The organism is Kaistella chaponensis (assembly GCF_900156725.1).
Lineage (GTDB): Bacteria > Bacteroidota > Bacteroidia > Flavobacteriales > Weeksellaceae > Kaistella > Kaistella chaponensis.
In genome coordinates, this window is sequence record NZ_FTOI01000013.1 from 1 (window position 1) to 57,671 (window position 57,671).

Consider the following 57,671-nt stretch of genomic DNA (forward strand, 5'->3'; position numbering starts at 1 on the left):
CACTTAGCAAAGCAAAATTTCAGTTTGCTTTTTTCATCTTTTGAATAACTTAAAAAAGACAAAAACTTTTGTATCTTTTGTGGTTAAATGTTTTTTTTAACGCAAAGACGCAAAACTTTTGGACAAAAACATCCTTTAAAAATTACGTACGCAAAGGCGTTTCACTTAGCAAAGCAAAATTTCAGTTTGCTTTTTTCGTCTTTTGAATAACTTAAAAAAGACAAAAACTTTTGTACCTTTTGTGGTTAAATGTTTTTTTAACGCAAAGACGCAAAGCTTTTGGACAAAAACATTCTTTAAAAAATTACGGTCGCAAAGGCGTTTCACTTAGCAAAGCAAAATTTCAGTTTGCTTTTTTCATCTTTTGAATAACTTAAAAAAGACAAAAACTGTTGTGCCTTTTGTGGTTAAATGTTTTTTTTTAAACGCAAAGACGCAAAGCTTTTGGACAAAAACATCCTTTAAAAAATTACGGTCGCAAAGGCGTTCTATTTAGCAAGGGGAAATTTCAGTGTGCTTTTTTTGATTTTTGATTAACTTAAAAAAATAAAACTTTCGTGACTTTTTTAGTTGAAAATGTTCTGGAATTTCAACCATTAAAATATGATTAGAATTTAGAGTATGTTTAAATTTGATAAAAGAAATATAAACACATAAGTCACATTAGAGAATTATATTTTTAGCGTAGAAAGAACACATTAGTTTCAAAAATCAAATGCTTTTATCTGGTGTGTTCTATAGTTCACCTGAGTCTTCTGAAATCTTATGTGACTTATGTGTTTAAATAAATTTTAATAGGCTCTAAGATTTTCTGCGGAAGTTTTCACCCCTTTTTTTTAGACTTTTCAATGATCGAAACAGAAAAAAACTGTTGTGACTTTGTGGTTAACCCGAAGCCAATTCAAATCCGGAAGCACGTCCTAAAGCATTTTTGCCGAAGCGGTTTTTCATGCGATCCATGGCTTGATAAAGGTTCATCAATTCTTCGCTGTCTTCGAATAAATTCATTTGATACGTTCCGTGAACGAGATTCGTAAATCGCAATCCGACCAATCGCAATCGCATTCTTCGCGTGTATAATTTTTCGAATAAATCTAAAGCAACTCTCGCTAAAGTATGATCAATAGACGTGTAAGAAATTTTCATCTGCTTCGTTTCAGTATCGAAATTGGCATATCTTATTTTTAAAACTACGGTAGAAGTGAGCCATTTTTCCTGTCGGAGTTGGTATGCTAAAGATTCTGCCATTTCAGAAATGAGTCTTTTAATTTCGAAAATATCCATGGTATCATTGGTAAAAGTATGTTCTTTTGAAAGTGATTTTCTTTCTGAATACGGAATCACGGGATTGAGGTCGATTCCGTTTGCTTTTTTCCAAAGTTCGGCGCCATTTTTACCGATCATTTGCTGCAAAACCAAAACGGGCATTTCTGCTAAAGTTTGAATTTTTCTGATCCCAACTCGGGAAAGGAGTTGAAAAGTTACTTCTCCGACCATCGGAATTTTTCTTATGGATAAAGGATTCAGAAAAGAATTTATATTTTTCGCCGGAATTTCAAATCTTCCGACGGGTTTTGATTCTCCGGTTCCGATTTTGGAAACCGTCTTGTTTGTTGACAAGGCAAAACTGATGGGTAATCCTGTATTTTTCGTAACTGATTCTGCAATTTCTTTCGTCCATTGATAACACCCAAAAAATTGGTCCATTCCTGAGAGATCCATATAAAATTCATCGATGCTGGCTTTTTCTAAAACGGGAACTTTTTCCTGAATAATTTCGGTTACTTCTTTAGAAAATTTCGAATATCTTTCATAATCGCCGCGAATAATTTTTGCATCCGGACAAAGTTTTAAAGCCATCTTAATGGGCATCGCAGAACGCACGCCAAAATAGCGCGCTTCATAGGAACATGAAGCCACTACTCCACGATCGCCACCTCCTATGATGACGGGAATTCCATTGAGTTTTGATTCCTGTAATCTTTCACAAGACACAAAAAAAGTGTCTAAATCCATGTGTACAATTGCTCTTTCCATGCGGACAAAATTAGTAGGTTTTATATCTAAATTTCGTATATTTGTTGATATAATTTATAGCAATGTCAATTTTATCAGAAAACATGCGGTATTTGAGAGCTCAGCAAAAATACGCGCAACAAAAAATTGCGGACGACCTTTTAATCACGCGTGGTCGGTACGCTAAATATGAAGATGGCGCCACAGAACCGCCGATTGAAATTTTGGTGAGAATTTCTAAATATTATCGCGTAAGCATCGATTTATTAGTGGGGATTGATTTGCGGAAATACACTTTAGAAAAAATGATGCAGCTTCCGGATAATCGCACGATTCTTCCGATTACGGTCGATGAAAGAGGCGAAAATAAAATAGAAATCATCCCTGCAAAAGCGCAAATGGGGTATCTTCAAGGGTACAGCGATCCGGAATATATTGAGAAATTACAAACGATTTCTTTGCCTTTTTTGAGGAACGGAAAATTCCGGGCTTTTCCGGCGAGTGGAGATTCGATGCCGCCTTTTAAAGACGGAACTTTCATTGTAGGGAAATATGTGGAAAATGTGGGTGATTTAAAGATCGGCAAAACTTATATTTTCATCACCCAAAATGAAGGCGTGGTTTATAAAAGACTGCAGAAAAAAACTTCCAAAAACATTACGGTGAGTTCGGATAATCCGCTGTATAAACCTTACGAAATTAAACTTTCGGATCTGGTGGAAATCTGGGAATATTCTTGTAGCATTAATACGGCAGAATTCGAGACGGAAACTTTGGATATGATGACGGTAAAGGAGATGTTTCTGAGTTTGAAGAAGGAAATTGATTTGATAAAGAAGACCTAAAAAAGCAAGGCATTTTATTTTTATTTTTATTCTTTTTTACTTTGAAAATATTCAGATTTCTCCTTTTGGTTTTTGGCAGCAGCATCAATCGAATGCGAAGCGTGCAAATCCGCATCTTCTTCAGCTTCGGTAGATAATTTCTCGTAATATTTGTGAATCTGATCTAATTCTTCTTCCGTAAGATTTTCGATGTTTACAATCCTGTTACTCGTAGCTTTATTGGCAGCAATCAGTTCATTCAGTTTAATCTGAATGGCTTTGGAATCTTTATTTTGAGCTTTCTGAATCAGGAAAACCATTAAAAAAGTAATAATAGTCGTACCCGTATTAATAATCAGTTGCCAGGTTTCGGAATACTGAAAAACAGGACCTGTTGCAGCCCACACAATTATAATCGCCAAAGCAGCCATAAATGCAAAAGAACTGCCGGTGAACGTGGTTGCAGAATTAGCAAATTTTTCAAAAAAATTTTTTGTGCTCATGATTTACCATTTTTCTTTCCGATAGAAAAAAGTATGCCTAAAACAATCCGAAGCATAAAATATTATTGAGGGATTTAATACTCTCTTAAAGTTTATTTCCGGAATTTAAAGTAAGAGATCAGCAAAGCGATATTAACCAAAACCGCGAAAGCATTAGACAAAATTATAGGCAATTCATCTTTCATAAAGCCGTACCAAACCCAAAGTGAAAGTCCGGTGATTAAAACTACGATCATTAATAAAGACAGATCTTTCACATCTTTTTCTTTCAAAACTTTGATGAGTTGTGGCAACATGGCAACGGAGGTAATTCCACCCGCAACTAAACCTAAAATATTTTCGTCCATTGATGATTTTTAGTGAAACTAAGGTAAGGTAAAATTTGGGAATCCCTCTGAAAGAAAATTTTGAGACCAAAAGCTGAAAACTAACCCAACGTTTATGGCTATATTTGCAAATATTTTTCAAGTTTAATTTTCATTTTCATTTATGACTTCACCCTATTTTAATCCGTTTCAGGATTTGATTTTCGATGACCAATTTTGCTTCTTAACGGGAGATTTAACTACGGAAAAAATGTCCGTTTTCCCGGAATGGTTAATGGAGCATTTTAAATTTGGCGAGGATAAAATCGAAATGATGGACAAAAGCAAGTCTTACCGTTATCAAGATCTTCAATTACCCTGTTCACCGCGGGTAAAAAAAGCATTCGAGGAATTGGAAGAGAACATGCAAACCGCCTACAAAAAAGGGTTTGAAGGAATGTCTGAACTCGATGAACATTTAATTTTTCTGTGGTCCGGAAGAATGGTTTACGGAATGTTGTACTGCGAAATGCAGTACGAAAGTCAGCAAAAACTCAGATTAAGAGAAACTTTTGACCTGTCCGAAACTTTACGGGAGCGTTTCGGGAATTTTCATTTGATGCTACAGTCCATCGTGGAACCCATTTCTTTTACAGGAGAAAAACCTTGGAGTATTGCGCTGTTTCCCCTTAAATATTCTGCAGATATTATTAGTTATCGCGATGATACGGTGAATTTATTGTTTCAATTCGGGGTCAATGGATTTGGATTTATTGCGTGTTTGCAGGACAACGGAATTATTGGCGAAAAACACAGAGACATTCTGGAAAAAATGAAAGGTCATGTTTTGCATCCACTTCAGTTTGAAGAATTATTTGCACGCTTTCACTACTCCGATTATATTTTGCAGTACAAACCGGAATATAAAATTGAAAATACGGATGCCGGAATTTCGATTGAAGCAGTTCCCGTTTTACCGACTGAAAACCGACCGGTTTTCGGATTTTGGGATGAAGAAATTTTCGCGCAGTTGCTCACCAATTATTGGTCTGTTTATGGGATTCAAAGAGGCGATATCATTCAGTTTCAAAAACCTTTTTTAAGTTTTCTGGAGAATCCATACACGAAAGATTTTGTAAATCCGGAAAGTATCGATTTGCCTTTTTAAAGGGTTTTTCAATGAACAGACGAGCCAATTATTAGAATTTTTAATACGTAATTTTCCGAACTTCCAGCATGATCTGCTGGAAGTTTTCGGCGGTTCGGTTCCATCTTTAACCCAGATCATTGTTGACAAAGCAGCGCAGTCAAGAAGAAACAAGTTACATTATAAACTTCCGGAATTTGGCCGATCCCATTTCTCAAACAAAAGGTTTTATGTTTTGACTTGCTTTCATTAAAAAAATATTTTTGGTAAAAACCAAATTATATCGTAATATTGCAATATTAAATAAAACAATGGGAGCAACAAAGACAGATCATTTCACAGACCAGCAAAACCAAATTGCCACCATCGCAAAAGCTTTGGGACATCCTGCAAGAATTGCAATCATTGAGTATTTAATGAAAGTCAATGCGTGTATTTGTGGCGATATCGTGAATGAATTGCCGCTCGCTCAACCCACTGTTTCCCAGCATTTAAAAGAACTAAAAAATGCCGGAATTATAAAAGGTTCTATTTCCGGCAACGCAATTTGCTATTGTATTGATGAAAAAACAATAGAGATTTTAAATACCTATTTCGTCAAAATTATACAAACCGTTACCGAACAAAAATGCTGTTAGGCGCTTTTTCCGCATGATAATATCGCAATATTGCATTGAAACTATAAATAGATAAAAATGAAATTATCAGAAGTAAAACAAATTTTGCCAACACTAGAAAATGTTGCATTTGAATTAGAAAACGGATCTTTTGTTCCCGACCATTTTCATGTAACCGAAGTTGGAATCATCAGCAAAAATTTTATCGATTGTGGCGGTAAAATACGGTCAGAAAAAGTGGTAAACTTCCAGTTATGGAATGCCGATGATTTTGAACATCGTTTGAAACCGAATAAACTTCTAAGCATTATTCAGCTTTCTGAAGATCGATTGGGTATTGAAGATCTTGATATTGAAGTTGAATATCAAAGTGATACGATTGGGAAATACGATTTGACATTTAACGGAAAAACATTTGTTTTGAAAAACAAAACCACCGCTTGCTTGGCGCAAGATGCTTGCGGAATTCCCTCCGAGAAGATCAAGAAGAATTTGACTGAACTTACTGTCAAACAAAACAATTCTTGCTCACCAAACACTGGATGTTGTTAAAAAAATTAATTTAATGATGAGTGATCCAAAATTATCAGACACCATTACGCTTCTACTGGAACAACAAAACATCAGTGAGGAACGGAAAATTGTCATTCAACCGCTCGTAGATTTCATCCAAGAAAAGACGTTCAAAAAATTACCCGTCAATATCAATTTTATCTGCACGCACAATTCCCGCAGAAGTCATCTGTCGCAGGTTTGGGCACAAGTTGCTGCGGCTCATTTCCAAATCCCGAATGTGGTTTGTTATTCCGGAGGAACCGAAGTAACTGCATTGTTCCCTAAAGTGGTAGAAACATTCCAGGACCAAGGATTTTCGGTTATTCAAATTTCAAATGAAGCCAATCCTGTGTATGCTATTAAATTTGGGCAAAACAGTTCGCCAATTATCGCATTTTCTAAAAAATATGATCACCCGTTTAATCCTTCCTCAACATTTGCAGCAGTTCTGACCTGCTCACAAGTAGATAACGGTTGTCCGTATATTGCAGGTGCAGAACAACGAATTCCCATCACCTTTGAAGATCCGAAAATCTCCGATAATACGCCACAGCAAAAGGAAATTTACTCAGCAATAAGTTTACAGATCGCCTCAGAAATGTTCTATGTTTTTTCTCAAATTAAAAAATAAAGCATGCAACCCAAACTCAAATTTCTCGACCGATATCTTACCATCTGGATTTTTCTCGCCATGGGAACCGGTGTTTGCTTAGAATATTTCATTCCCAGTGTTTCCAATATTACCAATTCGCTTTCGGTCGGAACAACAAATATTCCTTTGGCAATAGGATTAATTTTGATGATGTATCCATCTCTCGCAAAAGTGGATTATTCACTTTTACCAATGGCTTTTAAAGACAAAAAAGTACTTTCGGTTTCGCTATTGCTTAATTGGATTGTCAGTCCAATTTTAATGTTTGTTTTGGCTATAATTTTTCTTCGCGACGAACCTGATTATATGATTGGCCTTATTCTGATCGGTTTGGCAAGATGCATTGCGATGGTTATCGTATGGAATGATTTAGCGAAAGGCAACAGTGAATACGCAGCCTTGCTTATTGCACTAAACAGTATTTTTCAACTGGTATTTTATAGTTTTTATGTATGGCTTTTCATCAATATTTTGCCACAAAAATTAGGATTAGGAAATTTCAATATCAGTGTACCTATGAAAGATGTTGCAGAAAGCGTTTTCATTTATTTAGGAATTCCATTCACTGCAGGATTTTTGAGCCGATACTTTTTAATTAAAATAAAAGGAAAAGACTGGTTCAACCGAAAATTTATTCCAGCCATTTCTCCAATAACTTTGTATGCATTGCTATTCACGATTGTATTAATGTTCAGTTTGAAAGGTGACAAAATATTAGAGTTACCGGGAGATGTAATAAAAGTAGCTGTCCCGCTCATTGTTTACTTCATCCTAACATTTTTCATTAGCTTTTTCATCGGTAAAGCAATGAAGGTTCCTTATGACAAAAATGCATCTATCGCTTTTACGGCAACAGGAAATAATTTCGAATTAGCAATTGCGGTAGCAATCGCAGTCTTTGGAATTCACTCTCCGCAAGCATTTGTAGGAGTAATTGGTCCTTTGGTTGAAGTTCCGATATTAATTTTACTTGTTAAGGTCAGTTTGCATTTAAAGAAAAAATACGATTGAAACTGCTGACTAAAACTGAAAGTGTTGGATAAAATTCAATCCTAAAGATGACACCAAATTTTTGATTTTGAAAAAAACACAACAAACAGCGTATTGATCCCAAATTTTGCTTAGTCCCCAAGTTTTGCTACTGATCCAGAATGATTCACAAACAAAAAACCTACTGATTTCAGTAGGTTTCATTTTTAATGAGCGGAGAAATAGGAACCGTCACATACTCTTTAAATATCTTTATCCATAAGCCTTTTCAAAGATTACTTCTCAGCTACTCACCTAATTACTCACCTTGAAAAAATGTTGGTTTTGATTGGTTTATTTATCAAAGTTACTTCTTTTTTCACACTTACAAAAATATCAACCTTAAATGTATTACTCTCTTTCCAAAAAAATTTAAAGCTCAAGGCAACCTAGGCGTAATTAACAAAACAACTAATTTTAATTGAATAATCGGCTTCAATGTGCAGATCACAGGATTTTATTTTTAGAAACCAATAAAAGTGCAATAAATAGCTCTTTAATGTCTAAACTGTAAAAATTTCCAAATTAAATTTAAAAAAGTGCATTAAATAACACTTATGATTTAATTATTAAAATAATGATGTATATTTGTACTTAAAGTGCAATATATGACACTAAGTAATTTAATAGTACCCATCAAAGAACGTAGAAAAATTTTAAATGTAACGCAGGAAACACTTGCGGAAATTTCTGGTGTAGGACTTCGTACCTTGAAACAATTGGAAAGCGGAAAAGGAAATCCAACGCTAGAAACATTGCAAAAAATTTGCGATGCTTTAGGTTTGGAAATTAAATTGGAAATTAAAAACATTAAATAATGAGATCCGCAAAAGTCTTATACAAAGGTCAACCAGCCGGAGTACTGAAGCAGAATGATGATGGTAGTTTCATTTTTCAATATGATCAGGATTGGCTGTTGGACACCAATAAACCTCCCATAAGCCTAACGCTCCCTAAAACACAGAAAGAATTCGTCTCTAAAGAATTATTCCCATTTTTCTACCATCTTTTGCCAGAAGGAATTAATAAAAGAATGGTTTGCCAAACTTACAAAATTGATGAATCCGATGCTTTCGGAATTCTTTTAACTACTGCAAACACAGATACAGTGGGAGCTATAACAATTGAAAGAATTAAAAATGGATCAGCATAAAATAAAATATTGTCCAGGAAAACTCACAGAAGGTTTTGATACTTACAGTCCGATTGTTTTAAAGAAAATGTTTGACGGTAAAAAAATCAGTCCTGTTCTGCCCTACACATCGCCATCAGATTCCAAAGAGCGGTCGGTATTTAATGAAAATCAACTGCATATTTCTATTTCAGGTTTTCAGGAAAAATACTCATTGCTCATCGAAAATTCAAAATTACGGTTAACGACTGAAGACGAGCGCGGACAATATATTTTGAAACCAATTTCAGACCTTCCAAAAAACAGTGAGTTTGCACCAGCAAACGAACATCTCACGATGCAAATCGCACAGCAAATTTTTAAAATAGAAACTGCGGAAAATGCTTTGACGTTCTTTGAAAATGGAAAACCCGCCTATCTTACTAAAAGATTTGATGTCAAAAAAAACGGGGAAAAATTAGCTGTTGAGGATTTTGCTTCTCTATTACAAAAATCACCTGCAACACACGGTGAACAGTACAAATACCAAGGAAATTACTTGGAACTTTTTGAAACATTGAAAAAATTTGTACCTGCCTCAAAAGTAGAAGCACCAAAACTTTTCACATTAATTCTTTTCAATTATTTATTTTCAAATGGAGATGCTCATCTAAAAAACTTTTCTCTAATAGAAACAGAGCAAGGTGATTTTAAATTAAGTCCGGCTTATGATCTACTCAACACTAAGATTCATATTGAAGATGCTGATTTTGCTTTAAGCGACGTTCTTTTACCGAAATCCATTGCCAAAGGAAAAATAAAAGAGCAGTTTATTTTGTTGGGTCAAAAAGCTGAAATACCAGAAAAAATAATATCCAAAATTTTCAAAAATTTAACTTCTCACGAGAATGAAATCATTGAATTGACTAGCCGTTCTTTTCTCAGTGAACAACTTAAAAGAAATTTTATACAGAGTTATCAGACGAGATTAAAGAAAATCTCTTGAAGAGAATCAATCAGATGATTTTTATTACATAGTAATTCTTTACCTAATAGCAATTTCTTAAAAATAATAACATCTACCTTTATTGTAAGCTGTTCCAAATATCAATTGAACTTTTTGAAAGTATCATGTTCTGAGAAAATCATCTTCTGGACTGTCTTTTTCTAAATCATCATATTCTTTGCTTTCACTATCAACTCCAAAAAGTTTTATCAATTTATCTGCATATCCAGTGACGTTTTTATGTTTCAATGTTTTTACCGGCTTGAGATACTCGGATGTAGAATATTTAAAGCGCAGTGATATAGTAGCGAAATAATAATTAATTTTTATTTTTTGGGCATAAAAAGGATAATACAAATATAAAGCAAATTGAAGCATCTATTATATCATATTTATCGGGTTTAACACCATCAATTTTCTACGCAAAAAGGATAGACATAATTATAATACTCCTTCATAAACGGTATAGGATTTTCCAAATGAATGACTTGTAGCGTCAATACATAGCCATACAAAGCTAAAATAATTCCCCAAAAACGCCATACCAAACAAGCTTATCTTCCTTTAACCAAAACCAAATAACCACCGCCAATTTCACAAAATCCTGCAAGTATAAAAATGGGTAAGGGTTTTAAATAAAATATCATCTATTACTATTATTTTTTTTAAATCCGCAAAATTGAAAATTCTGTGTCGTGTTAAAAGGTGTTGTATGATTTTCTGTAAAGCATTTTACGGCTTCAAAATTTTTGCTAAATGTAGCTTTCATCGTAATTTCATCGTATTGTTTTATATTTAATCCGCTGCATTTTAGAGGTCCATTTTCTGAAAATGTGCCTAATAAAAAATGACCGTTTTCTTTGATAGATTGACTTACTAAATGTGCATATTTTTGAATACTTTCATCATCTGTTACGAAATGAAAAACGGCTCTATCGTGCCAAAAGTCAAATTGTATATCGGTTTTAAATGCTGTAATATCCGAAACAATCCAATGTACCAATTTTGCTTTATCCCCTAATCGTTTTTTAGCTTTTTCTAATGCAGTAGCAGAAATATCCAATACCCAAATATTCTCATATCCTTTTTCTAAAAGTGCATCAACGAAATTACTATCGCCACCGCCAATATCAATAATAATGGTAGTTTTAGGCAAATTCAAATTTTCTAAATAATCTATTGAAGTTTTGGGATATTCTTGTGTCCAGCTCACTTCATTTGGGTTTTTGGTTGAAAATACTTTTTCCCAGTGTTGTTTATTCTGATTCATTTTTTTAATTAATAACAGAAAGGGTCATAAATGTTTTTCCATCCATAACCCTGTTCATTTTTTTATTGTTAAATGTATGCCGAAAAACCCGTAGCCAACTTAATAGACAGGATAGCATTACTACACATTTCCAACAGTTTAGGTGGTTGTTCATTTTAAAATTATTTACGTTATAATAAATCATTTAATTTTATGCTGATTCGAATAGATTAATCATAACAGTATTTAGATAGGATTAGAATGATAGTTATCTTTATCCAAATGCACCTCCATCAATGGTATGTATTAGTTTATGATCTAAAAATGTTTTAAGTGTTCTAAATAAAGTAACATTATCTGCTTTTTCGAATTGTTTTGATAAATCTTTATGACTGATCGCATACTTTTATTCTAATAATTTTTCTGCTACCAATAATGTCATTGCTATTGGTTTTTATGCCTCTTTGAACCAAAATGATTTCTATTTCTTTCATAACATTTAATTATATATTGCTCTACAGCTTACGTCAATGATTAATTATCTATTTTTTTTAATACAAACTTAGTTTGGTGAAAAACTACGAATAATGTCTATTTCGAGAATAAGAAACATTGGAGTGATTTTTAAAAAATTGATATTATATCAAATGTCGATGGTTTCTAGACCATTTGCATTCTTTTCGTTAGCAACATTTGTTGTCTTGTTGAATTGGCGGACAAGCAACTGTTCCGTAACTGCAATATACACAGCAGTCGCCTTGTTTTGGTTTAAGAACTTGTTTACAATTCTCACATTCGTAAAAATATTGGCAAGCGTCTGTCGGCATTATTTCTTCTTTCTTGTGTCCGCAGTTCGGGCAAGTGATTGTTGATTGTAATATAACTTCCATTTTAATTTTCTTTTTTGTTGGTTACAGAATATCCTGTTGAATTAATTGCTTTTTCAATTTCAGCAATGTTGGTTTTGGAATTATCAAACGCTACAACTGTTTTTCCGTTGTCGTAAGAAGTAGTTGAATTTATTATCCCTGTCAATTTATTCACTTCGTGATTTACATTTGCTTCGCAACTCGTACAAGTCATTCCGCTAATTGTAAACTCTGCTTTTTGGACATTGGATTTATCAACTACTATGATTTGTTTTTCTGTCTTTGGGTAGAAAATGCTTGAATAATATGGAAAGGCAAGCATAACAATTGCAAATACCGTTACAATTCCTAAAAACATTTTTGACTGAATGCTTTTTGGTTTTTCTTCCGTGTCGCAGTTGCAGTCAATTTGCTTTTTAGGTTTCAATTTTTGATACCAAGCAAAACCAAGCACTAAAATTGTCAAGCCGATAAAATATGGTCTGAAAGGTTCGAGCCAAGAAAAGGTTGAAGCAAGTCCGCTTGTCCCTGCAATAAGAGCCAAGATTGGTGTAATGCAACAAAGTGAAGCTGCAATAGCTGTGAAAATTCCTGTTCCGATTAGTTTGTTGTCGGTTTTCATATTGTTTCTAAAATTTTGTTTTCGTCAAGTATTTTAAAAAACGGTTTTAGCATTTTTTCATATTCTTTTGTCAAAGAGTAAAAAATGGTTTGTGCTTCTCTTTCGGTTTCAATTAGTTTTCGGTCTTTAAGTTTTCGCAAGTGTTGAGAAATTGCCGAAATTTTCATACCAAGAATGTCGCTGATGTCGCAAACACAAAGTCGTTTTTCTTCATAAAGCAGAAAGAGAATTCTCAGTCTTACATTGTTTCCCGCTAATTCAAGTCCGTTGGATAAGTAATCAAACGAATCGTTAAGCTCAGAGACTCGGCTTTTGCAACGGTTAATTTGCTTAATGTCTGCCTGTTGTCGTATGCAAGAATTATTGTCCATCGCACAAAGATAGTCAATTTGTTTATTTAAGCAAATGCTAAAATAAGGATTTATAATAAAGTGGTCAATTTTTTACTCGATGCATTCGTTAAAATTTCATCCGTTGTATCCTTACAGCGTTTAAAATTGCCAATAATGCCACACCAACATCCGCGAAAACCGCTTCCCACATTGTTGCCAAACCTCCTGCTCCTAAAACTAAAACAACGGCTTTCACGGCAAATGCCAGAATGATATTTTGCCAAACGATTTTTTTTGTCTGCTTTCCAATATTTATGGCCATTGCAATTTTACTCGGCTTATCATCCTGAATTACAACGTCCGCGGTTTCAATAGTAGCATCGCTTCCCAATCCACCCATTGCAATTCCTACGTCTGAAAGTGCGACGACCGGAGCGTCATTTACGCCATCGCCCACAAATGCTACACTCTCGCCTTTGCTTTTAATTGCTTTCAATTTTTCTACCTTATCTTCGGGCAGTAGATCTCCGAAAGCCGTATCAATCCCTAATTCTTTTGCAACAAGTTCTACGACGTTGGTTTTGTCACCGCTTAACATCGTTACTTTCACATTAAGATTATGCAGTTTAGTAACCGCCTCTTGCGCATCTTCTTTTATCGAATCTGCGATGGTCAAATAGCCGGCAAATTTATTATTATACGCAATTGCGATGGTAGTATAAACAATTGAACTTGGGTCTAAATCATATTTAATAGAAAATTTGTCTAATAATTTGAAATTACCGACTAATAATTCTTTTCCGTTTACGTTTGCTTTTAAACCGTGACCTGAAATTTCTTCTACATTCTCCAATGCTATTTTTGAATCCAATTCTCCAACAAAATTATGAATCGCAGTTGCTACCGGATGTGTACTTTGACTTTCCAATTTGTTGACCATCGCCAAAATTGTTTTTTCATCAAAATCTGGATGAATAATAACTTCCTGAACTTTGAAAACACCTTCCGTCATTGTGCCTGTTTTATCCATCACAACATTCTTTATAGTAGCAATAACGTCTAAAAAGTTGCTGCCTTTAAACAAAATACCGTTTTTACTTGCAGCGCCAATTCCTCCGAAATATCCTAGTGGAATACTAATTACCAATGCACAAGGACAACTTATTACCAAGAAAACCAGTGCTCTATAAAGCCATTTGCTGAAAGTATAATCCTGTACGAAAAACATTGGAACTATGGTAATGAGAACAGCCAATAGTACGACGATTGGTGTGTAGATTTTTGCAAATTTTCTTATAAATAATTCTGTGGGTGCTTTCTGTGAAGTTGCATTTTGTACCAATTCTAATATTTTAGAAAGTTTACTATCCTTATATGCGGTAGTTACTTTCACTTCTACTACGGTGTTCAGATTTATCATTCCTGCTAAAACAGTTTCACCTTTAGTTTTAGAATCTGGTTTGCTTTCTCCTGTGAGCGCCGCTGTATTAAATGAACCTTTTTCTGAAATCAATTCTCCATCTAAACCTAATTTTTCGCCAGATTTTAGTTGGATAATATCTCCGATTTCTACAGATTCTGCCTTCACAGTTGTTGCTTGGTTATCTTTTAAAACGGTAACTTCATCTGGTCTTTGGTCTAATAAGGTTTTGATATCGGATTTTGCTCTCTGTACTGCAAGGGTTTGAAAAACTTCACCAACAGCGTAGAAAAGCATTACCGCTACACCTTCCGGATATTCTCCAATTGCGAATGCACCAATTGTAGCGATGCTCATTAAAAGAAATTCTGAAAAGAAATCACTTTTTCTTATACTATCAAACGCATCTCTTAAAACTGGTAATCCCACGGGAATATACGCTGCAACATACCAGGCAATCCTTACCCATCCATTAAACCAATTTTGGGTAATCCAATTATCTAAAGCAATAGCAATTATTAATAATGTGAATGATATAATGGCGGGCAAAAACATTTGTAACGTTGTTTTGTCCGTATTATCGTGATTATGTCCAGCATCGTGGGAATGCTCTCCGGCATGTTTTTCCGTTCCAATATCCCTTAAGTTTAATTTCTTTTTTGCCATTTTTTATATTTTAATTTTTGAATATATCGTTTGTATCTTATTATAATAATTTATCAAGTTTAATTTTTGAACCTAAAAATTTTAAATTAAAATTCATTTTTTGAACTTTACGATTATGCTTATTTTTTTAATCTTAATTAATTTAAACTACCATTCCTACCAGTAGAAATATTAAAAATCCTACAAAAAACATACTCGTCTGCAAAAGTGTTTCTTTTTCTTCGTGCGCTTCTTTCAATAATTCTTCAGTTACCAAAAATAATAAAGCAGCGAGACCGAAAGACAGCACCAATTCCAGCCATTCCTGTGATAATCCTGCTAATAATGTAATTCCTAAAACGGCTCCGACAAAGAAGCAGGCACCCAAAACTAATAAAATAGTCAGGCTTTTTTGTTTTGAAAAATTTAAATCCATACAAGCCAAAACTACTGCTAATCCCAGAGAAAAAATTTCGAGAGCCAAAGCGATGGAAAGCAGAATTCCTTCGGTGCTTCCAGCCGCAAAACCAACGCCGAGAAGCACGCCATCTATTAGTAAATCGATGGCCAATGCCACCAGAAGTCCCATCGGCAAAGAATTTTTTACTGCCGATTTTTCAGCGTTTTTTTGAAATTTTTCTGAAAAATATTTTACAGCCAACATCGTCGCGATGCCCAGTCCGAAACCAATTCCCACTTCAATAGGCCTGTGATTTTTAATAATATCCGGCAGAAGTTCCACTGCAACAACTGAAAAAACCACTCCGCCCGCAAAATGCAACACAGAACTCCGAAAACCCGCGTTTGGTTTTTTAAATAATCCGGTAATCCCGCCCAATAAAATGGAAACAACTGGAATTAAGGCGTATAAATAAATTGAAATCATAAAAATATTTTGATGCTAGTTTTGGCAACTTTTTATGGAAACAAATGGTTTGTAACTAGGTTTTAAGGTTTTAAAATTATCCCAAGATTACTCCTCTTCCTCCATATTATTCATTTTAGAAAGCAGGTCATATGCCCCTTTTAAAACTACTTTATCGGATTCATTAGATTTTGCAGGCAAAGTAACCGCAGTAAAACCATTTTCGCTTACACCGGTTTGCACTTCTACCTTCCTAAAGATATATTGTTTTTCTTTTTCCTTCCCATCTTTATCTTTAGTTTTTTCTAAAGTTTTTTCTAAAATAAAAATAAAATTCTTACCTCCGGAACCTACAATTGCCGCATCTGGCAATGCTGGTGTTTCCACAGATCCAAGTTCTATGATAGCATTTACAAACATTCCCGGCAACAGATTTTGAGATACATTCTGAATTCTTGCCAAAACATCTACAGTTCTGTCTCCGTGTATATCTTTCCCTATCAGATAAACTTTAGCAGTTTTTTCCTCGGCGTCACCAGTAGCCTGAAATCGAATAATTTGACCAACTTTTATTTTTGCAACATCTTTTTCAAAAACCTGCACTTTTACCATCATATTACCTGTATTTGCAATATCTGCGACAACCTCATTAGTTCCAACATATTTTCCAATATTGGTATATACTTTTGTTACGTATCCGCTTTGTGGTGCATAAATGTTGGCGCGCGAAGATATGTTACCTCTTGCAACAGAAGCAGGATTGATGTTCGCAACCTGAAGTCTTGCCCGTAATCCGGCAACTCGTGCAGACATACTATTATACTCACTTTGCGCCCGCTGTAAAGATTTTCTGGCTGCAATATTTTCTTTTACCAGTTCTTTTTGGCGTGTAAGATCCTGTCTTAAATAAGACATCTGACTATTGCTTTCCATGTAATCCTGCTGTATCTGTAGAAATTCAGGATTTTCTATCGTTGCCACCACGGTTCCTTTTCCAATATATTTTCCTTCGATTACGTTCATGGATTTTACATGACCTCCAAAAGAAGAGGTGATACTGGTCAGATTTTGCGGTGGAACTTCAATAGCTCCAGAGGCTTTGATATAATTGGAAAGATTAGTATTGGTTATATTTCCCAATTCCATTCCCACACTTTTGTACTGCGCTTCACTAAATTCTACGCTGTTTGCATCGTGCGGAACTTCTACATTTGCCGTGACTGCTGTTTCTTCCTTTTTATCGGAATTACAGGCTGACAACATAAAACTTAAGACGATGATATATAAATATTTTGATTTACTCATGATTTTGGAACTTTAATTATTTATTATAAACCAGAAATTAATTCCAGTTCGATGGCTGTTTGATTATATTGATTTAAACTTTCGATGTATTGTTTTTGGACTTCCACGGCGTTGTTTATGGATTGACTAACCTGGTAATAATCCATTTCTCCAACCTCAAAGGCACGCTGTGATTTTGTAATAAGCAACTTTGCCTGTGGCAATGCTGTTTCCCTATAAAAATTGATCTGGATTTGCAACCGTTTTAGGTCCGAAAGCAGTGTAGAACCCCGTTGAGAAAGACTGAAAGAAAATGCATCTACTTTTGCTTCCTGTATTTGCTGGTTAATTTCTGCGGCTTTGATTTTTGCTTTTTGCGCTTTTGCAAAAATGGGTATGCTAATTCCCAATTCTACACCCTGAAATCTTTTTCCTACTCCGTAAAACTTCGAAACTCCATTTTTCTCGAAATTACCTACCAACGATTGGTTAAAATAACCGACGCTAAAATCGGGAAGTAACCTGCTTTTTTCAACTCTGATTTCTTCTTTAGCGACTTCTATCTGGCTTTTCAAAGCAAGCAAGTCTGGATTATTATTAAAAATTGCGCTCTGTGGTGATACATCTAAAAACTTTTCGATAAGCGTTGTTTCCATAATATCTTCGATGGTTTGATTTCCGGTATACCTTTTCAATTGCTCCAGATGAATTTTTATATATTCTTCCGTCTGCAATTTTTGAGAAATCGCTTCCTGCAATCTGGTATTGGCATTGTATTTTTCTAAAATATTTGTTTCACCAGTCTGAAATCTTATATCGGCAGCACGAAGTATTTTCTCATAAAGCGCGATTAATTCCTCATTTAATGTTCTTTGTTCTTTTCTGTAGAGTAAACTATAATAAATACTTTTTACCTGATAAGTGATCTGATTTTTATAAATTCCTGCCTGCATTTTGGACGCGTTTATGTTGGCGTCTGCCAGTTCTGTTAATCTTTTCAAATAAACCGGATTCGGAATATTTTGGCTTATGGTAATATTATTATCATAAGCAATAAGACTGTTATATTGACCAAAAGTGAGATTGATATTTGTTTTGCCATAATCTCTCACAGAACCTTTTAATGCAGACTGGTATTCCTCTCCTAATTTTGCAACCCTTGTGTTTGGATTGGATTCCAGGGAAGCAGAAATTGCTGAATTCAAATCTATCGTCCCTAAAGATGAAGATGAATTTGTCGTAATTTGACCTTTAACTCCATTATTAAAACCTGAGAGTAAAAACAAAAGAATAATCGTTGCTGATCCTGCAATTTTTGTATTTTTCAACTTACGTCGGGAAGGTTTTATATTCTCCACATAAGAGTAAAGTACCGGCAAAAGTACAAGTGTAAGAAATGTTGCGGTGAACAAACCACCTATAACAACTGTTGCTAATGGTTTTTGTACTTCTCCTCCTGCTCCGGTTGCCAATGCCATCGGTAAAAATCCTAATGATGCAACGGTAGCAGTCATTAAAACCGGTCTTAATCTTATAGCAGTACCTGCGAGAATTCTTTGCTTAATATCTTTCATTCCTTGTTTTTTAAGTTGATTAAACTCTGTTATTAATACGATTCCATTTAAAACAGCCACACCGAACAGAGCAATAAAGCCTACACCAGCCGAAATACTAAAAGGTAAACCTCTTAACCAAAGGGCAAATATTCCACCTATGGCAGACATCGGGATTGCTGTGAAAATTAGCAGTGAATATTTTAAGGAGCCAAACGCAAAATATAGCAGCAAAAGAATTAATCCCAATGCAATCGGCACGGCTATAGACAGTCTTTTGTTGGCTTCTTCCAAATTTTTAAACTGTCCACCATACGTTATAAAATAGCCAGTCGGCATTTTTACTTTTTCGTCAATTTTTGCCTGAACGTCTTTTACTACAGAGGCAATATCTCTACCCCGAACATTAAAGCCAACGATAATTCTTCTTTTGGCATCTTCACGCTGTATTTGGTTAGGTGCCAACTGGTAACTTACATCTGCAACCTGCTCCAACGGAACCTGGTTTCCATTACTTGCAGTAACAAAGAGTCTCTTCACATCCTCTATGCTTTGGCGTTCGCCTTGTTCTAACCGAACGACCAAATCAAAACGTTTTTCTCCTTCGAATACCGTTCCGGCTACACCTCCAGCAAATGCGGTATTTATCGCATTATTTATTTCTTCAACATTTAACCCATATCGGGCTATATTATCCCGATTCAATTTGATGGAAATTTGCGGTAAACCACTTACTTGTTCTACATACAGATCTTCCGCACCATCAACTGAGGGAATTAACGCCCCTATTTTTTTTGCTAAATCTGAAAGCGTTTCTAAATCGTCGCCAAAAATTTTGATACCCACATCCTGTCTCACTCCTGAAATTAATTCATTGGTACGCAGTTGGATTGGTTGCGAAAAACCGAAAGTAACACCCGGAACCTGCTCTAAAGTTTTCTGCATTTTCTCCGTCAATTCCTCTCGGGTATCTGCACTTGTCCAGTCTTTTTTAGGTTTTAATAAAATGGTAATATCCGCAGCCTCAATGGGCATTGGGTCCGTAGGTATTTCTGATGCACCGATTTTACCAATCACCTCTTTTACTTCGGGATACGTCTTCATTAATAGGCTGGATGCCTGCTCTATTTTATCTATAGTCTGGTCCAACGAACTTCCTACTAATAATCTTGTTTCTACTGCGAAATCTCCTTCCTCCAGCGTTGGTAGAAACTCACCACCAAGAGAATTGAAAATAACTGCTGACAATCCGAGAAGCGTAATTGCAACAATCAAAACAGTTTTTTTAAATCGCAGTGCACCATTAATCAACGGATCATAAATACGCTGAAATTTTTCCATCATTTTATCAGAAAAATTCTTTTTATGCGTAATATTCTTACTCAGTAGAAGCGAACTGATCATCGGCACATAAGTAAGCGAAAGAATTAATGCCCCAAATATCGCAAAGGAAACCGTTTGTGCCATCGGGCGAAACATTTTGCCTTCAATTCCTACCAAAGCCAATATTGGTAAATAGACAATTAAAATAATAAGTTGACCAAACGCAGCGGAGTTCATCATTTTTTTTGCAGAACCGGAAACCTGAATATCCATTTCTGCCTGCGAAATTTTTCCTGTTTTCAACTTCCTCATGTGGTGCATGGTTGCTTCCACGATAATTACAGCACCATCCACAATAAGTCCAAAATCGATCGCCCCAAGACTCATCAAGTTTCCAGATACGCCAAAAACTTTCATCAATGCTACGGCAAATAGCATTGCTAAAGGTATAACCGAAGCCACAATTAAGCCTGAACGAATATTCCCGAGAAAAAGAACTAAAACCAATATTACAATTAACGCCCCTTCTATTAAGTTTTTTTGCACCGTACTCATGGCTCTGTCTACAAATTCACTTCTGTCCAGAAAGGGTTCTATCTCTACACCGTCAGGTAAAGTTTTCCGTATTTGGTCTATTTTATCCTTTACTCGTCCAACTACTTCAGAAGCATTATTATCTTTTAATAGCATTACAATTCCGCCGACCGCTTCTTTGTCATTTCTGGTAAGTGCACCGTATCGGGTAGCAGTCCCAAACTGAACTTTTGCAACATCTCTGATGGTAATAGGCAGACCACTCTCCGAATTTTTAACTACAATCCTTTCAATATCTCCAAGACTTGTGATCAAGCCCTGGCTTCTGATAAAATAGGCATTGGGTTTTTTATCAATATATGAACCACCGGTATTCTGATTGTTTTTTTCCAGTGCTGTGAAAATATCAGAAATAGATAAATTGTAACTTCTTAGTTGATTAATGTTTAAAGCAATTTCATATTGTTTCAAAAGACCTCCAAAACTATTTACTTCTGCAATTCCCGGCGTACCTAATAATTGTTTTCTAATGATCCAATCCTGAATTGTTCGCAGTTTGACAGCATCGTATTTATCTTCAAAGCCGGGTTTAGCATGCACCGTATATTGGTAAATTTCACCTAAACCAGTAGAAACCGGTGCCATTTCAGGATTACCAAGTCCTGCAGGAATGGAACTTTTTGCTTCAGGAAGCCGTTCAGAGACTTGCTGGCGTGCCCAGTAAATATCTATGTCATCATGAAAAATAATGGTTACAACAGATAAACCAAAGCGGGAAATAGATCGCACTTCCTTAATTTCAGGAATAGTAGACATTGTCTGTTCTATAGGATAAGAAATAAACTGTTCTATTTCCTGTGTTGCCAGTGATGGACTTAATGTTATTACCTGTACCTGATTATTTGTAATATCTGGTACGGCATCTATAGGAAGGGTTCGAAGGGACATGACGCCCCAAATAATGAGCGCAATAGTGAAAATTCCGATCACCAATTTATTATTGATGGAGAATTCAATGATTTTATTTAGCATTGATAAAGAAAATTAGATTAAAGTAAAATTTAGATAATAAAAAGTACGCGTTCGCAGAAAAGCAAAACCGTAAATTTTATTTAATAATACTAACCTAATTGAGGCGGTTGCCAGATACTGCCAAAGTAGTTGGAGTATGGATTTGGAATATGAAAAAACTCTGCTGAATAGAATTCGTTTGAAAAATGACCAATAAAGTTTGCAGGAATTTGTTGATACAAAACAACATTCCTACCACAGCAACTGCACATACAAAAAGACGAACAAGAATCGTCTTTATGTTTTTGTGAATGGTTTTCCTGCGCCTTTTCAATTTTAGTAGTAGCCAACTCAAAAGTGCTTTGTTCACTATCAGAACAAGGCATACTAAACAAGACTGCTAAATAAACTGTTAATATGTAGTTGAAAATCTTCACCTTTGCAAAGGTAAATAAAAAATTGCTGCCGGAAATTATATTATTCTTGATTTTTTGACAATCCAAAAAAGAGTGAATCTTTCCACAAATTGTAAAAATTACCTGATATTATTTCATCTTCTCTCATAAATCTGTACTTTTACAATCTTGAAGAAAATAATTTCAATATCATTTCTACTTATTTTTCTGTGTGCCAATACAGAATTGGGTGAAATGTTGAAATTTCCAAACTTGATACAGCATTTTGTAGAGCATATTACGAATAAGACAGAACACTCTCTTTCATTTTTAGGTTTTGTGAAAAATCATTATGATAGTTAGAAATCGCATTCGGATTCTGACCAACACATTTTCCGGTAAGTGGAATCACGGCAAGTTCAAATATTAAAATTGAAGGTAATTACTACTCGGTAAGTCCTTTGGCTCTGCGTGAAAAAGCAGAAATCTTCTGGCTGAATAAGCGCGAGTACTGCATTATAAAAAGTCCGGTTTTCGGCAATGTTGTCATGATCGAAGTTGGGGCAACAATGGTTGGAAGTATGATTCAAACTTATCAAGGTACGAATGTAAAAAAAGGGGAAGAAAAAGGTTATTTTAAATTTGGAGGTTTCGACAGTTGTCCTGTTATTTGAGAAAAACAAAATTAAAATCGATCATGATTTATTGGTTAATACCTCGAAAGATTTTGAAACGATCATAAAAATGGGTGAAAGAATTGGAGAAAAATTTTAAAAAACTCCATTTATTTGAAGTATAAAAAATATTCCTCTTAATTTTGTTTTGCTCGTATTTATATTAATCGTAATATTGCAATTAATAAAACATAATGGGAAGTTCAAAAACAGAAAAATTTACGGAAGAGCAAAATAAAATTGCATTATTTGCGAAAGTATTCGGACATCCTGCAAGGGTAGCGATTTTACAACATTTGTTTAAAATTAATGCTTGCATTTGCGGAGATCTGGTAAATGAAATTGGATTAGCCCAACCAACAATCTCGCAACATCTAAAAGAATTGAAGCATTTAGGCTTGATTAAAGGAAATGTGGAAGGAACAAGTGTTTGTTATTGTATTCACGCAGAAAATTGGATAGCAATGAAAACTGTAATGACTGAATTTCTAAACCAAGACTTAACCGAAAGCCAAGATTGCTGTTAAAAAAATTTGAATGTATTGATCATATAATCGCAATAAACAAATAAAGTTATGAAATTATCACAAGTAAAATCAGTATTAAAAGAACTGGAAACTATAGGTTTTCAATTACCAAACGGAGAATTAGTACCAAATCACTTTCACGTTACAGAAGTCGGTAAAATCACAAAACATTTTATCGATTGTGGTGGAACTGAAAGAAAAGAAGAAGTCGTAAATTTCCAACTATGGAATGCAAATGATTACGACCACAGATTGCATCCAGAAAAGTTGTTGAACATCATTGAACTTTCGGAAAAAGTTTTAAAAATAGCAGATTTAGAAATCGAAGTAGAATACCAAGCGGATACAATTGGAAAATTCGGACTTGATTTTGACGGGCAACATTTCTTATTGACATCTAAACAAACTGATTGTTTGGCTAAAGACCAATGTGGCATTCACGCTGAAAAACCTAAAAAGATTTTATCTGAAATTCAAACTGCAACTTCTTGTGCACCCGGAAGTGGTTGTTGCTAAAAAAAATCAAAAAAATGAAGACAACAAAGCGAACTCTATTTTTAGAAATACAAAATTTAATCAAAGAATTAAAACCTCATACCATTTCAAGCGAACGTAAAGCAGTTTTACAACCGCTAACTGATTTTATTCGGGCAGAGGTTTCAAAAAATCAAGAAATCCGTATCAACTTTATCTGCACTCACAATTCACGAAGAAGTCATTTATCACAAGTTTGGGCGCAAACAATGGCAAACTACTTCAATATCAGAAACGTATTTTGTTATTCGGGCGGAACAGAAGCAACCGCACTTTTTCCAATGGTTGCAGAAACTTTGCAAAATTCAGGTTTTCAGATAAACACAATTTCTAAAAATGATAATCCTGTTTATTCCATTAAATATGCAGATAACGAGCATCCAATAATTGGATTTTCAAAGAAATTGAATGATGATTTTAACCCAAAATCTGGTTTTTGTGCAGTTCTTACTTGTGATTCTGCAAATGAAGCCTGCCCAATTGTGTTTGGCGCAGAAAAACGAATTCCTATCACTTTTGAAGACCCAAAAGTATTTGACGATACACCACAACAAGCAGAAAAGTACAATGAAAGAAGTCTGCAAATAGCAACTGAAATGTTTTACGTTTTCTCTCAAATAAATTCATAAAAAATGGCTTCAAAAAAATTAAGTTTTCTAAATAGAAATCTAACGCTTTGGATATTTGTCGCAATGGCAATAGGAGTTGGACTTGGGTATTTTATTCCAACATTTCCAAACATCATCAATTCATTTAGTAGCGGAACTACAAATATTCCGATTGCAATCGGTTTGATTTTGATGATGTATCCACCATTGGCAAAAGTCAATTATTCATTATTGCCAAAGGTTTTCAGAAACACAAAAATCCTTTCTATTTCGCTCATTCTTAATTGGATAATTGGTCCCGTTTTAATGTTTGTTTTAGCAATTACATTTTTGCGAGATTATCCCGAATATATGGTTGGTCTTATTTTAATTGGTTTGGCTCGTTGCATAGCAATGGTCTTGGTTTGGAACGACCTTGCAGAAGGAAGTAGCGAATATGGAGCAGGTTTAGTCGCTTTAAATAGTATTTTTCAAGTTTTTGCCTATAGTTTTTATGCCTGGATTTTTATCACAGTTCTACCTCCATATTTCGGTTTTGATGGTGCAATTGTGGATATTTCAATCGGAACTATTGCAGAAAGTGTCGCCATTTATTTAGGTATTCCGTTTGTAATGGGAATTTTAAGCAGACTTATTTTAGTAAAAATAAAAGGCGAAGAATGGTATACCAACAAATTCATTCCGACAATTTCGCCCATAACTTTAATTGCGCTTTTATTTACCATTGTAGTAATGTTCTCGCTAAAAGGAGAATTGATTGTGAAAATACCAATGGACGTTGTGATTATTGCAATTCCATTATTAATATATTTTACGTTAATGTTTATCATTGGATTTTTCGTTACCAAAGCATCAGGAGCAGAATATGACAAAACGACAGCGGTGGCATTTACAGCAGCAGGGAATAATTTTGAATTGGCGATTGCAGTTGCAATTGCAGTTTTTGGGCTAAATTCGGGACAAGCGTTTGCAGGCGTAATTGGTCCTTTAGTCGAAGTTCCAGCACTGATTTTATTGGTTCGGGTTTCATTCTGGTTGCGGCAAAAATATTTCGCAAAAAATAATATTTAGTTCTGCAGAGTTTAGAGAACTGCATCATAATCATTAGTAGATAAATTTTCTATTTCAGAAAAAGAATAAACCGCAATTAAAGGCCAATCTATAATGAATGAATGAATTAATTATACAACTGGAGTCCACAATATCAAATTATTACCATTCACAGACGACAATTGTTCAGCATCACCTTCAGGAACTAAAATCTTCTTACGATACATTAAGTCTCTTGGAAAAAAAGACGAGAAAATTTTATTTATTTAAAATATTCCTTTTGATGATTGTTCCCAAATCTTTCTCCGAAAACCATATATCTTCTGGATGAAGATGATGAACGGGAGCTTGTTGGCATCTATTATTACAATCCATTTTTTCAATTTCGATTTTATTTTTCAAATTATATTTCTTTACATAGAAATCTAAAAGTTTCCCCTTTTTCTTCCTACAATTTACGCCATTACACCAATAAATAATGGGCTTGCTGTGGTTAGAATCTTCCATAGTGTTATTGTTTATTGTAATTGATTTTTAGTCATTTAGATTAATTTGTCGGTTGTAATGTATAAGCGCTCTGTTTGCAATTTTTTTTAAGTTCATATTATAATGTAATTAATGCCCTCAAAAGTTTTCATAGCGTCTTAATAACAATTTTGCACCCAATTTTACTTCACCTCAAGCCTTTATATTTTTATAATTTCTTAAGTAATACAAAAACATTAGAAATAAAATCCGTCCCACTTTTAAAAAGGAGACGGATTTGAAAATTTTATTGGATATTTTTTATCTCTAATACATGAAGGTTAAACCCGCTCCAAATCCATATTCACTGTCGTAATTTGTCGACACTGAAACCCATTTCTGAAGAATGTATTTTAATCCAAAGTCAAATTCTTTGTCTGAATTAACGGCAAAATTTCCTCGAATTCTGGGTGATATTTTAATTCCTTCTCTCCCCAGTTCTAATCGCACTTTTCCATTTTGGTCAACGTTTGCGTCTGCTATTATTAGCATTGGTAAAAGATAACGAATACCGGCAATGGCTACATTTTGATTCTGGGGCATTACATTTTGCCCGAACCAGGTTTTTGCCATATCATGATTTTTGTTACTTCTAAAACCGACATAAGGCATTGCCCATTGATATTTTCCTAAAAACCGACCCACTTTTACACTTCCTTCGTAATGTGTAAAATCATAATTACTGTGTAATTCATTCACATTCAACCATCTCGCTCCTAACATCGTCATGTTTTCAAAATGAAATTTATTAGACGCTACATCCAACATTGCAGTAGTATTAATCATTCGGTTCTTGTTTAGAAACTGTTTGTATGATGCTTCTTTATTCGGTAATTGTGGGTTTGGTGCTGAATTTTCATAACTGAAAACTCTTCCCATTCCACTCATCATGTGATATAAAATATGACAGTGGAAAAACCAGTCTCCGTCCTGATTTGCGGCAAATTCGATCGTCACAGTTTCCATTGGTGCAATGTCAATTACATTTTTTAAAGGTGCATATTCCCCTTTAGCGTTCACTACACGAAAATCATGACCGTGAAGATGCATTGGATGGCGCATCATGGAATTATTGTACATGGTAATTCTCACGACCTGACCTTTTTTAATTAAAATTTTATCACTTTCAGCGACCGTTTTATTATCTAAAGTCCACAGATAATTACGCATATTACCTTCCAAAGTGAATTTCAATTCCTTTACATTATCAGTAGGTAAAATAGTTTTGAACGGAGATTTCAACATGTTATAATTGAGCCTTTTGATGGTTTTTTCTTCGGAAGATTCCATGGCCATCTTGCTGTGATCCATTTCCATCTTACCATCATCCATTTTCACGTCAGATTTCATATCCATTTTGCTGTCATCCATTTCCATTTTACCATGATCCATTTTCATGTCCGATTTCATATCCATTTTACCGTGATCCATTTCCATTTTACCATCCTTCATTTTCATGTCGGATTTCATGTCCATTTTGCCACCTTCCATCTTCATGTCGGATTTAGTCCCCATCATTTCCATCATGTGCTGCATGGTTTTCATGCGTTGGCTTTCTGATAATTCCGGATACATTACTTCGTTCAAATCCATCACCTGATTGCCCATCGTCATGCTCATCGGTTTCATGTCTCCACTCATCAACATCATGTCGTTCATCATTTTCATACCTTCAAACAGCATCAGTTTCGGTAAGTTTGGTGCGTCTACTTTTTCGCCGTCTCCCAAATAAAGTGAGGCATGACCTTGTCGGTCTTCCGAAGTTGCACGAAATTCAAAACTTTTATTTTCGGGAACAGTAACTTCTATATCATAAGATTCGGAAACGCCAACAATGAGACGGTCTACTTCTACCGGTTCTACCTCATTACCATCAGTTCCAATAACGGTAATTTTTCCACCACCATAATTTAGCCAAAAATAAGAGGAAGATGCACCATTTGCTACTCGAAGCCTGACTTTATCTCCGGCTTTTAGATCTTTGTAATTTGAAGAAATCTCACCATTAATAAGGAAATTATTGTAATAAACGTCACTTACATCCATGGCTTCCATTCGCTTCCATTCATTCAAAAGTTTGGTTCCGAAATGTCCTTTTCCAATGGCTTCGGAATAACTTTGAACGGTTCCTTTTTTTATGGCCCAATAATCTCCCCGATCCATGTGCAATCTTCGCATGATCTGTTTCGGATTTTCATCTGTCCATTCACCTAAAAGAACGGGAATATCTGCTGCAAACTTTTTACTTGGCTGACTATCTCTTTTATTAAAAACCAAAATCCCATTCATCCCGATCTGTTCCTGAGTTCCCTCATGAGAATGATACCAATAAGTACCATTTTGAGAAATACGGAATTTGTAAAGATGCGTTTCGCCGGGCTTAACTTCTTTCGTAGTTAAATAAGGAACCCCATCCATTTCATTGGGTAGAATCACACCGTGCCAATGAAGACCTGTATTTTCTTTCAACTGATTGTGCAGGTAAATCTCTGCGGTATCACCTTCTGTAAAATATAAAGTTGGCGCCATTAACTTTCCATTGATGGCAATTGCTCTCGCTGGTTTACCGGTGAAATTTACGAGCGTATCTTTTACATATAAATCGTAGCGCACTGTTTTTCCACCAAAAGAAATTTTACCACTGCCATCTTCTTTTGCAGTCTCTTTTTTCTCCATGTGCATGTTGTGGTCCTGAGAAAATCCCTGGGCCGAAACCGCAATAAACAGCAGTGCGAAAAATTTTAAAAAGTTGGGTATTTTATTTTTCATTTTCTAATCTTTTTATCATTGTTTTCATTTCTTCTATTTCTTTTCTTTGCGCAGAAATGATACTTTCAGCTAATTTTTTTACTTCGGGGTCTTTAATGTCGGCTCTTTCACTTGTTAAAATGGCGATGGAATGGTGAGGAATCATTCCTTTCATCCAAAGAACATCGCCAACAATGGGACTTTGCGTACGAACCAAACCGAGTGCAACGAAAAACAATCCTATACTTCCCACTATTATTCCCAGGTTTTTCTGCTTATTTTGATACATTTTGCGCATAAAGAAAAACATGATCAAAGCCATCGTGGAGATTCCAAGACATACCATATAAAATCTGGTCATGCTGAAATAAACGTGATCTAGTTCATAGGTATTGAGATACATGGTTATGTACATCGCTACAAATGAGGCCACAAGCATTAAAACAAATTTGCTGTAAACGTTACTTTTTGAGTGATCCATTGAATTTTCCATCAATTTATTTTTAAATGTTAATATTTTTTAAACGTAATGAATTACCGATCACAGACACGGAACTAAAACTCATAGCCAAGGCTGCAATCATCGGTGATAAAAGGATTCCAAAAACAGGAAACAAAACGCCTGCTGCAATTGGAATTCCTAAAATATTATAAGCTAAAGCGAAAAATAAGTTTTGCTTGATATTCTTCATAACAGCATCGCTTAGGTTTCTTGCTTTTACAATTCCGTGCAAGTCACCCTGTACCAAAGTGATCATTGCGCTTTCAATCGCAACATCAGTTCCGGTTCCCATCGCGATTCCGACATCACTTTTTGCCAACGCAGGTGCATCGTTAATTCCATCTCCAGCCATTGCTACGATCTTTCCACTTTTCTGAAGTTTTTCTACTTCCTGCAGTTTATTTTCGGGTAGCATTCCAGCTTTAAAATGAACAAGATTGAGTTCTTTGGCAACCGCCTGTGCAGTATCGTGATTGTCTCCTGTAAGCATGATAACATCAATACCTTTTTCCTGTAATGCTTTAATTGCTTTTGCACTGGTCGGTTTTATTTTGTCACTAATAACCACATATCCCGAAACTTTTCCCTCTACAGATAAGAAAGAAACAGTTTTTCCCTGTTTTTGAAAATTTTGCACTTCGGTTTCCATCAAAGAGGTGATTTCAGCTTTGGCATATTCCATCATTTTGGCATTACCCAGATCAATTTTTTTTCCGTTGACCTTTCCCTCAACACCTTTTCCTGTGACTGCACTGAAATTTTCAGCATTTACAATTTCTATATTTTGTTCTTTCCCATATTTTACGGTAGCCTCTGCTAATGGATGTTCGCTCATTTTATTTAAAGAAACAATGAACTGTAGAACTTCTTTTTCTGTAAGCCGATCTCCGAAAACTCCAATTTTTTCAACGGTTGGTTTTCCCTCCGTAATAGTTCCTGTTTTATCGATAATTAAAGTATCGACCTTATCCATTTTTTCCAAGGCTTCGGCGTTTTTTATAAGTACCCCATTTTGAGCACCTTTACCAACACCGACCATTACAGACATTGGTGTTGCTAATCCTAAAGCACATGGGCAAGCAATAATAAGAACAGCAAGTGCATTTACAAAAGCATAAACATAAACCGGTTGTGGTCCAAAGACTGCCCACACGATGAATGTAATAACAGAAATAAGTACAACAATTGGCACAAAATAACCCGACACCGTATCGGCTAATTTCTGAATTGGTGCCCGACTGCGACTGGCGTTATTGACCATTTCCACAATTTGAGAGAGCAAAGTATCTGAACCCACTTTCTCCGCTTTCATTAAAAACGATTGGTTACCGTTGATGGTTCCACTGCTTACTTTATCGTCTATTGTTTTGGTTACAGGAATCGGTTCTCCCGTAATCATTGATTCATCTACAGAGGTTTCGCCTTCTGTAATTGCACCATCTACTGGAATTTTTTCGCCAGGTTTTACACGCAGAATGTCACCTATGACGATTTGTTCAATAGTCACTTCTTCTTCAATGCCGTCTTTAACTCTGATGGCTCGGTTTGGCGCGAGTTTTAATAATTCTTTAACTGCAGAATTTGTTTTGCTGTGTGCTCTGGCTTCCAATACCTGTCCCAGTAGCACTAAAGTCAAAATTACCGTGGCAGCCTCAAAATATACATGAACTGCTCCGGTGTGCGATTTAAATTGTTTTGGAAAAATATCCGGAAAAAACATTCCGAAAACACTGAAAAGGAAAGCGGCTCCCGCACCAATTCCTATCAACGTAAACATATTGAGATTCCATGTTTTAATACTTTTATAGGCACGTTCAAAAAACATCCAGGTCGCATAAAACACAACCGGAATCGATAGAACGAACTGAACCCAGTTCCAGTATTTTTGTTCCATCAAATTATATAATGGATTGTTTGGAATCATTTCACTCATTGCTATTAAAACAATGGGTAAAGTAAAAATTACGGCAATCCATAATTTCTTTAGTAATTTTTTATAGGTTTTTTCTTCCGCTGAAATATCAGGTTCCATCGACACCAGATCCATCCCACAAATAGGACAGGCGCCAGGTTTATCTCTGATTATTTCGGGGTGCATTGGACAAGTCCATTGTTCCGAATTCGAGTTGCTTAATTTTTGTTCTTCTACCAGATCCATTCCGCAGACGGGACAATCGCCTGCTTTGTCGTACGTTTTTTCACCTTCACAATGCATTGGGCAGTAAAAAGTACCGTTACCTTTTACTTTTTTAATTTCTTTTTTCTTGGTTTCTGCCTCTGCTTTTGGCAGATCACCTATATTATGAATACTGTATGTTCCACCATCTTTTTTCAAGGCTTCCTGATATTTTTCAATGTGCAAATGACCATCTGTTTCAATAACTGCTTCCTCTTTCGAGAGATCAACCGTTACTTTTGAAACGCCTTCAATTTTTGAAAGTGTTTCTTCTACGTGTTTCCGGCAACCGTCACAGGTCATCCCGTGAATATGATAGGTGTGTTTCATAATTTTACTTTACTTAAATTTTTAATTTACCGAATTTTATCAAATACCGATTTGTTTGGGATCCTATTTCCCAAATAGTTGCAGTACAATTACTCCAATAATAATTGCACCGATGAATATATACAGTCCGTAGTTCCACCATTTTTTAAAACCAGTTTTTTTCTGATTATTTTCAATTCCTGTTTTGCAGCAATCCTTCATAATAATCCTTTTTTGTGCCTAACAAAGAGAAAAGGGTAATGTAATAATTCACTACATATTCTAACCTTTTCTCTCGTCAGGACTTAAATTTTAATTATTAGGTATTTTTCAATATCGCAACATTTTACTGAATCGTTCTCTGAACTTTACCACATGTCAGCATTTTGCTGCCATAAAATGGGTTTCTAACCTCATTGCTTTTACTCAACCAAGTGCTTCCTTTTTGATACATTGGGCAAAACTGCTCGTATAATTTCATTTTAGTTCCAGTAATTGCAACCAGATCTGAAATGTCTTTGCTTAATGTTTTAAAGTGATCACGTTGATGATCGATTGGGCTTTTTGAAATATGTTCAGCGTGCTCTGTAGCATCATCTATAATATCTGCCAACTCTTTTTTATCCACTGCAGAATATTTTGAAGCGCTAAAAGACTTTAATGAAACGGCGAGTTTAGCGCCTGCAGTGCCTGCTTTCTTGCTGTCGTCTCCTACCAAAGCATCTTTCAAATTAAAATAATCGCCCAAAATAGCCTCTGCTTTTGCATCGCTTTTCATAGACATCATTTTACCGTTGCTCATTTTCATATCCATTTTGCTGTGGTCCATCTTCATATCCATTTTACTTTTCTGTTGCGCGTTTGCAAAAGAAATAGCGAATAACATTACTGTTGCTATACTTACTTTTAAATTTTTCATTTTATTTTTTTAAAATTTTATAAACTGTCTCTTTTTTGTGCCATCCATTCTATCATTTCCTGCTTTTCAGCTTTTGTAAACTTTGCATCTCTGTGAATAATGGTGTAAGAATTCAAAGGCATTTCATCATCTCTTATCTGATTAACTATTGCTTTCAATTTGCTTTTTTTCTGTCTTACAGATAAAGAATCCCACTCACTGAAATTCAGTTCTTTTTTTCCATCTTTCACATGATTTGCTAAAAACATTGCGGCGGGCTGGATTTTGTTGTACCATGGATAACGGGAATTATTACTGTGACAATCATAGCAGGAGGTCTGCAAATTATTTTTAATATTTGCCGGAACCTTATTGACAACCAAAAAGTCTGCTTTTGAAGTGGTTTGGCTTTGATTAATTTGTTTTGGAAGAAATTGTATACCAACAAATGCGATTAATAAAACCACTGCTATGATCTTGAAAATTTTCATTTTATTTTAATTCCTTTTTCACGCTTCCACAAGTCAACATCGATTTGCCGTAAAAGGGATTTTTTATCGTTTTTTCTGCACTTAACCAAGTCGCATCTGCCATTGGACAATAAAGTACGAAAACTGAATCGTTTGAAAGTTTGAAGTTCTTCGCCACTGCAACCATATTTTCAGATAATTTTGCAAACGATTCCCGTTGAGTTTCTATGCTTCTACTTTCAGCAATGGTAGAAGCATCTTTTCGGAGAACGTCTAGATTCCCTTCCGACATAACTTTGTAATCTACCATAGATGCAGATTTTATAAAGTCGTTTGCTGCTTTGGAGGCTCCATCTGAATTGTCTGTTACCAAAGCATCTTTGATGATGATATAATTTTGGTAAAGTTTAGAAATTGACGCGTCAGACATTTGTGCTGATAAATTAAATGTTGAAAATACTGAGAATAATGCTGTGAAAATTAATTTTTTCATTGTAATAAATTTTTGATTGTTTTTAATAAAGAAGATTTTAAAAAAAATGGCTACAATTAATAACGATTTTTCAGGTGAAAAATGACGGATTTATTCTAAATTCTAAAATTACAATAAGAAATAAATAAGGGTAATTCTGTCCTGTCTGGTGGTGCATTTAGCGGAACAGAAAATTGTTTACGTTCTACCAGTATTAAGAAATCTGCATCGGATATTTGCGGAATTATGGCTACAGCAGGCGCATCATTTATAAATGAAATATCTACTTTCTGAGGAACATCTGTTTTTAAAATCTTAATTTCACTTTTACAACAACCTTTCTTTTTTTTGGTACCACAAAAGGCACAAGTTATAGTGGAAGAAGCGGAAGAAGCGGAAGACGCGGAAGAAACAAAAGTTTGATCCAAGCAATAATGCACGTTATAAACCATTCCGGATGAAAATCCGAAATAGAAAACGGTGAACATAATTGCTAAATACTTTTTCATAATAATTTACAAATAAATTAATAAAATTATTTTTCATTAAATTTTAGAGTTTAATGAAAATAATTCTCATTTTTTACCGTAATAATCAAGTTTTTCTAATTATCTTTTAATTTTAAATCGTATTTAGCCACAGCATGAACCTGCAGATTTTTTCGGTTCATTGTCTTCCGTAGTAGTAACGCGATAGTCTCCCGCTGCAGACAATGCTTTATTTATTTGTTGATCGGTAACTGTTTGGGCGGCTTGCAAATCTGCCTGAGGTGGGTTTAAAGTTACAGAAACTTCCTGTACACCTTCTATAGTTGAAAGTGCTTTTTCAACAGACTTTACACAACCACCGCAAGTCATCCCTTTAATTGAAACAATTTGATTCATAATTTAAAATTTTGTACGAGTTATTTTTACATTACAAATTTAATGACTGAAAATATAACTTATTGTTACAATTCGGTTTATTACTTACACAATATCGTCTATGGATTTTCTTTCCCATTTTCGCAGATTTTTGAATTCCGTCATAGACATACCTGTCTCATGCTTAAACTGTTTTGATAAATGACCACTGTTGTTATAATCTAAACTATAGGCTATTTCGGAAAAATTCAGTTCCCCAAATTGTATCAATTCTTTCACTTTTTCCATCTTCAGATTAATCCTATATTTTTCGATGGTTATACCTTCCTTTAAACTAAATAATTTACTCAAAACCGAATAGGATTTGTTAAAAGTAGCAGTTAGAAAAACCGGTAAATTTGAATGATCCTGATTTTCAATTTTATTAATGATCGCAATTTTTATTTCTTCAACCAATACATCCGTTTCCTCGATCAACAATTCAAAACCGAGTTCTTGGAGATTCTTTTCCAGTTTAGAAATCTCAACTGTCGTATCCTGATCCAGTACAACTTGTCCTAATTCTAAGGAATCGATATGGTAACCTAAAGTATTTAGTTCTCGCATTACCGCCGACTTACAGCGGTCGCACACCATATTTTTTATATATAAAGTTGTTTTCATAATGGTGTTTTAATGGTTATTTATCTTAATATTTTTATAATCTGCATCCACGTTGATTATGAATGTATGAACTTGATAAAAATTTTACATATCGTGACCCGCCATGGGATCAACCCCTTTCTTGAAAATGTATTCACTGTTCAGTAGGTATGCTCCGGACACCACTACTTCGTCTCCCGCCTTAATTCCTGATGTGATTTCTATTCTGTCTTCATATTCGAGACCCGTTTCCACCATTCTGTTGACGAAGGTGTTCTTCGCGGTTTTCACCCACACCGTGGAGGATTTACCATCTCTAATCACCGCATCCACAGGCATGGAAAGGCCATCACGGGATTTGTTTTCCACCAGAACATATACCGGCATGCCGGGTTTCAGCAGATTTCCTTTGTTGGGCACGGAAATGCGAACCAGATTTATCCTGCTGGAGGCGCTTATTTCAGGGTTTGTAAAATCAACCTTCCCATTAATCTTCAAATTATCCAGATCGGGAATATATACGGTGACCTTGCTGTCTTTCTGAAGGAGAGCCATTTGGGAAGAATACACCTGCGCCTCTGCCCAAAGCGATGAAAGATCTGCCAGATTCACGATGGTGCTACCTTCGGCAAGATAATCGCCTTCGGCAATGCTCAGATCGGTGATGTAACCGGCCGCATTGCTGAACACGGTAGTAGTAGGTGTGGCTTTTCCTGATCTTTCCAGCTGTTTGATCTGGCCTTCGGACATTCCCCATAAATAAAGCTTGTTGCGGGAACTTTGGAGCAACTGATCAAAATCAATGGAAGTATTACCGACGAACAGCTTGCGTCTTTCTAATGCCAGCAAATATTCCTGCTTTGCATTATTGAGTTCTTCACTGTAAATATCGACCAACGGCGCCCCCTTCGGAACAAAATCGCCAATGTTTTTATAATACAACCGTTCAACTCTACCCATTACTCTGGAACTTACTGCCTGCATTTGGTACTGATTAAAATTGAGTGTTCCAGTCAGGGTAAGTTTGTCGGCCATAGACCCATCAGATAGCGCGACTGTTTTGATATTCCCAAGTTTAACCTGCTCGTCATTCAAGATAATTTCGTTAGGATCAGTATTCTTTTTCTTCTCGACAGGCACCAAATCCATGTGACAAATGGGGCATTTTCCGGGTTTATCGGAGACTACCTGCGGGTGCATGGAACAGGTGTAGTAGATATCGTGGCCGGCATGCGGATCTTCCTCCTTTTTACAGGAGTAAAGAAAAACCAGCAAGGCCAGCATTAAAATATTAAATTTCATCTTATCAATTTTTATCTGTTAATTTTTATGAAACTTTCGCTGTCCATCAGGTACTGTGCATTTTCGGCAACTCCATCTTCAGGAAGCAAACCACTGACGATCTGAATTTTATCGCCTACCACCGCGCCGGTAACAACCTTGTGGGCAATAAAACCGCCTTCAACTTTTTTGAACGCAATTTTATCAATCCCCAAAGAAACCACCGCTGATTTCGGCAGCCAATCTGCCATTCTGTTGTGGCTCATAATCTCCGCTTTAACCTGACTTCCGACAGGAATTTTTGCGGTGGAATTATCAAAATAGACGCGCGCCGTTGCGGTTTTGCTGCCCTGCCTGAAAAAGGGTTCAATAAAACCGATGATTCCTTTGAAGCGGTTATCCGGATTGGCTTCAGGGATGATCATGACTGACTGTCCTTTGCTGACCAGTGCAATGTCTTCAGAGAAAATATTGATCAGGGCCCAGGTTCTGTTGGGATTGTAGACACTGAAAATATTCTGTCCTTTCTGGAGATAAATTCCCTCTTTTAGGGGTAGTTCAGCGGTGACCGCGTTATTTGAAGCCATTGCGGGTGCAGATTGTGGTGATGACCCCATGCTTCCGGCCGATCCTGCCTGCTGAATGTGTCCGCTGTAATTGCTGAAAACCGGAACTGTGAGATCAGGTTTCCCTCGCTGGATGACTTTCTGTATCTGTGAAGCCGGCATTCCCAAAAGAAGGAGTTTCTGGCGTGAAGCATCGATCATTGTTTTGTTTGAGCGGTCATTTTTAATAACGAAGAGCAGGTTTTGCTGTGCGGTTAAAAGTTCCGGGCTGTATATATCTAAAATACGCTGCCCTTTCGACACTTTCTGGTATTTATACCGCACATAGAGTTTCTCGATACGGCCCGCAACGCGTGAGGAAATACTGCCAATCTGTCGAGTATCGTATTCTACCGTCCCTAAAGCATCAACCGTGGTGGGTATGTTTTCTCTTTTTACTTTTATTACGGGCTGTTCCGACACTACAAATTCATTGGTTGGTTTCAACAGATCGTCGAGTTTAATCCCCTCTTCCTTTTTTTCAGGGGCATCTTTCAGGACCAAATCCATCCCACATTTGGGACATTTGCCGGGTTTGTCTGAAATCACTTCCGGGTGCATCGGACAGGTATAAGTATGCATTGCAGCTTCTGCCGAGTGCTTATCTTCCCAGAACTTAACTTTGTCACACGCCGTCAAAGCAAATAAAAGCATAGTGAATATTATAATTTTTCTCATCTTCTTTCAATTAAGCGGTCAATTTCAGTTTGCGTCTGCAGTGCTTTGGTAAGGATCTCGAAATATTCCAGTTGGGCCATATTCAGCTGTTCCCATGCGTCATATAACATGAAGAGTTCTTCCGTATTCTGCTCGTAGCCTAACTGCATGGATTTGTAGTTGTTTTTTAAGGCCGGAATAATGGTGTCTTCATAGAGTTTGAGCTGATTTTTATTCAGGTCCAGTTCGTTGCGCATTCCGTAGGCCATTCCACTGTATTCGTTCACCATCATTTCTTTCTGTGCCTGCAAGGCCTCTTCTTTCAGTTTGAGACTTTCAATATTGGCTTTATTCATGCCTGAAGCCCAGGAAACAAACGGCAGCTTTGCCATCAGCATGAGTGAAAACTGCATGGGCTGGCCGCCAAAACCAAACATGTTTTCGAACTTTACGCCAAATTCCGGCTTTAGATTCTGCTTTTCCAGATCCTGTTTGAGTTTGGCAATATTGATTTCCCGGTCGATGCCGCGGAGATCACTTCTGTTCTGATAAAATAGATCCTGACCAAAAGTCTCGAGAGAATAATCATTCAGGTTGTATTCCGGTTCAATCTCCAGTGGCGCGAGCGGGTCTCTTCCCATGAGGGCATTCAACCGGATCCGGTTGACGCGGAGGTCATTCTCGTACATGAGCTGCATGTTTTTGGAGCTTCCGAGGGCGGCTTTGGCTTTGTAATATGCAGATATTTTGGAAAGCCCGTTTTTGTACCGGATCTCGGCGTTTCTGATCATGAAATCCAGCATCTTTTCGTTTTCCTTTACGACCTTCAGCTTTTTATCCAGGACGATTGAACTGTAATACAGTTTTTTCGCATCCTGAAAGTTTTCATTGAGGGCGGCATAGAGTTTTTCCTTTTCTACGGAAGACATTGCCTTCATCAGATTCTCGTTGGCATCGAGTTTCTTTCTGTTGGGCAACATCTGTTCTACCGAAACTGCTACTGAGCCCATACCGAGCATATCGCCGTCGCGCTGCCAGAGTTTTGGATTATAGGGCGTCATGAAGAAACCGGCTCCAACGGTTGGGGGCATCCAGCTTCTTGCGCCTTTGGCCGCAGCGTCCATTGACCGGACTTCCGCATTATACATTTTAACCACCGGATGGTTGGCTGCGATACTGTCCATTACAGCGGGCAGGGACATTTGCTGAGCAAAAGTGGCGGTAAAAAGCAAGGTAAGTACTCCTGTTATTATGAATTTTATCATTTTGTAATAATTAAGGATTAATGGGAAGCGTCGAGGACGTCAATTTTTCCCAGTTTATTCAGTTCCCATTCTTTCTGCATGTAAAAGATAATGGGGGTTACCAACAGGATGTGAATTGCGGAAGTAAAAACGCCACCCACCATCGGTAATACGATTGGTTTCATCATATCACTTCCCACGCCGTGGCTCCAAAGGATTGGTACAAGTCCGAAGAGGGTGACACACACGGTCATAATTTTAGGTCTTAATCTTTTGGCTGCTCCATTAATGACGTACTCCCGAAGTTCTTCATTGGTAATGGTCTCCCGTGAGTTGCCATTTTTGGCAATAAGCTGAATCATGGCATCGTTCAGGTAAATGACCATCACAATTCCGGTTTCTACCGCAAGTCCGAACAGGGCAATAAAGCCGACTGCTACTGCTACAGAGAGATTGACGCCCCAAAGCGAAATCATGAATACGCCGCCGATTAAGGCAAAAGGAATACTGATGAGATTAAAGAAAGCTTCGCGGTAGGAATTGAACGCAAAATACATCGAAAGGAAAATCACTATTAGTACGAGGGGCATAATCATTTTTAAAGTCTGCTCACCGCGAATCAGGTTTTCGTACTGTCCGCTCCATTCCACGAAATAACCTTTAGGCATTTTGTTCACCATGTTATTGAGTTTTGCCTGGGCTTCTTCTACGGTACTGCCTAAATCCCGGTCGCGTACGTTGAATAGAACAGTTCCACGCAACATTGCATTTTCAGAATTGATCATTGGTGGTCCTTCTGTAAGACGAATGTCAGCCACTGCACTTAGCGGAATGGAACCAAATTCCATCGTCTGCATGGGCAATCTTCTCAGAGATTCCAAATTATTTCTGAACTCCTGGCCGTATCTGGCATTTACCGAAAAGCGCTGTCGGCCTTCCACGGTGGTGGTGAGTTTCATTCCGCCGAGCGCACTTTCCACGACGGCATTTACATCATCCACACTTAGCCCGTATCTTCCTACTTCTTCGCGTTTCACTTGAATGTCCACATATTTTCCGCCGGTAATCGGTTCGACATACATGTCCTTGATCCCTTCAATTCCTGTGAGTTCCTTTTTAATCTTTTCTGAAAGGACGGCAATACTGTCCAGGTTCTGTCCGTATACTTTTACGCCCACATCCGTTCTGATCCCGGTTGAAAGCATATTGATTCGGTTGGAAATCGGCATGGTCCAGCCATTGGTTACGCCTGGAATCTGCAGTTTGGCATTCAGCTCATTGATGAGATCATCTTTTGTTTTGCCCTCGCGCCATTCGCTTTGCGGTTTCAACAAAATAATGGTTTCAATCATGGAGATGGGTGAATTATCTGTCGCCGTGTTGGCTCTTCCGGCTTTTCCGAGGACATGATCCACTTCCGGAATTCCCTTAATGATTTTATCCTGTACCTGCAGTAATCTTTTGGCTTCAGAGTTTGAAATATCGGGAAGGGTAACCGGCATAAAGAGCAGGGATCCTTCATCCAAAGGCGGCATAAACTCACGTCCAAGGTTCATTATCATTGGAATACTGATGAGCAGTGCCAAAATATTAATTCCCAGCGTGGTTTTTTTCCATTTCATGCACCATCTTATCAGCGGTTCGTAAATCCGTTCCAAGCCTCTGTTTATTGGGTTTTTATTATCGTCCTTAAATTTTCCCTTCATGAAAAAGGAGATGAGCACCGGGGCAAGGGTAAGCACCAGGATTGCATCAACAATCAGGATGAATGTTTTAGTGTACGCCAGCGGATGAAAAAGTTTACCTTCCTGACCGGTCAACATAAATACCGGGAGAAAAGAAACCACGATGATTACCGTAGAAAAAAATACGCCTCTGGATACCTGTAAGGATGATTTTTCGATAATCTTCAACCGAATGTCTTCGGGAATTTTAACGTAACTGTCTTTCTCCTTCTCTTTTTTTCTGAATATATTTTTAAACCAGTTGGTCTTCATTGTTAGGGGGTTTTATTTTGTTGATGGTTCTGCCAATCGGAGAGATTTTTATATGCATTTTCAGACATGATAATTCCGTTATCCACGATCACCCCAATTGCCAGCGCAATTCCTGTAAGGGACATGATATTGGAGGAAAGTCCAAACGCATTGAGCAGAATAAAACTGATGGCAATGGTGACTGGAATCTGAATGATGATGCTCAATGCACTTCGCCAGTGGAATAGGAACAGAATAACAATGATTGCCACCACGATAATTTCTTCAATCAGCTTGGTTTTAATATTGTCTATTGCCCCTTCAATCAGCGTACTGCGGTCGTACGATGTCTTGAAGGTGACGCCTTCAGGGAGTCCTTTTTCAACGTCCTTCATTTTCTCTTTCACATCGTTGATGACCTTATCTGCATTTTCGCCATACCGTGCCACAACGATACCGCCCACAACTTCGCCTTCACCGTCTGCATCAAAAATACCCAGACGCAGATCGCCACCCATCTGTACAGAGCCAATATCTTTGACCCGCACGGGAATACCGTTGTAATTTCCCAAAGCAATTTCTTCGATATCGGCTACGTTCTTGATGTAACCCAGACCGCGAATGATATAGGCCATATCAGCCATTTCAAATTTACGTCCGCCCACATCATTATTGTTGGCTTTCACTTTGTTCATGACATCCATCAGAGAGACGTTATAGTACTGGAGTTTTACAGGATCTACAATGAGTTGGTACTGTTTTTCGAAGCCGCCAAAGGAGGCTACTTCCGCCACACCGGGAACCGTCTGCAGAGCAAATTTCACATACCAGTCCTGGAGTGCGCGCTGGTCTCCCAAATCCATTTTAGGTGCATCGAAATGGTACCAGAAGACGTGACCAACGCCGGTACCATCCGGTCCGAGTGTAGGCGTTACGTCTTGCGGGAGTAGGCGTTGGGCATAGTTGAGCCGTTCCATTACCCGGGTTCTGGCCCAGTAAATGTCCACGTTATCTTCGAAAATAACATACACGAAGCTCATCCCAAACATGGAAGAGGCGCGGATGTTCTTAATTTTCGGAATTCCCTGAAGGTTGCTGACCAGCGGGAAAGTCACCTGATCTTCAATAATCTGGGGACTTCTGCCCATCCACTCCGTAAAAACGATGACCTGGTTCTCACTCAGATCCGGAATTGCATCGATGGGATTGTCCCTTACCGCAAAAATACCCCAGATAAAAAGGCCGATTGCTATCAGCAAAACGAAATACCTGTTGCGGAGGGACAGTTTGATTAAATTTTGAATCATGGTTCTGTACGGTTTTACTTAATTTCTTCCTGAACCTCGCCACATGAAAGCATTTCTTTGCCGTAATAAGGATTCTTCACCTCACGTGAATCGCTAAGCCAGAAGGCCCCTTTGTTATCATTATACATCGGGCAGAATACTTTGTACACCGGTTTTGGAGTTCCGAACTCTTTCAGCAGGTCGTAAAAATCTGCGCTCATTAAATCCAGATGTTCGCGCTGATGATCAATCTTTCCGGCGTTATCTGCAATGTGCTCGGCGTGTTCACTGATGCTTGATTCGAGATCAGCAAATTCTTTTTTCTGTTCAGCAGAAAAACCGTTTTTGTCTATTTTGGGAAAAGAAGCGAGGATCCCTTTGGCCGCACTCACCGCTTCTTTATCATCATCACCGGACAACGCGAAAGTAAGGTGGGTGTAATGAGAATAAAGCTCCGTAAGGTCAGCGGTAGTTTTTTTGGCGGCGGTCACGGTTACCTTAGCATCCATTGCCATATTGCCCATCGCTGCACTATCGGACATTGTGCTCATATCATGCTGCATTGATGTTTCAGTGGATTTTTTCTGTTCTTTGTTTTCTTTACAAGAAGAGAGTGCAAGTGTGCCAATTGCTAAAAGGCTGAATATTAGTGTTTTCATTATTTTATAAGTTTAAAGGTTATTTATTATTAAAAAAGGCTTCGTAGTTTGCTTTATTTTCGAAGTACACGACATTATCATTTTTATCAGAGATTGCGATAATTGCGGTCGCTTTATCGATGAGTTGATGAGATATCGGATCATACGCCATGCGCGCATTTTCTTCCTGCGGGATTCTGAGTTTGCAGTTTTCGCAGCAACCGTAGTAGGTTTTGCCGTCATGCTTTACTTCGAGCTGTTTTTTGCCCATGTAGGCATTATTCACCATGCAAACTTCATCGTTGGGAACGAGGTCTCCAGTTTTTGGCTGGTTATTAGTAACACCCGCATTTACCACTGCGGCATTTTTATTGGTTTCGGGACTATTACAGGAATAAAGGAATACGGCCAATACAGCCATTATACCAAAAGCCAAATTTTTCATGAAATTCAGATTTAAGATTAAGATTGGATTTGTTGAAGGGTCAGGCGGAAATTGAACTTTAAAGATCAATTTATTAAAGTGTGACGTATGACCACAATATTATTTCCCGTACATGACAATTACGGATACAGCAAAAAATAGGGTGCCGACAAGAAACAAACTACATTGTACGACAATGCATAATTTTGGCTGTAAGAAGAGTATTTACCCTATTTTTGGCGGTTGCCAAATGGTGTGAAATCCATTGGAATAAAATGGATTAAGATAATAGAATTGCGATCTTTTGGAAGTAAAATCAAACTTGTTTTGAGAATTTTGGAACTTATTGCTATCAGCGAGCACTGAATATTGAAAAGAACTGCAAGTATTTCCACTGCAGTTTCCGGAACAGTCACCGGTTGAGCATTGATGGGATTTAGGATGACAACATTCATCTTCACAGTCTCCACTGGAACATTCCGGCTGTAGCTCAGCTGATGACTGCCTGAACTCTAATGCAACCGAGGACTTTTCTACTTTATCAGCCTGACTATTTATGGCGCAACCGAATATAAAATTAGGTACCAGAAATAAAACCAGTATAAAACAGAAAAACAGTATTTTAGAATTAATATGCATTTTTAAGTAATACGTTACAAATATAGTTATTTTAATTTATTGATAGACCATTATTTGGCTATTGTTTTATGATAAAAATCAATTTTTATTACAATTTATCATGATAGATTTCTGTGTGTACAGTATGACATTCCATCGATTACAATACTTATTATAATACTTTACGCTGTAAATACTCTATCGTTACAAAATTAGGGACTAAATTCGCGATTGTTTAAAGTATTTTGGAATTTGTAATGGTTTTAAAATTATCTATACATATTCTATGACAAAAACCAAACAAAAATCGAAAATTAAGCAGCAAATTTGGGGAGGTTGACAAAGTTTGATTGTTGATGGATCACCACAAAAATTCTGTAAACTATTTTACATTAGATATTGTTTAAAACCAGCATCGAATGTTTTAATTCCGCTTTTTTTCGAGTATAGCATTCTTTCAGTTCCACTTCGTACTCCGGAACTCTCAAAGTGGCTTTTCCAATATTTAGAATATTTTTGTTCTTACTAATTAGATGTTGGAGATTCCACTGCTGAAGTGTAAAAATCGATGGGTTGTCAATATTACATTTTGTAAACTTGACAAATTAAAAAATTATCTACCTTCTACCTGCAAATTTCCTATTCTCGGTTTTGGATTCAGAATACTTAATGGCAACGACTCTATGTTTATCGTTTATTGCAGCGGAAAGAGCATGCTTAAATAATTTTCTATTTTCCACTTCCCTATCCTCCACATGATCAGTTTTGACATTCAATTTCAGCCGCGCTTTTTTCTCTTCTTTATATTGTTCAATTAAATTAGTTTCTATAAAGGGCAATTCTTCCAATTTCTCATCTATTTTGGATATATTCTCTGCGGTTGCTTGAGATTGTTTTTCTATTTCCGTAACATTCACGCCTTTCTCAGATAATTTTAAAATAGTATTATGGACTTCCACTTTGGCTAAATCTATACTTTTTTGGTACGATGTCAGTTGGGTTTCCCAATAATCTGCATTTACGTCTTCGCTATTTTTTGAATATTCTAAAATCCTGTGATAAGCATATTCCGCCTTATGAACTTCGGACTGTACTTTTGTAAATTCTTCATATTTTCTTAAAACGAAAGCACTATCTGCAAGAAATTTATTTTTTTCACTCTCTAATTTTTTTTTCAGCAACTCTATTTCAATTTTCGCTCTGGTTTCGGGATTTGTGATGATAGAAGTTTTCAATTCTTGAGTGCTTATATCCGAGATGTCTAAAACATCTGCACCCCTTTTCATCGCTTCCAAATATCTCGCTTGTTTAGACTGCAATTTTTGCAACATGAAAACATCAATACTATCATTGGTCAGCATAAAATTGATGCGCACGTTTTCATTTTTGTTTCCCTGTCGCCACGCTCGACCTTCAACTTGTCGCAAAGAAGTGAAATTGTAGGGCAATGTTAATAAATACACATCTGTTGTATTTTCCTGCAAGTTCATTCCTTCTTGAATGGCTTCACTTCCGATTATTATTTTTATTTTGCCTGAATTGAAATTATCCTGAATCGTTACTCGTTGCTTCTTTGGCGTACTTCCGGTGATAATTCCCACTTCTTCAGGATTGTAATTCAATTCTTTTATTAAATATTCTTTCAACTTTGGAAATTGCGCAACGGCTAATTCGGAATAAATTATCTGTCCAGAATCTGGAAGATCATTTTTATTTTGCCGAATAAGATTCATTGTTTCTTTTAATTTTGGTGAGTTTTCTATAAATTCATTCAAGGTTGGATCTTCTCCTTCATAATAAATTGATAGATAAGGAGAAAAAGCAATTAATCTTGCGTTGAGAATATGCCTTAAAATTGCTCCTTTTTCCGTTTCATTAAAATTTTGATTCAATAATTCATATTGCTCTGTCATTAAATCATTCTGCTCAATTTTGTACTCTTTATTAATTTTGGTCGGACGAATTAATTCCAGATTATCTTCTTCTCCTTTGATATCAATGAATTCTGAAAGCAATTGTTGAAATAACTGATTATTTTTAAATCGTCGCACATTGGGCTTAAATTTCACATCGCCTTTCGCATCAATCTCCATATCATTATCCGCTTCCATAAAAGTTTCAAAGAAATTATTCACGTTAAAATAGCCGGATTCTTCGAGTCGTTTATTTGCAATTAATGATAATATGGAATAGTATTCTAACGGTTTGTTGGTAAAAGGTGTTGCTGAAAGTAGCGTTACATTTCTTCCATTTTGTCTATCCTGGATATATTGTGCCGCCATCCAAGTATTGATTCCTAATTTAGAAGTCTGTTGATTTTGATGTCTAAAATCTGAGGCAAACCGACGATCTTCAATTTTTACTTTTCCTACAATATGATTGGCATTGTGAACTTCGTCATACGTTAAATGGTCAAATCCAAAGTCCTCCCAATCGTAAATTTTGCCGCGTTTCATTTTGCCTTCAATTTCTTTTTCTTTCTGGAGTTCAATCTGTAAATCCCTTTCTGTGTTGGTAACACTTTGGAGTTCGTTGGCAGAAATATAATTGAATCTTGACGACAATTTTTCAGTAATTTCATTGGAAAAACCGATATTATTAAACCCTTCATAAGTTACAATGGTAATTTCTCCCTCCTTATTATCAAATTTTGATAAGTCATAATCTTTTCCGAGATTTCCTAAAACATTGACTTTAGCACTGGGAATCGTTTCAAAAATTGTTTCTACCCATTGTTTTAGGATGCTGTCATTAGGAACTACAATCAATGGTTTTTTTGAATTTCCTCTATGCATTGCTTCATGTAAAGATAGAATCCCGGATAATGTTTTTCCAAAACCCACTTCATGTGCCAAAAGCCCTACTCCTTTTGTAGTTTGCCTTCCTATCCCAGATTTTTGAACTTCTGTTAATCGCAGTTCTGTTCCCTTAAAGTTTTGATAGATTTTAGAAAATAGCGGAAATTTTGAATAATCCGGAACGTGAATATGATTGTAATTTTTGTTGAACTCTTTAACGAATCGATCTCGCAAATCATCAGACAATTCCTCTCTGATAAATTTTGAAAACAAATCATTTGCGGCCGTTTTTCTTCTTTCCCGAATTAGAGCGTTTCGCTCTTTATCGCTTCCTGTTACGGTTTCGTTATCTACAAAACTTCTAACTTCCCACGAAGATGAGCCAGCAAAAGCCTCGCTCGGAAGATTGCTGACAAAATCTTTGAATTTTTCTGCAAGATTATATTTAACAATTACCGTTTCAGTCTCTCTTTTTTCATGATTATACTGCTCTTTTTCTATAGTTCCTAATTTAAATTGGTATACAAATTCGTGATTTGGATTGATAGAAATTTCTTCCAATGTTTTTAGTTTGGGCAGTACATTTAATAAAAGTGCTTTCTGCTTTTCATAATATTTCTTTTCCAATCCCAAAATTCCCCAATCTTCTTTAAAATCTTTTTCCAGTTGATCTAACTTCTCATAAATATTTCCTTCTGCATAATAAAAATCGTGAACATATTTTCCGTCTTGGTAGTTGGCGTAAGCAAAATGTCTGGAGTGATTATGAATCGTGCCGTCATAGGAAGTGGCTTTGAATGCTGCTATTTGTTCCTCAGTAATGTCCGAACTATTTTGCAATGATGCATCAACAATACGATCTTCTTTCGCAAATTGGTATTTCAAAACACCTTTCTTAATTAATGGTTGTGACTGAATTTCATATTCAGAATTTTTATTGTTTTGCGACTGAAGAACCTTATTTACTTTCTCTGACAGATCATTCAATTTTGCATTTGAAAAGTTCTCCGGTTTATCAGATATTTGACCTTTCGACTTTGCGAATTTTTCAATTTGTGCAAAAATTGAAGGAGATTTAAACTTGACGAAATTTAGTATTAACAGTACTTTCTCTAACTTTTCTAAAACAGATTTTCTAAGCGTTTCATTTTCAATTTTAGATTTCTGCCGAATATCTTTTTGTGAACTTTCAGAAATTGTAATCTTTAGCGGAACGATCTTGTCAAAACCATGTTCATTGATTTCTAAATCCTCGAAAAGATTGCCAATTCGTACCGTTTCTTTTCTATTTCGAAGATTACTAAGTAAAACGATTGCATCATCTAAATTGCCATGCACGTAAAATTCCAAACGTCCGAAGCGATTGGTTTTTTCTCTAATTTCCCCTAAGATATTTTGTGGATTGTTATCAAAATAATCAGAAATATTTTGATTGATAGATTGACTATTCTTTTTAAGAATTATAATATCCGTCCCGATTTGTGTTCCCGCAAAAGCACCACTTGGCAAACGGTAAGCACTTAACAATTCAGCATTATTCAATTTTTCGTGACGGTTCAACCAGCCGGAAGGAACAACCATTGCCAAAATCCCATCCTGTTTCAGAGAATCCAGACCACGTTTAATAAAATAGTCCTCATATTTTGAGATTTTACTTTCTTCACCTAACCCTTTATAAAAACCTCTGTGTTCTCCATAAGGTGGATTTCCAATGACCAAATCATATTTGTTGCTATAATCATTTGAACTCCTTTTGTTTCCATGATCATCAATAAATTCTGTTTCAAAAGATCGAAGATTGATTTCTGCTTCAGGATGAAAGATCTTTGCTATTTTCGCAGTGGTTGGATTTATTTCAAATCCTTTTACATCTGATTTGATGCCTAACCCAGCAGAAGCATTGATGAAATTACCTGTTCCAACACTAGGTTCCAAAACAGATATTTCCTTTTTATATTTGAATTGATCAGAAATCAGATTGCGAACTGCATCTACAATTTTACTATCTGTATAATATTCATCAAGAATTCCGCGTCCTTCTTTTGCAGTTCCACCGCTTTTAAACTGGTTACAAATATCTTTAAGATCATCGGTAATGATGACATTTTCCCTAATTATTATTTTGCCAGTTTCAGAAACAAAACAAGCCGCAGAAACTACTTCTGCGACTTGTTCATTGGTCAATTTTTGACCCTTATATTTTTCTATTAAGTTGTTTAATTCTATTAACTCCGCAGAAGTTTTTATTATTTTTCCATCCAGGATAATTTCTCCGCTTTCATTTTCTGAAGCATTTTCCTGTTGTGCACTTCTAATGGATTTTGCGATTCTTCTTCCAGTGAGATTGATCCGTTTTGATTCTGGAGATCCATTTCCAGCATTTTCGCTGCCCAATTTTTGTCCGCTTGCGATATCTCGTTTCTGTTCGGATTCGAGAGTTTTGCTAAATTCTCCACTACTGTTTCCAGTGGATTGGATTTTAAAGTTTTCATTTTCGACTGTATTTGGTTCTACTAAATTAACATTTTTATTTTGAAGTTCTAATTTATGCTGCAAATATTCATTCAGGTCATTGTGCTCATTTTCTGAAATATTATATAAGGCACGAATGTCTTTGACACTATTGTTAATGAACGAGTTTAAAATTTTTACTGTCGCTTCGTTTCCGGCTTTATCACCGTCCAGACATAGAAATATTTTACCTTTGTAATCCGAATATTTATTTAAAAATTTGTCAAGATTTGTAATGGAATTAAGGGTGATCAGTGTTCTGTTATTTTTTTGATTATTTACTTTCAAAAGTTGCGCAAAGGATAACATATCTGTCATTCCTTCAAAAACGACCACCTCATTTTTTTCACCTATTATTTCTGAAATATTATTTTTCCCAACCTTCGACTTCATTAATGAATTTCGAATTTCGAACCCGCCAGATATATTTTCGATTCCGATTCCAAAATAATTTTTACCTGCAAATTCGTAATGAATTTGCTTGGTGTGATCCACTAAAATTTGCTTTGATATACCGCGACCTTCAAAATAGGATATCAATTTTTCATTACTGGGTATTAGTGAATTTGTAATATGAATAGTCGCTGACTTACTCTCATCTTTCAATAAATTTGTTTGTTCATTTCTAATACTATTATCGTACAGCATAAAATTTTGATTAAAGTTTTTAACAAATTCTAGGGCATTTCTCCAATCTACATTTTCGAATTCCATTACTGCTTTTATAATTTGACCACCTTCACCAGTTTTAAAATCATAATACCCATTGTCTGAAACAGAAAATTTATTATGGTCTGTTTTAAAATAATATTCTCTTCCGATTTTACGGTCGAAGTTCAATTCACCTCTCTTTTCAAGATGAAGAAAATAGTCAAGTATGGACAGACTTTTTGAAATAGTTTCAATTTCAGAATTAGAATAATAGAATGAATCTTCACGCATTATTTTTTCTTTTTTACAAACTCATTAAATTCAAATATTTCTTTGGCTTCATCGTCCCAATTCTTTCTGGGTAGCAATTGAAGTGTTACGAAAATATCTTTGTCTTTATTGTAGGAATCAATTCGTTCAAGCCTTCCGCCGTAATCAATTTCTGCGTGTCTATAAATAGAATAAGGCAAAATAGTGTCGGTTGGAAAGATGTAATAGCGTGAAAAACTTTTTGCGGAATTCACTTCAAATCGTCTATATTTTTTATTGAAAAGCACGGTGTCACTAATGTTTTTACGATGAAGATAATTTGGAATCCATTCGTCTGAGAAAAGTGCGCCTTCTTTCTTTTTAGAAACTAAAAGCGCCCTTTGATGTTTTGAAAGATCTGAAAGAATTGCACTGCCACTATTCTCAAGTCCAACTTTATAACAGATTGAATCTTTGATGTAATAAATGTTTTCTGTCACTTCAGGAAAAGTCAAATCCGGTATTAACTCTATCAGGTTAGAACCTGAATAATTCATTCTTGAAATGTGAAAATTCTGCACCTTATCCAGTCCTTTTGAGGCATCCAAATAAACATTCGAAATAAGATCCAGACCACCCTTTTCAGGTCTTATTTCTTTTCTACAAGAGTAAGTCACCAGTAATAATAGTGGCACTAATATTAATGTCACTTTCCTCCGTGACCTGCATATATTTCTACTAAACATCCTAACTTTTTGTAACATATCTTTGCTTTTAAAAAAGAAAAAAAACGGTTAATTAAAGTAAACCAACCGTTTTTATAATTCAATGATTGATGGTCTTACCTTTTGATAATCTGTTCCTTCACCTGATTTTTATCGTGCTTATTCTCGTTCTCCAAACCTTCCAGAGGCTTATTGGTATTAATCCGGTTCATGTCCTGATCGTAGATACTCAAGTTCTTATATTGCGGATTGAGCACTGCTTTCCCTTCAACAACGTTGTCGTCCATTTCAAATTTCACTTTTACCACGTTTCCTTTTTCCAGAGATTTGATCGTGCTTTCTCGATATTCCGGCTTGTCGAAAATTAAATTGGATTTCTCTACAATCTGATCGGTATCTACTCCATAATTTTTGTAAAAATTTTGAAAATTATAATTCCCTTTTTCCGTTTTAGGTTCCGCAAAGTTCAGTTTCACAAAAGCAGGTTCAAGCTGTTCTGTTTTTGGATTCGTAAATTCAATTTTTACAGATCGTCCCTCTAATAAATTAATTGCTTCCTTCGCTGTAAATGTATTCTCTCTATTCACCGGGAAGTTTTGTGATATTTCTTCTCCCTTATTAGTGTTCAAAACAGCCTTGTAGGAATTAAGGAAAACTCCTCCACTGTCTGTCTTATTAAATTTTAAAGTAAAATCCACCTCATTGCCAGCTGATGCTTTGTCTGAACGGATTTTAATTTCAAATTGATTATCCGCCGAATTTATACCAGTTTCTAAATCTTTGTGAAGTTTATCGCCTTCACCAAAGCCAAGATATTTCAGTTGGTTTTGTAAATAATCTTGTTGATCGAATTCCTTCTTTTCCATAATTTTTGATTTTTGATTTTGTTTATAATTACTACTATTTGAATTTTCACGTACTTCGTTATTCATTTCTTTTGGACTTTTCAACTCGCCACTATCAGCAAAAGATTCATATAATTTCCGTCCATTTCCACTGTTGAATCGAATTGCATCTAAAATTTCAATATCCGAAAAGTGAAGCTTTTTGTTGTAGACGTTAACTTGTTCCGGAGTGATGTTATTACCATATAAAATACATTTTGATCCACCAAACCGTGCAACCTTGGCAATAATAAAGTCGAGCTGTTTATCGGGAGGCATTATAAATTTTCCAACGATATTCAGCTGGTTGTTGAGCACCAACAATTCCGTCTTATCGGATATTCCAAATTTTTGCGAAGTAATAAATTTTGCAATATCAGCTGAGCTCGTAATTTTGACGGGTTGAAAATTTTCCACCAGAACCTGTTTACTGAACGAATAGGGCTGTATTTCTTTAAAAGATTCTGGATTAGATTTCATATAAATATGAGCGGTTTCATTTTCATCAAAAACGACATACTTTCCGCTTCTTAAATTGATGATGACCCCACTATTTACCCTAATATCTGAATCTTCTAATGCCTTTTTCAACTTGTTAATACAATCCACATCTGCTTTTGAAACTTTCAAATTTCCGCTTGGATGATTATGTACCAAAGTGATTGCTGAAGGGTTTGCTTCAAGAACATTCCCGATCAAAAGCCGGTTATCAACAAATGCCGCATCAAAAGTTCCAGTTGAAATATGCTGAACAAAATATCCTTTATCTTTAAAATCATAGACTAAAAAGGCATGCTCTACGGCTTCATCTTCTAGGGCTTTGAATAACCACGCAACATCATCAATACTTCCGATTTTTTCATTTCCAAAAAGTTGGAGTGATTTGTTTTCAGCGAAACGTCTTTCTACTAATGCAAAATCGTTGGATCGTAAAGAATCTTGCGGTTCCCGTAGCAAATTGGATCCGGCACCAGTTTCATTGGGATTGAACAATTTAAAGGGTAATTTTTCGCCAGATGATGTTTTTGCATACCTTGTCGTTGCATCCGCTTCAAAACTAAAGTTTGAGTTTGCCGATATTTTCGCTTCGCCATTTGCTGTAATCGATCGGATTTCTTTTTCATTTTGCGTTAAGTTTGGATGGTATTTATCTTCGAGTTCTTTTCTAATTTCTTTAATCGGAATAATTGCATCGTAATCAATCAAATGGGATTTTTGTCCTTCATCTAATCTCACTACAAGTGATTCCCCCGTTTGAAAATAGTTGAACCCCATTTTCATAAATTCGAGATTAGCAATCGCTTCATCAATGTCGGAAAATTCCATTTTCTGAAAACCCGCGGATTCAATTTGTTCGTTGTATTTGCCTATTTCTAATGTTACACTCATATTTAGTTATTAATAATGGTGGAATTTTTTACAATTTTATCTTCTGAAACCTCGAGATTTTTCCTGGTTTTCTTCTCGCTCAAGTTCTTCATCTCTAATCCGGTTCGCATCTTGATACAAATCAGGATCGTTCACATTAAGTTGAACATCCGACTGTTGTTGCTTCGAAAGATTATTTTGATTCTGAGTAAGTGAGTTGACGCTGTTGATTTCCTTTGATACGATATTCAAATCGTTGGTTATTACTTTTGCCATCTCTGGGAATTGATCGATTTTATCCTGCAGAAAGCTTTTAAGTTTTTGCAATTCTATTTTATATCTATTCGTTTCAGATACATCATTTTTATCTGCTATGATTGCAGTCAGTTCCAGTGCGTTTTTCACCAAATCAAACTCAACCACATTTTTGGTTTCCTTGTCATAAACAAAAGCTTTCTTCTCAAAGTTTAAATGGCTGTCGCGTTTCGAAGGGTTCATGATTTCCGAATACACTATCCTTTCTTGGCTTTCTGCCAAAATGGCAGAAATGTTTTTATCTCGTTCCAGAAATACGACGTTTAAACGGTTGTTGTTTTCAACCAGCTGAAAAGTTGCTCTGTTCTTTTTATTATCGGCTACAATGCTGTAACCTTGAAGAAATTTTTGAATATCCTCCGCTGATAGTTTTTTTGAAAATGAATTGTCAGGCTCTACAATGCCATATTTCTTTAATTCGTCTGTAGGTAAATTGTTAGTTTGCATGGTATGTTGCTATTAAATTATTTGCTTTTATGAGATCGTTTAAAAAATGAATTGGATTAATATATTCTCCATTTTCACTTACAGAAAAATGAAGATGTGCGCCGGTTGAATGTCCAGAATTGCCGCTTTTAGCAATGATAAATCCCGCTTTTACAATTTCACCGGCTTTATAGTAAATTTCGGATAAGTGCAGATAGGAGGTGACAACGGAACTAGCATGTTTTATTTTAATATAATTCCCGCCTCCTTTAGAATCCCAACCGGAATCGGTTACTACGCCGTCCATCACGGCATACACCTTTTCGTAATACGCTTTTATATCTGCACCGTTGTGCATCTTGTGCATTCCAAAGATTGGATGAGTTCGGGTACCAAAAGGAGAAGTAACAGCGATTCCATTTTTTAGGGGCATGTGAATTTTAGTTGTAATGCTTACTTCCCTGTCATCTACATAATTGAATGTTTTAAGAGATTTAGAATTTTTTTTCAATGAGGCGCTTGCTTTCAAAATGAGTATTAATGAATCTTCGATCCTTTTAAAATTAAATTGCTGTTCTTTAATTTTTGAAGAATTAGTTTTCATCAGCATCGATTTCATAGAATCAATTTCCCTTTTCAGTTCTGCTTTTGAAGGAGAGCTAAATAGCTTTATCCCTCTGCTTTTCTTCTCTCTTTGATCGTCCTTCTGATTTTGAAATTTTCGCTTATCTACGTCCAAAGGTGTAACAGCCTCCTTGTCAATGGACGTGCGCGTCAAAGTATTGAATTGCGCATTCGTCATTTGGATAGAAAACATGCATAGTACCAGCATTGTCATTTTTATTGTTCTAGTCATCCGTTTTTATCCTTAGCAGTTTCATTAACAATTAACTCTACTTCCTTATTTATTTTCCGGAAGTTGGTCATCAGTACTTCTTCCTTTCTGTTATTTCCTTTTTTATCAAGGAATGAGTAATAATCAGGCAATGCAACATAATTACCTTCCTCCTTTTTAATGCCGACCATATCAAGATTAATCTTGCCACTAATCGCAGATGTTTTATATTCGTCGGTGTTGTTTTCTTCGCCTTGAGCAATCATTCCCACCATTTCTCCGGTTTTAAGTGCTGCTATTTTACCGGCAGGAATCATGAAATCCATTTTTTCATTAATGCTTGTAGAAGTACCTGTCTGAGAGATTGACTGGGAGTAACTTTTCTGCTTAATCTTTCCAAACATTTTCTCCATCCAGTCTAACGTATTTTTATCTCTGGCAGATCCTGAAATAATATTTCCAACAATCGCCGAAATCGTATCTGCTACTTCCTTTTTGTAAAACTGACGCAACTGCGGAATTTCCTGCAGACCCAACAAAACCGCGATTTTATTACTTCTGGCTGTTGCTACTACATTGTCAATTTTATGAATGTAAATGGTTGGAAATTCGTCCGCAATAATTCCACCGGGCAAATTATGTTTGGAATTTATTAGCCGTAATGTTCTGTTTAAAACTGAAGAATACAGTGCAGAATTAATGTCTTGCGTTCCCGGATCAGAAGCCAAAATAATAATAGAAGGATTGTCTTTATCTGTAATTTTTAATTCTACTTCATCACCCGAAAAAACCCAAAAACTTTCTTTAGTTGCTAGCCGGGAAAGAAATATTTTTAACGTCCCAACTTGTCCTTCTAACTGATCAAATGCCTTATTATCATAAGCCGTTTTGAAGGGGGAAAGCAAAGAGAATATTTCTTCATTGGTAAAAAGTGTGTCAAAAATATCTTTATAACTCCTGTTCATAAAAGACAGGATGTGGGGTAAATCTGAATATTTTCCATTTTCAAATCGTGCAAAGAAATAGATACAGGAGGAGAGAAAATTGATGGCTGATTGCGTAAAAAACGCTTCTGATCCGCCACCCGAACTCGAACCCCCTTTTTGCAGAGAGGAAACCATTGATTCTGCCATCTCCTGGGCTTCTGCTAAGGTTTGTATGTATTCTTTTTTAAACGGATTTACCCTCCTAGATTTTTCTACTTCGTTTAAATTGATGACATGGAATTCGTGGTTATAATTTGGATCTTTATTTTTCTTTAGTAAATAGTGATAGTAGGCAATCTTGGCTAAATCTGGAAACTTGAAATCATAAATACAGAGACAAAAACCTTTATCAATCATTTGGCGAATGGCCGGATTAATGACTCCAAAAGATTTTCCTGAACCGGGCGTTCCAATGACCATCGTTCCTCTAAATGGGTTTATATTAATCCATCCTTTATTGGTTTTCTTATTGAATCGAAACAAATAGGGAATATTAACTGACGTGTCCGTTTTTACCAACTGCTGATTTTGCGCAAAACTTTCTTCTTCAACATTCCATCTATCTTTCCCCATTTTCTGCTGCATTAATTTTGAAATATTATCTGCACCAACTTGCGCCACCAATGCTCCTAAAAAGGATAAAAGTGTATAAATAATTTGATAGAAGTTTAAAGGCGGAATTATCTTTGGCAATTCATTGTTCCTTGCTTCCGAAATAATGAACAGAGAACTAAACATCAAGGCTAAGCCAACTATTATTGGCAGAATAATTTGCTTTCCAATATTAAGATCAATTTTCTTCTTGGCTTTTGTTCCAATCGCGACCAGTCCTATTAAAATTATTGTGCAAATCTTTGCATTCAAAGGTGGGTAAAATAGACCCATCTTAGAAAATTTTGTGAGGAGATCAGTGACAAATGGAATCTTTGCAGAAATAAAAAATAATGAAGCACAGTCCAGTAAAACGATGAAGTACACCATCTTTTGGAAAAAACTGTAAATCTTAATTTGATTCTGTTGTTCTTGCATTTTGCTTTCCTTTAAAAAGTATCAGCCTTCAAAATATCGGAATACTTAACGGTCATTTCTATGGCTCTGCCTGACAATTGTTCCTCCAATAGGCGTATTTTCATCACTTTACTGTTTGGGTAAGTGAACTTTTTGAAAACATAAATATTCCGATAACTTTTTCTAAATTGTTTCTGATTGTACAATTGGTAAACTGGAATTAATGCGATACTTTGGTTGTTTGTTGCCTTGTAGATCTTTTTATCTTCTACTGAAAATTTTAAGTCGTCGATATCGTATCCTAAGTTTGACGAATTGAGGAAAGTCATATCTAAAAACATGTAGTCATTCACGACGTACACATTATTAATCTGCATGGTCAGTTTTAAACTCTTCACCTCCCGCATTGGCTTGTTTACTATTTTTTGCCGCAGAATATTAAGCGAAAATTTCTGCAGTTCAGTACTTGAGAAAGCCATTTTGGGATATTCTAGAGGTTGCATATCTTCCGGCTGTATTTGAATATTCGTTACTGCATCTCTTTTAAAATCTAAATAATTGACTTTGTACTGCGCCATGTAAGATTGACAAACAATAGTGATGACACCCAAATCATCGATGTCAATATCCCTTTTGGTTGCAAGAGAATCTGAATCTGACACCTCAGTTATTTTAATCCTTGCAATATTTTCTGCCGGCAAATCGCCCGTTAAATTATTAGTAGATAAATCCACAAACTGAATCGGTTCAGGCGAAATGATATGAAGACTCACGCCCCTGGAAATTTCCAGATTGGTAAGATCTGTTACTCTTCTTTCCGCTGTTTCAGTTTGGGCAAAAGTTGATGCCGAAGAAAAAAGGAATATTCCACAAATCAGGTTCTTTATTGAATTTTTAATCATCGTTGTTTTTTTTAAGTTCTTTGTCATTTATAAGATATAAGTAGGAGTTGTATTTCAGTTTCGCTTTATTTTGCCGTATCATGCTTGCGATAGTTTTAGAAGTTGAACTGAATAAGCTGGAAAAAAGGCTCGTAAAAAAACTTTCTCCGCCGCTATCCATTTGAGTTCCTTGAACAGAATTACTACCCATTTCGCGGAGCATTTCCCGAAAGTCACTTTGCGGAATATAAAGTCCCTGCATTCCGTCCATATCAAAAACTGAAAGATTGACCGGCAAAATATTTCCGTCTTTTAAAATGGAGATTACATTGAGATTTACGCGCTGTAAGGAGAATCCTGAAATCTGACCATAAAGGATAGTTCCCTTATTTATTTTATGCTTTCCAACATTAATGTCTTCAAGTAATCTAAATCTAATT

52 protein-coding genes and 1 pseudogene (1 of these 53 running past the window's edge) are annotated in these 57,671 nt (G+C 36.0%); 14 read left to right on the forward strand and 39 right to left on the reverse strand.

Going from position 1 to position 57,671, the window contains the following annotated elements:
* Positions 1 to 885 precede the first annotated feature (885 nt).
* On the reverse strand, positions 886 to 2,037 hold the full coding sequence (dinB, locus tag BW932_RS11910) for a DNA polymerase IV (protein ID WP_076387862.1): 1,152 nt from the start codon (positions 2,035 to 2,037) through the stop codon (positions 886 to 888).
* Between the two features lie 62 nt (positions 2,038 to 2,099).
* On the opposite strand from dinB, the gene BW932_RS11915 reads away from it, so the two are divergent.
* The gene (locus tag BW932_RS11915; RefSeq protein ID WP_076387864.1) at positions 2,100 to 2,861 is read left to right on the forward strand and encodes an XRE family transcriptional regulator; all 762 of its coding nucleotides are present in this window, start codon (positions 2,100 to 2,102) and stop codon (positions 2,859 to 2,861) included.
* Positions 2,862 to 2,887: 26 nt separating this feature from the next.
* Here BW932_RS11915 and BW932_RS11920 read toward each other — a convergent pair whose 3' ends face one another.
* Positions 2,888 to 3,343 carry a low affinity iron permease family protein gene (locus BW932_RS11920; protein ID WP_076387866.1) on the reverse strand — a complete coding sequence of 152 codons (456 nt, stop codon included), beginning with the start codon at positions 3,341 to 3,343 and terminating at the stop codon, positions 2,888 to 2,890.
* A 92-nt stretch (positions 3,344 to 3,435) separates the two neighbouring features.
* Positions 3,436 to 3,690: a SemiSWEET transporter gene (locus BW932_RS11925; protein WP_076387868.1), complete on the reverse strand. Its 255-nt coding sequence runs from the start codon at positions 3,688 to 3,690 to the stop codon at positions 3,436 to 3,438.
* Positions 3,691 to 3,832: 142 nt separating this feature from the next.
* Here BW932_RS11925 and BW932_RS11930 point away from each other — a divergent pair, with 142 nt between their 5' ends.
* The 8 genes from BW932_RS11930 (at position 3,833) to BW932_RS11965 (ending at position 9,765) form a co-directional block, all read left to right on the forward strand.
* Positions 3,833 to 4,816: a hypothetical protein gene (locus BW932_RS11930; protein ID WP_076387870.1), complete on the forward strand. Its 984-nt coding sequence runs from the start codon at positions 3,833 to 3,835 to the stop codon at positions 4,814 to 4,816.
* Between the two features lie 290 nt (positions 4,817 to 5,106).
* Positions 5,107 to 5,433: an ArsR/SmtB family transcription factor gene (locus BW932_RS11935; protein WP_076387872.1), complete on the forward strand. Its 327-nt coding sequence runs from the start codon at positions 5,107 to 5,109 to the stop codon at positions 5,431 to 5,433.
* A 57-nt stretch (positions 5,434 to 5,490) separates the two neighbouring features.
* Positions 5,491 to 5,964: a DUF6428 family protein gene (locus BW932_RS11940; RefSeq protein WP_076387874.1), complete on the forward strand. Its 474-nt coding sequence runs from the start codon at positions 5,491 to 5,493 to the stop codon at positions 5,962 to 5,964.
* Between the two features lie 13 nt (positions 5,965 to 5,977).
* Positions 5,978 to 6,598, forward strand: a complete 621-nt coding sequence (locus BW932_RS11945; RefSeq protein ID WP_394333209.1) for an arsenate-mycothiol transferase ArsC — start codon at positions 5,978 to 5,980, stop codon at positions 6,596 to 6,598.
* Between the two features lie 3 nt (positions 6,599 to 6,601).
* Complete coding sequence (gene arsB / locus BW932_RS11950; protein ID WP_076387878.1) at positions 6,602 to 7,630, forward strand: ACR3 family arsenite efflux transporter; 1,029 nt, start codon at positions 6,602 to 6,604, stop codon at positions 7,628 to 7,630.
* A gap of 626 nt (positions 7,631 to 8,256) precedes the next feature.
* Positions 8,257 to 8,466: a helix-turn-helix domain-containing protein gene (locus BW932_RS11955; RefSeq protein WP_076387880.1), complete on the forward strand. Its 210-nt coding sequence runs from the start codon at positions 8,257 to 8,259 to the stop codon at positions 8,464 to 8,466.
* Positions 8,466 to 8,801 carry a HipA N-terminal domain-containing protein gene (locus BW932_RS11960; RefSeq protein ID WP_076387882.1) on the forward strand — a complete coding sequence of 112 codons (336 nt, stop codon included), beginning with the start codon at positions 8,466 to 8,468 and terminating at the stop codon, positions 8,799 to 8,801. The genes BW932_RS11955 and BW932_RS11960 overlap by 1 nt, the downstream gene beginning before the upstream one ends.
* On the forward strand, positions 8,788 to 9,765 hold the full coding sequence (locus tag BW932_RS11965) for a type II toxin-antitoxin system HipA family toxin (RefSeq protein ID WP_185113920.1): 978 nt from the start codon (positions 8,788 to 8,790) through the stop codon (positions 9,763 to 9,765). Before BW932_RS11960 ends, BW932_RS11965 begins: the two co-directional genes overlap by 14 nt.
* A gap of 123 nt (positions 9,766 to 9,888) precedes the next feature.
* Here the strand turns inward: BW932_RS11965 and BW932_RS14455 are convergent, their stop codons facing one another.
* The 9 genes from BW932_RS14455 to BW932_RS12010 form a co-directional block, all read right to left on the reverse strand.
* On the reverse strand, positions 9,889 to 10,014 hold the full coding sequence (locus BW932_RS14455) for a hypothetical protein (RefSeq protein WP_262493368.1): 126 nt from the start codon (positions 10,012 to 10,014) through the stop codon (positions 9,889 to 9,891).
* 394 nt (positions 10,015 to 10,408) lie between these two features.
* The gene (locus BW932_RS11975; protein ID WP_076387886.1) at positions 10,409 to 11,035 is read right to left on the reverse strand and encodes a class I SAM-dependent methyltransferase; all 627 of its coding nucleotides are present in this window, start codon (positions 11,033 to 11,035) and stop codon (positions 10,409 to 10,411) included.
* 662 nt (positions 11,036 to 11,697) lie between these two features.
* A complete protein-coding gene (locus BW932_RS14420) occupies positions 11,698 to 11,904 on the reverse strand; it encodes a GDCCVxC domain-containing (seleno)protein (protein ID WP_076387888.1) in 207 nt (68 codons plus the stop codon).
* Position 11,905: 1 nt separating this feature from the next.
* Positions 11,906 to 12,505 (reverse strand): mercuric transport protein MerTP, encoded by a 600-nt coding sequence (gene merTP / locus BW932_RS11985; RefSeq protein ID WP_076387890.1) that lies wholly within the window; start codon positions 12,503 to 12,505, stop codon positions 11,906 to 11,908.
* The gene (locus BW932_RS11990) at positions 12,502 to 12,876 is read right to left on the reverse strand and encodes an ArsR/SmtB family transcription factor (protein WP_076387892.1); all 375 of its coding nucleotides are present in this window, start codon (positions 12,874 to 12,876) and stop codon (positions 12,502 to 12,504) included. The genes merTP and BW932_RS11990 overlap by 4 nt, the downstream gene beginning before the upstream one ends.
* Positions 12,877 to 12,964: 88 nt before the next feature.
* Positions 12,965 to 14,923: a heavy metal translocating P-type ATPase gene (locus tag BW932_RS11995; RefSeq protein WP_076387894.1), complete on the reverse strand. Its 1,959-nt coding sequence runs from the start codon at positions 14,921 to 14,923 to the stop codon at positions 12,965 to 12,967.
* Between the two features lie 142 nt (positions 14,924 to 15,065).
* Positions 15,066 to 15,788 carry a ZIP family metal transporter gene (locus BW932_RS12000; RefSeq protein WP_076387896.1) on the reverse strand — a complete coding sequence of 241 codons (723 nt, stop codon included), beginning with the start codon at positions 15,786 to 15,788 and terminating at the stop codon, positions 15,066 to 15,068.
* Positions 15,789 to 15,875: 87 nt separating this feature from the next.
* Positions 15,876 to 17,072: an efflux RND transporter periplasmic adaptor subunit gene (locus tag BW932_RS12005; RefSeq protein WP_076387898.1), complete on the reverse strand. Its 1,197-nt coding sequence runs from the start codon at positions 17,070 to 17,072 to the stop codon at positions 15,876 to 15,878.
* 23 nt (positions 17,073 to 17,095) lie between these two features.
* On the reverse strand, positions 17,096 to 21,493 hold the full coding sequence (locus tag BW932_RS12010; RefSeq protein WP_076387900.1) for a CusA/CzcA family heavy metal efflux RND transporter: 4,398 nt from the start codon (positions 21,491 to 21,493) through the stop codon (positions 17,096 to 17,098).
* Between the two features lie 775 nt (positions 21,494 to 22,268).
* On the opposite strand from BW932_RS12010, the pseudogene BW932_RS12020 reads away from it, so the two are divergent.
* The 5 genes and pseudogenes from BW932_RS12020 to arsB (BW932_RS12040) form a co-directional block, all read left to right on the forward strand.
* A pseudogene (locus BW932_RS12020) lies at positions 22,269 to 22,541 on the forward strand (phosphatidylserine decarboxylase); the annotation flags it as partial.
* A 194-nt stretch (positions 22,542 to 22,735) separates the two neighbouring features.
* Entirely contained in the window at positions 22,736 to 23,068 is a 333-nt protein-coding gene (locus tag BW932_RS12025) for an ArsR/SmtB family transcription factor (protein WP_076387906.1), read from the forward strand.
* A 48-nt stretch (positions 23,069 to 23,116) separates the two neighbouring features.
* Positions 23,117 to 23,584 (forward strand): DUF6428 family protein, encoded by a 468-nt coding sequence (locus BW932_RS12030; protein WP_076387908.1) that lies wholly within the window; start codon positions 23,117 to 23,119, stop codon positions 23,582 to 23,584.
* Between the two features lie 14 nt (positions 23,585 to 23,598).
* On the forward strand, positions 23,599 to 24,231 hold the full coding sequence (locus BW932_RS12035; RefSeq protein WP_076387992.1) for a low molecular weight phosphatase family protein: 633 nt from the start codon (positions 23,599 to 23,601) through the stop codon (positions 24,229 to 24,231).
* 3 nt (positions 24,232 to 24,234) lie between these two features.
* A complete protein-coding gene (arsB, locus tag BW932_RS12040) occupies positions 24,235 to 25,281 on the forward strand; it encodes an ACR3 family arsenite efflux transporter (protein ID WP_076387910.1) in 1,047 nt (348 codons plus the stop codon).
* Positions 25,282 to 25,518: 237 nt separating this feature from the next.
* Here arsB (BW932_RS12040) and BW932_RS12045 read toward each other — a convergent pair whose 3' ends face one another.
* The 27 genes from BW932_RS12045 to traM form a co-directional block, all read right to left on the reverse strand.
* A complete protein-coding gene (locus tag BW932_RS12045) occupies positions 25,519 to 25,767 on the reverse strand; it encodes a (2Fe-2S) ferredoxin domain-containing protein (RefSeq protein ID WP_076387912.1) in 249 nt (82 codons plus the stop codon).
* 285 nt (positions 25,768 to 26,052) lie between these two features.
* On the reverse strand, positions 26,053 to 28,461 hold the full coding sequence (locus tag BW932_RS12050; RefSeq protein ID WP_245820743.1) for a multicopper oxidase domain-containing protein: 2,409 nt from the start codon (positions 28,459 to 28,461) through the stop codon (positions 26,053 to 26,055).
* An 82-nt stretch (positions 28,462 to 28,543) separates the two neighbouring features.
* A complete protein-coding gene (locus BW932_RS12055; protein WP_076387916.1) occupies positions 28,544 to 29,026 on the reverse strand; it encodes a DUF305 domain-containing protein in 483 nt (160 codons plus the stop codon).
* A gap of 10 nt (positions 29,027 to 29,036) precedes the next feature.
* Complete coding sequence (locus tag BW932_RS12060; RefSeq protein ID WP_076387918.1) at positions 29,037 to 31,541, reverse strand: heavy metal translocating P-type ATPase; 2,505 nt, start codon at positions 31,539 to 31,541, stop codon at positions 29,037 to 29,039.
* Between the two features lie 63 nt (positions 31,542 to 31,604).
* Positions 31,605 to 31,742: a hypothetical protein gene (locus tag BW932_RS14325; RefSeq protein WP_185113921.1), complete on the reverse strand. Its 138-nt coding sequence runs from the start codon at positions 31,740 to 31,742 to the stop codon at positions 31,605 to 31,607.
* Between the two features lie 124 nt (positions 31,743 to 31,866).
* Positions 31,867 to 32,439 (reverse strand): DUF3347 domain-containing protein, encoded by a 573-nt coding sequence (locus BW932_RS12065; RefSeq protein ID WP_076387920.1) that lies wholly within the window; start codon positions 32,437 to 32,439, stop codon positions 31,867 to 31,869.
* 17 nt (positions 32,440 to 32,456) lie between these two features.
* The gene (locus BW932_RS12070) at positions 32,457 to 32,909 is read right to left on the reverse strand and encodes a heme-binding domain-containing protein (protein ID WP_076387922.1); all 453 of its coding nucleotides are present in this window, start codon (positions 32,907 to 32,909) and stop codon (positions 32,457 to 32,459) included.
* Between the two features lies 1 nt (position 32,910).
* Positions 32,911 to 33,381, reverse strand: a complete 471-nt coding sequence (locus BW932_RS12075; protein ID WP_076387924.1) for a DUF3347 domain-containing protein — start codon at positions 33,379 to 33,381, stop codon at positions 32,911 to 32,913.
* Between the two features lie 95 nt (positions 33,382 to 33,476).
* On the reverse strand, positions 33,477 to 33,869 hold the full coding sequence (locus tag BW932_RS12080; protein ID WP_076387926.1) for an HYC_CC_PP family protein: 393 nt from the start codon (positions 33,867 to 33,869) through the stop codon (positions 33,477 to 33,479).
* 123 nt (positions 33,870 to 33,992) lie between these two features.
* Positions 33,993 to 34,244, reverse strand: coding sequence for a heavy-metal-associated domain-containing protein (locus BW932_RS12085; protein ID WP_076387928.1), 252 nt, complete (start codon positions 34,242 to 34,244; stop codon positions 33,993 to 33,995).
* Positions 34,245 to 34,328: 84 nt separating this feature from the next.
* On the reverse strand, positions 34,329 to 34,886 hold the full coding sequence (locus tag BW932_RS12090; protein ID WP_076387930.1) for an AraC family transcriptional regulator: 558 nt from the start codon (positions 34,884 to 34,886) through the stop codon (positions 34,329 to 34,331).
* A gap of 84 nt (positions 34,887 to 34,970) precedes the next feature.
* Positions 34,971 to 36,167, reverse strand: a complete 1,197-nt coding sequence (locus BW932_RS12095) for an efflux RND transporter periplasmic adaptor subunit (protein ID WP_076387932.1) — start codon at positions 36,165 to 36,167, stop codon at positions 34,971 to 34,973.
* A gap of 11 nt (positions 36,168 to 36,178) precedes the next feature.
* Positions 36,179 to 37,429, reverse strand: a complete 1,251-nt coding sequence (locus BW932_RS12100; RefSeq protein WP_245820734.1) for an efflux RND transporter periplasmic adaptor subunit — start codon at positions 37,427 to 37,429, stop codon at positions 36,179 to 36,181.
* Positions 37,426 to 38,673, reverse strand: a complete 1,248-nt coding sequence (locus BW932_RS12105; RefSeq protein WP_076387934.1) for a TolC family protein — start codon at positions 38,671 to 38,673, stop codon at positions 37,426 to 37,428. The genes BW932_RS12100 and BW932_RS12105 overlap by 4 nt, the downstream gene beginning before the upstream one ends.
* 17 nt (positions 38,674 to 38,690) lie before the next feature.
* On the reverse strand, positions 38,691 to 40,649 hold the full coding sequence (locus BW932_RS12110) for an efflux RND transporter permease subunit (protein ID WP_076387936.1): 1,959 nt from the start codon (positions 40,647 to 40,649) through the stop codon (positions 38,691 to 38,693).
* A 2-nt stretch (positions 40,650 to 40,651) separates the two neighbouring features.
* A complete protein-coding gene (locus BW932_RS12115) occupies positions 40,652 to 41,935 on the reverse strand; it encodes an efflux RND transporter permease subunit (protein WP_076387938.1) in 1,284 nt (427 codons plus the stop codon).
* Positions 41,936 to 41,949: 14 nt separating this feature from the next.
* Positions 41,950 to 42,573, reverse strand: a complete 624-nt coding sequence (locus BW932_RS12120; RefSeq protein ID WP_076387940.1) for a DUF3347 domain-containing protein — start codon at positions 42,571 to 42,573, stop codon at positions 41,950 to 41,952.
* Between the two features lie 19 nt (positions 42,574 to 42,592).
* Positions 42,593 to 42,997 (reverse strand): hypothetical protein, encoded by a 405-nt coding sequence (locus tag BW932_RS12125; protein ID WP_076387996.1) that lies wholly within the window; start codon positions 42,995 to 42,997, stop codon positions 42,593 to 42,595.
* A 209-nt stretch (positions 42,998 to 43,206) separates the two neighbouring features.
* The gene (locus BW932_RS12130) at positions 43,207 to 43,431 is read right to left on the reverse strand and encodes a hypothetical protein (protein ID WP_076387942.1); all 225 of its coding nucleotides are present in this window, start codon (positions 43,429 to 43,431) and stop codon (positions 43,207 to 43,209) included.
* Between the two features lie 780 nt (positions 43,432 to 44,211).
* Positions 44,212 to 49,845: a helicase-related protein gene (locus BW932_RS12135; protein WP_076387944.1), complete on the reverse strand. Its 5,634-nt coding sequence runs from the start codon at positions 49,843 to 49,845 to the stop codon at positions 44,212 to 44,214.
* Complete coding sequence (locus BW932_RS12140; protein ID WP_245820736.1) at positions 49,845 to 50,567, reverse strand: hypothetical protein; 723 nt, start codon at positions 50,565 to 50,567, stop codon at positions 49,845 to 49,847. Before BW932_RS12140 ends, BW932_RS12135 begins: the two co-directional genes overlap by 1 nt.
* Before the next feature lie 77 nt (positions 50,568 to 50,644).
* Complete coding sequence (locus tag BW932_RS12145; RefSeq protein ID WP_076387948.1) at positions 50,645 to 52,801, reverse strand: JAB domain-containing protein; 2,157 nt, start codon at positions 52,799 to 52,801, stop codon at positions 50,645 to 50,647.
* A 36-nt stretch (positions 52,802 to 52,837) separates the two neighbouring features.
* Positions 52,838 to 53,542: a hypothetical protein gene (locus tag BW932_RS12150; protein ID WP_076387950.1), complete on the reverse strand. Its 705-nt coding sequence runs from the start codon at positions 53,540 to 53,542 to the stop codon at positions 52,838 to 52,840.
* Positions 53,532 to 54,338, reverse strand: coding sequence for a M23 family metallopeptidase (locus BW932_RS12155; RefSeq protein ID WP_245820738.1), 807 nt, complete (start codon positions 54,336 to 54,338; stop codon positions 53,532 to 53,534). The genes BW932_RS12150 and BW932_RS12155 overlap by 11 nt, the downstream gene beginning before the upstream one ends.
* 35 nt (positions 54,339 to 54,373) lie before the next feature.
* Positions 54,374 to 56,371 (reverse strand): type IV secretion system DNA-binding domain-containing protein, encoded by a 1,998-nt coding sequence (locus BW932_RS12160; RefSeq protein WP_076387954.1) that lies wholly within the window; start codon positions 56,369 to 56,371, stop codon positions 54,374 to 54,376.
* A gap of 11 nt (positions 56,372 to 56,382) precedes the next feature.
* A complete protein-coding gene (gene traN, locus BW932_RS12165; protein WP_084566521.1) occupies positions 56,383 to 57,252 on the reverse strand; it encodes a conjugative transposon protein TraN in 870 nt (289 codons plus the stop codon).
* On the reverse strand, positions 57,245 to 57,671 hold the final stretch of the coding sequence (traM, locus tag BW932_RS12170) for a conjugative transposon protein TraM (protein ID WP_076387956.1). The gene runs 797 nt beyond the window's last position; 427 of the gene's 1,224 nt are visible here — the last part of the coding sequence; its start codon lies off the right edge, out of view; its stop codon occupies positions 57,245 to 57,247. Before traM ends, traN begins: the two co-directional genes overlap by 8 nt.

What these genes read in the sequence shown, in the direction of transcription:
- dinB (WP_076387862.1), bottom strand. Translation starts at nt 2,037, where the DNA reads ATGGAAAGAGCAATTGTACACATGGATTTAGACACTTTTTTTGTGTCT.
- BW932_RS11915 (WP_076387864.1), top strand. Translation starts at nt 2,100, where the DNA reads ATGTCAATTTTATCAGAAAACATGCGGTATTTGAGAGCTCAGCAAAAA.
- BW932_RS11920 (WP_076387866.1), bottom strand. Translation starts at nt 3,343, where the DNA reads ATGAGCACAAAAAATTTTTTTGAAAAATTTGCTAATTCTGCAACCACG.
- BW932_RS11925 (WP_076387868.1), bottom strand. Translation starts at nt 3,690, where the DNA reads ATGGACGAAAATATTTTAGGTTTAGTTGCGGGTGGAATTACCTCCGTT.
- BW932_RS11930 (WP_076387870.1), top strand. Translation starts at nt 3,833, where the DNA reads ATGACTTCACCCTATTTTAATCCGTTTCAGGATTTGATTTTCGATGAC.
- BW932_RS11935 (WP_076387872.1), top strand. Translation starts at nt 5,107, where the DNA reads ATGGGAGCAACAAAGACAGATCATTTCACAGACCAGCAAAACCAAATT.
- BW932_RS11940 (WP_076387874.1), top strand. Translation starts at nt 5,491, where the DNA reads ATGAAATTATCAGAAGTAAAACAAATTTTGCCAACACTAGAAAATGTT.
- BW932_RS11945 (WP_394333209.1), top strand. Translation starts at nt 5,978, where the DNA reads ATGATGAGTGATCCAAAATTATCAGACACCATTACGCTTCTACTGGAA.
- arsB (WP_076387878.1), top strand. Translation starts at nt 6,602, where the DNA reads ATGCAACCCAAACTCAAATTTCTCGACCGATATCTTACCATCTGGATT.
- BW932_RS11955 (WP_076387880.1), top strand. Translation starts at nt 8,257, where the DNA reads ATGACACTAAGTAATTTAATAGTACCCATCAAAGAACGTAGAAAAATT.
- BW932_RS11960 (WP_076387882.1), top strand. Translation starts at nt 8,466, where the DNA reads ATGAGATCCGCAAAAGTCTTATACAAAGGTCAACCAGCCGGAGTACTG.
- BW932_RS11965 (WP_185113920.1), top strand. Translation starts at nt 8,788, where the DNA reads ATGGATCAGCATAAAATAAAATATTGTCCAGGAAAACTCACAGAAGGT.
- BW932_RS11975 (WP_076387886.1), bottom strand. Translation starts at nt 11,035, where the DNA reads ATGAATCAGAATAAACAACACTGGGAAAAAGTATTTTCAACCAAAAAC.
- BW932_RS14420 (WP_076387888.1), bottom strand. Translation starts at nt 11,904, where the DNA reads ATGGAAGTTATATTACAATCAACAATCACTTGCCCGAACTGCGGACAC.
- merTP (WP_076387890.1), bottom strand. Translation starts at nt 12,505, where the DNA reads ATGAAAACCGACAACAAACTAATCGGAACAGGAATTTTCACAGCTATT.
- BW932_RS11990 (WP_076387892.1), bottom strand. Translation starts at nt 12,876, where the DNA reads ATGGACAATAATTCTTGCATACGACAACAGGCAGACATTAAGCAAATT.
- BW932_RS11995 (WP_076387894.1), bottom strand. Translation starts at nt 14,923, where the DNA reads ATGGCAAAAAAGAAATTAAACTTAAGGGATATTGGAACGGAAAAACAT.
- BW932_RS12000 (WP_076387896.1), bottom strand. Translation starts at nt 15,788, where the DNA reads ATGATTTCAATTTATTTATACGCCTTAATTCCAGTTGTTTCCATTTTA.
- BW932_RS12005 (WP_076387898.1), bottom strand. Translation starts at nt 17,072, where the DNA reads ATGAGTAAATCAAAATATTTATATATCATCGTCTTAAGTTTTATGTTG.
- BW932_RS12010 (WP_076387900.1), bottom strand. Translation starts at nt 21,493, where the DNA reads ATGCTAAATAAAATCATTGAATTCTCCATCAATAATAAATTGGTGATC.
- BW932_RS12025 (WP_076387906.1), top strand. Translation starts at nt 22,736, where the DNA reads ATGGGAAGTTCAAAAACAGAAAAATTTACGGAAGAGCAAAATAAAATT.
- BW932_RS12030 (WP_076387908.1), top strand. Translation starts at nt 23,117, where the DNA reads ATGAAATTATCACAAGTAAAATCAGTATTAAAAGAACTGGAAACTATA.
- BW932_RS12035 (WP_076387992.1), top strand. Translation starts at nt 23,599, where the DNA reads ATGAAGACAACAAAGCGAACTCTATTTTTAGAAATACAAAATTTAATC.
- arsB (WP_076387910.1), top strand. Translation starts at nt 24,235, where the DNA reads ATGGCTTCAAAAAAATTAAGTTTTCTAAATAGAAATCTAACGCTTTGG.
- BW932_RS12045 (WP_076387912.1), bottom strand. Translation starts at nt 25,767, where the DNA reads ATGGAAGATTCTAACCACAGCAAGCCCATTATTTATTGGTGTAATGGC.
- BW932_RS12050 (WP_245820743.1), bottom strand. Translation starts at nt 28,461, where the DNA reads ATGGAGAAAAAAGAGACTGCAAAAGAAGATGGCAGTGGTAAAATTTCT.
- BW932_RS12055 (WP_076387916.1), bottom strand. Translation starts at nt 29,026, where the DNA reads ATGGAAAATTCAATGGATCACTCAAAAAGTAACGTTTACAGCAAATTT.
- BW932_RS12060 (WP_076387918.1), bottom strand. Translation starts at nt 31,541, where the DNA reads ATGAAACACACCTATCATATTCACGGGATGACCTGTGACGGTTGCCGG.
- BW932_RS14325 (WP_185113921.1), bottom strand. Translation starts at nt 31,742, where the DNA reads ATGAAGGATTGCTGCAAAACAGGAATTGAAAATAATCAGAAAAAAACT.
- BW932_RS12065 (WP_076387920.1), bottom strand. Translation starts at nt 32,439, where the DNA reads ATGAAAAATTTAAAAGTAAGTATAGCAACAGTAATGTTATTCGCTATT.
- BW932_RS12070 (WP_076387922.1), bottom strand. Translation starts at nt 32,909, where the DNA reads ATGAAAATTTTCAAGATCATAGCAGTGGTTTTATTAATCGCATTTGTT.
- BW932_RS12075 (WP_076387924.1), bottom strand. Translation starts at nt 33,381, where the DNA reads ATGAAAAAATTAATTTTCACAGCATTATTCTCAGTATTTTCAACATTT.
- BW932_RS12080 (WP_076387926.1), bottom strand. Translation starts at nt 33,869, where the DNA reads ATGAAAAAGTATTTAGCAATTATGTTCACCGTTTTCTATTTCGGATTT.
- BW932_RS12085 (WP_076387928.1), bottom strand. Translation starts at nt 34,244, where the DNA reads ATGAATCAAATTGTTTCAATTAAAGGGATGACTTGCGGTGGTTGTGTA.
- BW932_RS12090 (WP_076387930.1), bottom strand. Translation starts at nt 34,886, where the DNA reads ATGAAAACAACTTTATATATAAAAAATATGGTGTGCGACCGCTGTAAG.
- BW932_RS12095 (WP_076387932.1), bottom strand. Translation starts at nt 36,167, where the DNA reads ATGAAATTTAATATTTTAATGCTGGCCTTGCTGGTTTTTCTTTACTCC.
- BW932_RS12100 (WP_245820734.1), bottom strand. Translation starts at nt 37,429, where the DNA reads ATGAGAAAAATTATAATATTCACTATGCTTTTATTTGCTTTGACGGCG.
- BW932_RS12105 (WP_076387934.1), bottom strand. Translation starts at nt 38,673, where the DNA reads ATGATAAAATTCATAATAACAGGAGTACTTACCTTGCTTTTTACCGCC.
- BW932_RS12110 (WP_076387936.1), bottom strand. Translation starts at nt 40,649, where the DNA reads ATGAAGACCAACTGGTTTAAAAATATATTCAGAAAAAAAGAGAAGGAG.
- BW932_RS12115 (WP_076387938.1), bottom strand. Translation starts at nt 41,935, where the DNA reads ATGATTCAAAATTTAATCAAACTGTCCCTCCGCAACAGGTATTTCGTT.
- BW932_RS12120 (WP_076387940.1), bottom strand. Translation starts at nt 42,573, where the DNA reads ATGAAAACACTAATATTCAGCCTTTTAGCAATTGGCACACTTGCACTC.
- BW932_RS12125 (WP_076387996.1), bottom strand. Translation starts at nt 42,997, where the DNA reads ATGAAAAATTTGGCTTTTGGTATAATGGCTGTATTGGCCGTATTCCTT.
- BW932_RS12130 (WP_076387942.1), bottom strand. Translation starts at nt 43,431, where the DNA reads ATGAATGTTGTCATCCTAAATCCCATCAATGCTCAACCGGTGACTGTT.
- BW932_RS12135 (WP_076387944.1), bottom strand. Translation starts at nt 49,845, where the DNA reads ATGCGTGAAGATTCATTCTATTATTCTAATTCTGAAATTGAAACTATT.
- BW932_RS12140 (WP_245820736.1), bottom strand. Translation starts at nt 50,567, where the DNA reads ATGTTACAAAAAGTTAGGATGTTTAGTAGAAATATATGCAGGTCACGG.
- BW932_RS12145 (WP_076387948.1), bottom strand. Translation starts at nt 52,801, where the DNA reads ATGAGTGTAACATTAGAAATAGGCAAATACAACGAACAAATTGAATCC.
- BW932_RS12150 (WP_076387950.1), bottom strand. Translation starts at nt 53,542, where the DNA reads ATGCAAACTAACAATTTACCTACAGACGAATTAAAGAAATATGGCATT.
- BW932_RS12155 (WP_245820738.1), bottom strand. Translation starts at nt 54,338, where the DNA reads ATGTTTTCTATCCAAATGACGAATGCGCAATTCAATACTTTGACGCGC.
- BW932_RS12160 (WP_076387954.1), bottom strand. Translation starts at nt 56,371, where the DNA reads ATGCAAGAACAACAGAATCAAATTAAGATTTACAGTTTTTTCCAAAAG.
- traN (WP_084566521.1), bottom strand. Translation starts at nt 57,252, where the DNA reads ATGATTAAAAATTCAATAAAGAACCTGATTTGTGGAATATTCCTTTTT.